The organism is Pseudomonas sp. 2848 (assembly GCF_003253945.1).
In the GTDB taxonomy this organism is placed as follows: domain Bacteria; phylum Pseudomonadota; class Gammaproteobacteria; order Pseudomonadales; family Pseudomonadaceae; genus Aquipseudomonas.
In genome coordinates this window covers 55,639-99,056 of the sequence record NZ_QKZD01000016.1, presented here as the reverse complement: position 1 = coordinate 99,056, position 43,418 = coordinate 55,639, and the positions used below count along the sequence as shown (strand labels likewise).

50 protein-coding genes, 4 tRNA genes and 1 pseudogene (1 of these 55 running past the window's edge) are annotated in these 43,418 nt (G+C 58.5%); 53 read left to right on the top strand and 2 right to left on the bottom strand.

Annotation, left to right across the window (positions count from 1 at the left end; genetic code table 11):
- The first annotated feature begins 224 nt into the window (after window positions 1–224).
- The 50 genes from birA to bfr all read left to right on the top strand — a co-directional run bounded on the left by birA (window position 225) and on the right by bfr (window position 36,730).
- Window positions 225–1,184, top strand: a complete 960-nt coding sequence (birA, locus tag DFS21_RS24370; protein WP_102684361.1) for a bifunctional biotin--[acetyl-CoA-carboxylase] ligase/biotin operon repressor BirA — start codon at window positions 225–227, stop codon at window positions 1,182–1,184.
- Window positions 1,174–1,923: a pantothenate kinase gene (locus DFS21_RS24365; protein ID WP_102684362.1), complete on the top strand. Its 750-nt coding sequence runs from the start codon at window positions 1,174–1,176 to the stop codon at window positions 1,921–1,923. Before birA ends, DFS21_RS24365 begins: the two co-directional genes overlap by 11 nt.
- A gap of 11 nt (window positions 1,924–1,934) precedes the next feature.
- Window positions 1,935–2,360, top strand: coding sequence for a hypothetical protein (locus DFS21_RS24360; protein WP_110703880.1), 426 nt, complete (start codon window positions 1,935–1,937; stop codon window positions 2,358–2,360).
- 152 nt (window positions 2,361–2,512) lie between these two features.
- Window positions 2,513–2,596, top strand: a tRNA-Tyr gene (locus tag DFS21_RS24355).
- Window positions 2,597–2,620: 24 nt separating this feature from the next.
- Window positions 2,621–2,694: transfer RNA gene (locus DFS21_RS24350), tRNA-Gly, on the top strand.
- A 28-nt stretch (window positions 2,695–2,722) separates the two neighbouring features.
- Window positions 2,723–2,798: transfer RNA gene (locus tag DFS21_RS24345), tRNA-Thr, on the top strand.
- 79 nt (window positions 2,799–2,877) lie between these two features.
- Entirely contained in the window at window positions 2,878–4,071 is a 1,194-nt protein-coding gene (gene tuf, locus DFS21_RS24340; RefSeq protein WP_038707241.1) for an elongation factor Tu, read from the top strand.
- Between the two features lie 54 nt (window positions 4,072–4,125).
- Window positions 4,126–4,201 (top strand) — tRNA-Trp (locus tag DFS21_RS24335).
- A gap of 44 nt (window positions 4,202–4,245) precedes the next feature.
- Window positions 4,246–4,614: a preprotein translocase subunit SecE gene (secE, locus tag DFS21_RS24330; RefSeq protein WP_023628745.1), complete on the top strand. Its 369-nt coding sequence runs from the start codon at window positions 4,246–4,248 to the stop codon at window positions 4,612–4,614.
- A 9-nt stretch (window positions 4,615–4,623) separates the two neighbouring features.
- Window positions 4,624–5,157, top strand: coding sequence for a transcription termination/antitermination protein NusG (gene nusG, locus DFS21_RS24325; protein ID WP_023628746.1), 534 nt, complete (start codon window positions 4,624–4,626; stop codon window positions 5,155–5,157).
- Between the two features lie 119 nt (window positions 5,158–5,276).
- Window positions 5,277–5,708 (top strand): 50S ribosomal protein L11, encoded by a 432-nt coding sequence (gene rplK / locus DFS21_RS24320; protein WP_011531881.1) that lies wholly within the window; start codon window positions 5,277–5,279, stop codon window positions 5,706–5,708.
- Entirely contained in the window at window positions 5,708–6,403 is a 696-nt protein-coding gene (gene rplA, locus DFS21_RS24315; RefSeq protein ID WP_023628747.1) for a 50S ribosomal protein L1, read from the top strand. Before rplK ends, rplA begins: the two co-directional genes overlap by 1 nt.
- A 198-nt stretch (window positions 6,404–6,601) precedes the next feature.
- A complete protein-coding gene (gene rplJ / locus DFS21_RS24310; protein ID WP_023628748.1) occupies window positions 6,602–7,102 on the top strand; it encodes a 50S ribosomal protein L10 in 501 nt (166 codons plus the stop codon).
- Window positions 7,103–7,179: 77 nt separating this feature from the next.
- A complete protein-coding gene (gene rplL / locus DFS21_RS24305) occupies window positions 7,180–7,545 on the top strand; it encodes a 50S ribosomal protein L7/L12 (RefSeq protein ID WP_003255496.1) in 366 nt (121 codons plus the stop codon).
- Between the two features lie 220 nt (window positions 7,546–7,765).
- Window positions 7,766–11,839: a DNA-directed RNA polymerase subunit beta gene (gene rpoB, locus DFS21_RS24300; RefSeq protein WP_031314438.1), complete on the top strand. Its 4,074-nt coding sequence runs from the start codon at window positions 7,766–7,768 to the stop codon at window positions 11,837–11,839.
- A gap of 62 nt (window positions 11,840–11,901) precedes the next feature.
- Window positions 11,902–16,101 (top strand): DNA-directed RNA polymerase subunit beta', encoded by a 4,200-nt coding sequence (gene rpoC / locus DFS21_RS24295; protein WP_046857349.1) that lies wholly within the window; start codon window positions 11,902–11,904, stop codon window positions 16,099–16,101.
- 211 nt (window positions 16,102–16,312) lie between these two features.
- The gene (gene rpsL, locus DFS21_RS24290) at window positions 16,313–16,684 is read left to right on the top strand and encodes a 30S ribosomal protein S12 (protein ID WP_003255492.1); all 372 of its coding nucleotides are present in this window, start codon (window positions 16,313–16,315) and stop codon (window positions 16,682–16,684) included.
- 106 nt (window positions 16,685–16,790) lie between these two features.
- Entirely contained in the window at window positions 16,791–17,261 is a 471-nt protein-coding gene (gene rpsG, locus DFS21_RS24285) for a 30S ribosomal protein S7 (protein ID WP_023628750.1), read from the top strand.
- Window positions 17,262–17,291: 30 nt separating this feature from the next.
- Window positions 17,292–19,439: an elongation factor G gene (gene fusA / locus DFS21_RS24280; RefSeq protein ID WP_054893561.1), complete on the top strand. Its 2,148-nt coding sequence runs from the start codon at window positions 17,292–17,294 to the stop codon at window positions 19,437–19,439.
- Window positions 19,440–19,466: 27 nt separating this feature from the next.
- Complete coding sequence (tuf, locus tag DFS21_RS24275) at window positions 19,467–20,660, top strand: elongation factor Tu (RefSeq protein ID WP_038707241.1); 1,194 nt, start codon at window positions 19,467–19,469, stop codon at window positions 20,658–20,660.
- A 141-nt stretch (window positions 20,661–20,801) separates the two neighbouring features.
- Entirely contained in the window at window positions 20,802–21,113 is a 312-nt protein-coding gene (gene rpsJ, locus DFS21_RS24270) for a 30S ribosomal protein S10 (RefSeq protein ID WP_003186070.1), read from the top strand.
- An 80-nt stretch (window positions 21,114–21,193) separates the two neighbouring features.
- On the top strand, window positions 21,194–21,829 hold the full coding sequence (gene rplC / locus DFS21_RS24265) for a 50S ribosomal protein L3 (protein ID WP_011531887.1): 636 nt from the start codon (window positions 21,194–21,196) through the stop codon (window positions 21,827–21,829).
- A 12-nt stretch (window positions 21,830–21,841) separates the two neighbouring features.
- Window positions 21,842–22,444 carry a 50S ribosomal protein L4 gene (gene rplD, locus DFS21_RS24260; protein WP_003255485.1) on the top strand — a complete coding sequence of 201 codons (603 nt, stop codon included), beginning with the start codon at window positions 21,842–21,844 and terminating at the stop codon, window positions 22,442–22,444.
- Complete coding sequence (gene rplW / locus DFS21_RS24255; RefSeq protein WP_003255484.1) at window positions 22,441–22,740, top strand: 50S ribosomal protein L23; 300 nt, start codon at window positions 22,441–22,443, stop codon at window positions 22,738–22,740. Before rplD ends, rplW begins: the two co-directional genes overlap by 4 nt.
- A 14-nt stretch (window positions 22,741–22,754) precedes the next feature.
- A complete protein-coding gene (rplB, locus tag DFS21_RS24250; RefSeq protein WP_003255483.1) occupies window positions 22,755–23,579 on the top strand; it encodes a 50S ribosomal protein L2 in 825 nt (274 codons plus the stop codon).
- 16 nt (window positions 23,580–23,595) lie between these two features.
- The gene (gene rpsS / locus DFS21_RS24245) at window positions 23,596–23,871 is read left to right on the top strand and encodes a 30S ribosomal protein S19 (protein ID WP_003255482.1); all 276 of its coding nucleotides are present in this window, start codon (window positions 23,596–23,598) and stop codon (window positions 23,869–23,871) included.
- 11 nt (window positions 23,872–23,882) lie between these two features.
- Window positions 23,883–24,215 carry a 50S ribosomal protein L22 gene (rplV, locus tag DFS21_RS24240; RefSeq protein WP_003103908.1) on the top strand — a complete coding sequence of 111 codons (333 nt, stop codon included), beginning with the start codon at window positions 23,883–23,885 and terminating at the stop codon, window positions 24,213–24,215.
- A 13-nt stretch (window positions 24,216–24,228) separates the two neighbouring features.
- Window positions 24,229–24,915: a 30S ribosomal protein S3 gene (gene rpsC / locus DFS21_RS24235; protein WP_011531889.1), complete on the top strand. Its 687-nt coding sequence runs from the start codon at window positions 24,229–24,231 to the stop codon at window positions 24,913–24,915.
- Between the two features lie 12 nt (window positions 24,916–24,927).
- Window positions 24,928–25,341, top strand: coding sequence for a 50S ribosomal protein L16 (gene rplP / locus DFS21_RS24230; protein ID WP_009397508.1), 414 nt, complete (start codon window positions 24,928–24,930; stop codon window positions 25,339–25,341).
- On the top strand, window positions 25,341–25,532 hold the full coding sequence (gene rpmC, locus DFS21_RS24225; RefSeq protein ID WP_002555481.1) for a 50S ribosomal protein L29: 192 nt from the start codon (window positions 25,341–25,343) through the stop codon (window positions 25,530–25,532). Before rplP ends, rpmC begins: the two co-directional genes overlap by 1 nt.
- Window positions 25,533–25,534: 2 nt before the next feature.
- Window positions 25,535–25,801 (top strand): 30S ribosomal protein S17, encoded by a 267-nt coding sequence (gene rpsQ / locus DFS21_RS24220; RefSeq protein WP_003255478.1) that lies wholly within the window; start codon window positions 25,535–25,537, stop codon window positions 25,799–25,801.
- 23 nt (window positions 25,802–25,824) lie between these two features.
- Window positions 25,825–26,193, top strand: coding sequence for a 50S ribosomal protein L14 (rplN, locus tag DFS21_RS24215; RefSeq protein ID WP_008089810.1), 369 nt, complete (start codon window positions 25,825–25,827; stop codon window positions 26,191–26,193).
- Window positions 26,194–26,204: 11 nt separating this feature from the next.
- Window positions 26,205–26,519 carry a 50S ribosomal protein L24 gene (gene rplX / locus DFS21_RS24210; RefSeq protein WP_023629180.1) on the top strand — a complete coding sequence of 105 codons (315 nt, stop codon included), beginning with the start codon at window positions 26,205–26,207 and terminating at the stop codon, window positions 26,517–26,519.
- A 20-nt stretch (window positions 26,520–26,539) separates the two neighbouring features.
- The gene (rplE, locus tag DFS21_RS24205) at window positions 26,540–27,079 is read left to right on the top strand and encodes a 50S ribosomal protein L5 (protein WP_003255474.1); all 540 of its coding nucleotides are present in this window, start codon (window positions 26,540–26,542) and stop codon (window positions 27,077–27,079) included.
- Window positions 27,080–27,092: 13 nt separating this feature from the next.
- Window positions 27,093–27,398, top strand: a complete 306-nt coding sequence (gene rpsN, locus DFS21_RS24200; RefSeq protein WP_023629181.1) for a 30S ribosomal protein S14 — start codon at window positions 27,093–27,095, stop codon at window positions 27,396–27,398.
- A 210-nt stretch (window positions 27,399–27,608) separates the two neighbouring features.
- The gene (gene rpsH / locus DFS21_RS24195) at window positions 27,609–28,001 is read left to right on the top strand and encodes a 30S ribosomal protein S8 (RefSeq protein WP_023629182.1); all 393 of its coding nucleotides are present in this window, start codon (window positions 27,609–27,611) and stop codon (window positions 27,999–28,001) included.
- A 12-nt stretch (window positions 28,002–28,013) separates the two neighbouring features.
- A complete protein-coding gene (gene rplF / locus DFS21_RS24190) occupies window positions 28,014–28,547 on the top strand; it encodes a 50S ribosomal protein L6 (RefSeq protein ID WP_038707244.1) in 534 nt (177 codons plus the stop codon).
- Between the two features lie 10 nt (window positions 28,548–28,557).
- Window positions 28,558–28,908 (top strand): 50S ribosomal protein L18, encoded by a 351-nt coding sequence (gene rplR, locus DFS21_RS24185; RefSeq protein WP_023629183.1) that lies wholly within the window; start codon window positions 28,558–28,560, stop codon window positions 28,906–28,908.
- A 3-nt stretch (window positions 28,909–28,911) separates the two neighbouring features.
- Window positions 28,912–29,412 carry a 30S ribosomal protein S5 gene (gene rpsE / locus DFS21_RS24180; protein ID WP_046857343.1) on the top strand — a complete coding sequence of 167 codons (501 nt, stop codon included), beginning with the start codon at window positions 28,912–28,914 and terminating at the stop codon, window positions 29,410–29,412.
- 2 nt (window positions 29,413–29,414) lie between these two features.
- Window positions 29,415–29,591, top strand: coding sequence for a 50S ribosomal protein L30 (gene rpmD, locus DFS21_RS24175; RefSeq protein WP_011531895.1), 177 nt, complete (start codon window positions 29,415–29,417; stop codon window positions 29,589–29,591).
- Window positions 29,592–29,594: 3 nt separating this feature from the next.
- Complete coding sequence (gene rplO, locus DFS21_RS24170; protein ID WP_011531896.1) at window positions 29,595–30,029, top strand: 50S ribosomal protein L15; 435 nt, start codon at window positions 29,595–29,597, stop codon at window positions 30,027–30,029.
- Window positions 30,030–31,361: a preprotein translocase subunit SecY gene (secY, locus tag DFS21_RS24165; RefSeq protein ID WP_003257108.1), complete on the top strand. Its 1,332-nt coding sequence runs from the start codon at window positions 30,030–30,032 to the stop codon at window positions 31,359–31,361. It abuts the gene before it with no gap.
- Window positions 31,362–31,391: 30 nt separating this feature from the next.
- A complete protein-coding gene (gene rpmJ, locus DFS21_RS24160; RefSeq protein ID WP_011531897.1) occupies window positions 31,392–31,508 on the top strand; it encodes a 50S ribosomal protein L36 in 117 nt (38 codons plus the stop codon).
- Between the two features lie 131 nt (window positions 31,509–31,639).
- Entirely contained in the window at window positions 31,640–31,996 is a 357-nt protein-coding gene (rpsM, locus tag DFS21_RS24155) for a 30S ribosomal protein S13 (RefSeq protein WP_003255457.1), read from the top strand.
- An 18-nt stretch (window positions 31,997–32,014) separates the two neighbouring features.
- Entirely contained in the window at window positions 32,015–32,404 is a 390-nt protein-coding gene (rpsK, locus tag DFS21_RS24150; RefSeq protein ID WP_012270237.1) for a 30S ribosomal protein S11, read from the top strand.
- 15 nt (window positions 32,405–32,419) lie between these two features.
- Window positions 32,420–33,040, top strand: coding sequence for a 30S ribosomal protein S4 (rpsD, locus tag DFS21_RS24145; protein ID WP_023629185.1), 621 nt, complete (start codon window positions 32,420–32,422; stop codon window positions 33,038–33,040).
- A gap of 22 nt (window positions 33,041–33,062) precedes the next feature.
- Window positions 33,063–34,064: a DNA-directed RNA polymerase subunit alpha gene (gene rpoA, locus DFS21_RS24140; protein ID WP_003255452.1), complete on the top strand. Its 1,002-nt coding sequence runs from the start codon at window positions 33,063–33,065 to the stop codon at window positions 34,062–34,064.
- A 42-nt stretch (window positions 34,065–34,106) separates the two neighbouring features.
- Entirely contained in the window at window positions 34,107–34,493 is a 387-nt protein-coding gene (rplQ, locus tag DFS21_RS24135) for a 50S ribosomal protein L17 (RefSeq protein ID WP_003255451.1), read from the top strand.
- A 170-nt stretch (window positions 34,494–34,663) separates the two neighbouring features.
- A complete protein-coding gene (locus DFS21_RS24130; protein ID WP_111533293.1) occupies window positions 34,664–36,103 on the top strand; it encodes a catalase in 1,440 nt (479 codons plus the stop codon).
- Window positions 36,104–36,265: 162 nt separating this feature from the next.
- Entirely contained in the window at window positions 36,266–36,730 is a 465-nt protein-coding gene (gene bfr / locus DFS21_RS24125) for a bacterioferritin (protein ID WP_028690240.1), read from the top strand.
- Between the two features lie 72 nt (window positions 36,731–36,802).
- On the opposite strand, the gene uvrA is transcribed toward bfr, so the two are convergent.
- Complete coding sequence (gene uvrA, locus DFS21_RS24120) at window positions 36,803–39,637, bottom strand: excinuclease ABC subunit UvrA (RefSeq protein WP_046857340.1); 2,835 nt, start codon at window positions 39,635–39,637, stop codon at window positions 36,803–36,805.
- Between the two features lie 129 nt (window positions 39,638–39,766).
- On the opposite strand from uvrA, the gene DFS21_RS24115 reads away from it, so the two are divergent.
- Window positions 39,767–41,161, top strand: coding sequence for an MFS transporter (locus DFS21_RS24115; protein ID WP_110703875.1), 1,395 nt, complete (start codon window positions 39,767–39,769; stop codon window positions 41,159–41,161).
- Between the two features lie 9 nt (window positions 41,162–41,170).
- Entirely contained in the window at window positions 41,171–41,719 is a 549-nt protein-coding gene (locus DFS21_RS24110; RefSeq protein WP_023629920.1) for a single-stranded DNA-binding protein, read from the top strand.
- 88 nt (window positions 41,720–41,807) lie between these two features.
- Here DFS21_RS24110 and DFS21_RS24105 read toward each other — a convergent pair whose 3' ends face one another.
- Window positions 41,808–42,311 carry a heme-binding protein gene (locus tag DFS21_RS24105; protein ID WP_256591589.1) on the bottom strand — a complete coding sequence of 168 codons (504 nt, stop codon included), beginning with the start codon at window positions 42,309–42,311 and terminating at the stop codon, window positions 41,808–41,810.
- Window positions 42,312–43,132: 821 nt separating this feature from the next.
- Between DFS21_RS24105 and DFS21_RS24100 the strand changes: the two are divergent.
- Window positions 43,133–43,418 (top strand): annotated as a pseudogene (locus DFS21_RS24100) (DMT family transporter) (it continues 585 nt past the right edge of the window).

The window sequence follows — 43,418 nt, the reverse complement described above, 5'->3', positions numbered from 1 at the left end:
TGGTAGTGTGGGGTTTCCCCATGTGAGAGTAGGTCATCGTCAAGATTCATTTCGCAAAACCCCTATCTGCGCGAGCAGGTAGGGGTTTTGTCTTTTGTGCTTTTGGCAAGTCGATGCGCTCCCTTGTAGGAGCGCGTCGCCTGCAATGCCAACGGTAGCCCTTTTCCTATGCAAGCCCTCGGGGCGTGGCTATCATGCCAGCCTTATTTCGAGTCGAGATTGGCATGCTGAAGTTGTTGAACCTCCTCAAGGATGGCCGGTTCCATTCCGGAGAAGCCCTGGGGGCCGCCCTTGGGGTGAGTCGCAGCGCCGTTTGGAAGCAGCTGCAGCACCTGGAGAGCGAACTGAACCTGACCATTCACAAGGTCCGTGGCCGCGGCTATCAGCTGGCGGCGCCGTTGAACCTGCTCGAAGCGCAGGCGATCGCCAAGTTCTCCCAGGGCGAGCCATGGCCGGTGTTCATTCACGAAACCATCGACTCCACCAATGCCGAAGGGCTGAGGCTGGTCGCGCAAGGGCAGGCTGCGCCGTTTCTGGTGCTGGCTGAGCGCCAGAGTGCAGGTCGCGGTCGGCGCGGGCGCCCGTGGGTCAGTCCTTTTGCCGAAAACCTCTATTACAGCCTGGTCTTGCGCATCGATGGTGGCATGCGTCAGCTCGAGGGTTTGAGCCTGGTGGTCGGCCTGGCGGTAATGCGTACACTGCAGGCGTTCGGGCTAAAGGATGTGGGGCTCAAGTGGCCCAACGATGTCCTTGCCGGCGGGCGCAAGATCACCGGGATCCTCCTGGAGCTGGTCGGGGATCCTGCGGACGTCTGCCATGTAGTGCTGGGTATTGGTATCAATGTAAACATGCAGGGCAACGAACAGATCGATCAGCAATGGGCCTCTATGCGCGGCGAAGCTGGGCAATTGGTGGATCGCAACCACCTGGTGGCGGTGCTCAGCCAGCAGTTGCAACACGAGCTTGGTCGCCATCGCCGCTATGGTTTCGCTGCGTTCCAGGAAGAATGGGAACAGGCGCATCTTTGGCAGGGGCGTAAAGTTTCACTTGTCGCGGGCACCTCGCGTATCGAAGGCGTCGCGCTGGGGGTGGATGGCCAGGGCGGCTTGCGTCTGGAGGTCGATGGTGTGGAGAAGAGCTTCAGCGGCGGCGAGCTGAGCCTGAGGTTGCGTGATGATTCTTGAGCTCGATTGTGGAAACAGCTTTATCAAGTGGCGCGTCATCCATTCAGCCGACGCCACCATCAACGGTGGTGGCATCGTGGACTCCGACCAGGCATTGGTCGCAGCTGTCGCGGGGCTCTCGAGCCTGCGTCTGACTGCTTGCCGCATGGTCAGTGTACGCAGTGAAGAGGAAACTTCATCGCTGTGTGCGCTGATCCAGGCCTCGTTCGGTGTCGAGGCAAACGTGGCCCAGCCTGTGAGGGAAATGGCTGGCGTGCGCAATGGCTATGACGATTATCAGCGCCTGGGCATGGACCGCTGGCTGGGGGCGCTGGGCGCCTATCACCTGGCCAAGCGTGCTTGCCTGGTCATCGATTTCGGCACTGCGGCCAAGGCCGATTTCGTCGCGGCCAATGGTGAGCACCTTGGTGGCTACATCTGCCCGGGCATGCCGCTGATGCGTAGCCAGTTGCGTACCCATACCCGGCGTATTCGCTATGACGATGCGTCGGCCGAGCGCGCCCTGAACAGCCTGGCGCCGGGGCGCTCGACCGTCGAGGCGGTCGAGCGTGGTTGTGTGCTGATGCTCCAGGGCTTCGCCCGTACCCAGATCGAGCAGGCCAGGGCGATCTGGGGTGAGGACTTCACTGTCTTTCTGACCGGTGGTGATGCGCCCTTGGTGCAGGAGGCGGCGCCGAAGGCTCGGATCGTGCCGGACCTGGTATTCGTCGGTTTGGCCATGGCCTGTCCATTGAACTGAGGTGACTGACTATGCGCTGGTTGTTTCTGCTGTTGGTTGTGCTCAACGTCTTTTATTACGTGTGGCATCAGCAGGAAGCTCCCCTGAGGGTCAAGGAAGTCGCCCCGTTGGCTTTGTACAAAGGTTCCCAGCAGGAAATCCGCCTGTTGCGTGAAACCGGAGTTGCGGCGCCCGCCCGACGCCGTGACGAATGTCTGGTTGTTGGGGGGATGACTGCGCCCGAGCAACTCGAGGCCTTGCGTCAGCGGCTGGTCAGTCTGGATATCGCTGCCCTGCCAGTGGTTGGTCAGCTACCGGGTGCCGAGGGGCTATGGCTCAAGGTTGCCCCGGAAAGCGAGCGTTTGCTGGACCCAGCTGTGCTCTCGACTCTTTCCAAGGATTTCAAAGACTTAAAACACAAAATTATTTTGTGCGAGGGTATTGCAACTGCTGAATAGCTTGATAGAATGGCGCCCGCTTCACAGGGAACATCACTTAGGTGGTAGATCTGGAGGCAGTGTCAAAGCAGCTAAGTTTCAGATTTGATTGAAAAAATTTGAAAAAACGCTTGACACTGGGGCGGCAGCCGAATAGAATGCCGGCCACATCTGGAGGGATTCCCGAGCGGCCAAAGGGGACGGACTGTAAATCCGTTGCGAGAGCTTCGAAGGTTCGAATCCTTCTCCCTCCACCAGTTTTAGCGAGAGCTGCAAGCTCCGCGGGTATAGTTTAGTGGTAGAACCTCAGCCTTCCAAGCTGATGATGCGGGTTCGATTCCCGCTACCCGCTCCAAGTTTGCTGTTGTTGCGCAAAGTGTTTCGCTCTTGTAGCTCAGTTGGTAGAGCACACCCTTGGTAAGGGTGAGGTCAGCGGTTCAAGTCCGCTCAAGAGCTCCATATAAACAAGGCAGATATGAAAATATCTGCCTTTGTTTTATCAGCGGTATGACTATTTCTTCTGCGGAGGACTGTATCGATGGCTAAGGAAAAGTTTGATCGTTCGCTACCTCACGTTAACGTCGGCACTATCGGCCACGTTGACCACGGTAAGACCACTCTGACTGCAGCGCTGACCCGCGTCTGCTCCGAAGTTTTCGGTTCGGCCGTCGTTGAGTTCGACAAGATCGACTCGGCTCCGGAAGAAAAAGCTCGCGGTATCACCATCAACACCGCGCACGTCGAGTACAACTCGAACATTCGTCACTACGCTCACGTTGACTGCCCAGGTCACGCTGACTACGTGAAGAACATGATCACCGGTGCTGCCCAGATGGACGGCGCGATCCTGGTTTGCTCGGCCGCCGATGGTCCGATGCCACAAACCCGTGAGCACATCCTGCTGTCCCGTCAGGTTGGCGTTCCGTACATCGTGGTCTTCCTGAACAAGGCTGACCTGGTAGACGACGCTGAGCTGCTGGAACTGGTCGAGATGGAAGTTCGCGACCTGCTGTCCACCTACGACTTCCCAGGCGACGACACCCCGATCATCATTGGTTCGGCTCGTATGGCGCTGGAAGGCAAAGACGACAACGAAATGGGCACTACCGCTGTCAAGAAGCTGGTAGAAACTCTGGATGCCTACATCCCTGAGCCAGTTCGTGCCATCGACCAGCCGTTCCTGATGCCAATCGAAGACGTATTCTCGATCTCGGGTCGTGGTACCGTTGTTACCGGTCGTATCGAGCGTGGTATCGTCCGCGTTCAGGACGCCCTGGAAATCGTTGGTCTGCGTGACACCACCACCACCACCTGCACCGGTGTTGAGATGTTCCGCAAGCTGCTGGACGAAGGTCGTGCTGGCGAGAACTGCGGCGTTCTGCTGCGTGGTACCAAGCGTGACGACGTTGAGCGTGGCCAGGTTCTGGTCAAGCCAGGTTCGGTCAAGCCGCACACCAAGTTCACCGCAGAAGTCTACGTCCTGTCGAAGGAAGAAGGCGGCCGTCACACTCCGTTCTTCAAAGGCTACCGTCCTCAGTTCTACTTCCGTACCACTGACGTGACCGGTAACTGCGAACTGCCGGAAGGCGTTGAAATGGTAATGCCAGGTGACAACATCCAGATGACTGTCACCCTGATCAAGACCATTGCAATGGAAGACGGTCTGCGTTTCGCCATCCGTGAAGGCGGTCGTACCGTCGGCGCCGGCGTCGTAGCAAAAATTATCGAATAAGTAGTTGATTTACTTGATCAGGCCGGTATAATGGCCGGCCTGATACAGCGTTACAGGTCAGTAGCTCAATTGGCAGAGCGACGGTCTCCAAAACCGTAGGTTGGGGGTTCGATTCCCTCCTGACCTGCCATTCACCTCGGTGTGATTGGCTTTCTTCTTACAGGATCCTCCCCGATGACTCCCAAAACTGAAGCCCAAGAATCGCGTTTCGACTTGTTCAAGTGGCTGGCTGTAGTGGCTTTGGTGGTTGTCGCCGTTGTGGGTAATCAGTATTACTCCGCCTCGCCGATCCTGTACCGCGTTCTTGCACTTCTCGCCCTGGCTGCGGTTGCAGGCTTCGTTGCCTTGCAGACTGCGAAGGGTAAGTCGTTCTTCACGCTGGCGAAGGAAGCGCGGACCGAGATCCGTAAAGTCGTGTGGCCGACCCGCCAAGAAACCACTCAGACCACGCTGATTGTCGTGGCTGTTGTTCTGGTTATGGCACTGCTGCTGTGGGGTCTCGACTCCCTGCTCGGTTGGGCGGTCTCCTTGATTGTTGGCTAAGGGTGTCCCGTGGCTAAGCGTTGGTACGTAGTGCATGCTTACTCGGGTTACGAGAAGCATGTGATGCGCTCCCTGATCGAGCGCGTCAAGCTGGCTGGCATGGAAGACGAATTCGGCGAGATCCTGGTCCCGACCGAAGAAGTCGTTGAAATGCGTAACGGCCAGAAGCGCAAGAGCGAGCGCAAATTCTTCCCTGGCTATGTATTGGTCCAGATGGAAATGAACGAAGGGACTTGGCACCTTGTCAAGGACACCCCTCGGGTCATGGGTTTCATTGGTGGTACCGCAGACAAGCCTGCGCCGATCACTGATAAAGAGGCCGAGGCCATCCTCCGTCGCGTTGCCGATGGTAGTGACAAGCCGAAGCCGAAGACGTTGTTCGAGCCGGGTGAAGTGGTTCGAGTCGTTGATGGTCCGTTTGCTGACTTCAATGGCACCGTCGAAGAGGTTAACTACGAAAAGAGCCGCCTGCAGGTTGCAGTGCTCATTTTCGGTCGCTCTACTCCGGTGGAGCTCGAGTTCGGCCAGGTCGAGAAGGTCTAGCAGGACGAAGCATCCCATACCCCGCAGCCCTATGTGCTGCGGGGTTTTGTCGTCACTGGGATAAAACGCAAGTCATCCGGGGAGCCATCTGGCGTTTGTACCCGATTTTGGAGTAGCTCATGGCTAAGAAGATTCAGGCTTACATCAAGCTGCAAGTAAAGGCCGGCCAGGCCAACCCAAGCCCACCCGTTGGTCCAGCACTGGGTCAACACGGTGTTAACATCATGGAATTCTGCAAGGCCTTCAACGCCCGTACTCAGGGTCAAGAGCCAGGTCTGCCGACTCCAGTGATCATCACTGTCTACAGCGACCGTAGCTTCACCTTCGAAACCAAGAGCACCCCTGCCTCGGTTCTGCTGAAGAAAGCTGCTGGCCTGACCAGTGGTTCGGCTCGTCCGAACACCGTTAAAGTCGGTACCGTTACCCGCGCTCAGCTGGAAGACATCGCGAAAGCCAAACAGGCTGACCTGACTGCCGCTGACCTGGACGCTGCTGTACGCACCATCGCTGGCTCTGCCCGCAGCATGGGCCTGAACGTGGAGGGTGTGTAATGGCTAAGCTGACCAAGCGCCAAAAGGCAATCGCCGAAAAAATCGAAGCAGGCAAGGCCTATAACTTCGAAGAAGCGGCAACTCTGCTGGCCTCGCTGCCTGCTGCCAAGTTCGTCGAGTCCTACGACATCGCCGTCAACCTCGGTGTTGACCCGCGTAAATCCGACCAGGTCGTACGTAGCGCTACCGTGCTGCCGCACGGCACTGGCAAGACCGTACGTGTTGCTGTCTTCACCCAGGGCCCGGCTGCTGAAGCCGCTCTGGCTGCCGGCGCTGACCGCGTAGGTATGGACGATCTGGCTGCCGAAATGAAAGGCGGCGACCTGAACTATGACGTCGTCATCGCATCGCCTGATGCCATGCGTGTTGTAGGTCAGCTGGGTCAGGTTCTGGGTCCTCGCGGCCTGATGCCTAACCCGAAAGTCGGTACCGTTACCCCAGACGTAGCCACTGCCGTGAAAAACGCCAAGGCTGGTCAGGTTCGCTACCGTACCGACAAGAACGGTATCATCCACACCTCCGTTGGCAAGATCGGCTTTGAAGCTGGCAAGCTGAAGGAAAACGTTGAAGCCCTGATCGCTGATCTGAAGCGTATCAAGCCGGCTTCCTCGAAAGGTATCTACGTCAAGCGCGTTACCCTGAGCACTACCATGGGCCCAGGTCTGATCATCGATCAGAGCTCGCTGGACGTGTAAGACCATGCCGGCGGGTGTAAGCTCGCCGGCAGCAAAAATTGGGGTCCCTGCCTGGCGGGGGCTATCCAAGACCGTAGGCGGCGCAAGCCTTAAACAACCAGCCTACGCAGATGGTGCTCCCGGTTCCTTACCGAATCAGACACCAAAACGACATCCGGCTTCGGCCAGATGAAACGGTAACAAGCAGGAGTTTTACCCGTGGCAATTAAACTCGAAGACAAGAAGGCCATCGTCGCTGAAGTCAACGAGGCTGCCAAAGTCGCTCTGTCCGCTGTCGTGGCTGATGCCCGTGGTGTGACTGTAGGCGCAATGACCGGACTCCGTAAAGAGGCTCGTGAAGCTGGCGTATACGTACGTGTCGTACGTAACACCCTGCTCAAGCGCGCTGTTGCCGACACTGAATTCAGTGTCCTCAACGACGCCTTCACTGGCCCGACCCTGATCGCTTTCTCCAACGAACACCCGGGCGCAGCTGCTCGTCTGTTCAAAGAGTTCGCCAAGGGTCAGGACAAGTTCGAGATCAAGGCAGCTGCGTTTGACGGCAAGTTCATTGCAGCGAACCAGATCGACGTGTTGGCTACCCTGCCGACCCGCGACGAAGCCATCGCGAAGCTGATGAGCGTGATCCAAGGCGCTACCAGCAAGCTGGCCCGTACCCTGGCAGCCATTCGCGACCAGAAAGAAGCCACCGCTGCCTAAGGCACCGGAAACTCTTTCAAATCATACGTTTAATTTGATAGCTGCGTAGGCTGTCACCCCAATACAGGATTTAAGTCATGTCTCTGACTAACGAGCAAATCATCGAAGCAATCGGCCAGAAAACCGTTCTGGAAGTTGTTGAGCTGATCAAAGCAATGGAAGAAACCTTCGGCGTTACCGCTGCTGTTGCCGCTGCCGGCCCAGCTGCTGCCGCTGCCGTTGTTGAAGAGCAAACCGAGTTCAACGTTGTTCTGGTTGAAGCCGGCGACAAGAAAGTAAACGTGATCAAGGCCGTTCGCGAGCTGACTGGTCTGGGCCTGAAAGAAGCCAAAGAGAAAGTCGATGGCGCTCCTCAGGTTGTAGCTGAAGGCGTTTCGAAAGAAGCCGCTGAAGACGCTAAGAAGAAGCTGGAAGAAGCAGGCGCTAAAGTCGAGCTGAAGTAATTTCGACTTTGCGATGCCAGCCCGAGCGTCAAGCGAAGGGCTGATGGCTGGTGGCTTATGCCACCGGCCTTTTTCCGTTATTGGTGGCCGATCAGGTCGGCCCCGATAACGAGCTGCAAGACACCCAAGAGGGTGGCGCAAACCAAAGGGTTTGCACGATTTTCTGGCTGCTCCCGCCGGGAGATGCCAAACAAGCAGGTGACCAAGCTGGGGAATGCTGATGGCTTACTCATACACTGAGAAAAAACGTATCCGCAAGGACTTTAGCAAGTTGCCGGACGTCATGGATGTGCCGTACCTCCTGGCCATCCAGCTGGATTCGTATCGCGAATTCCTGCAGGCGGGAGCATCCAAGGATCAGTTCCGCGACGTCGGTCTGCATGCGGCCTTCAAATCGGTATTCCCGATCATCAGCTACTCCGGCAATGCTGCCCTGGAGTACGTCGGCTATCGCCTGGGCGAGCCGGCTTTCGATGTGAAGGAATGTGTCCTGCGCGGTGTGACCTTCGCGGTCCCGCTGCGGGTGAAGGTGCGCCTGATCATCTTCGACAAGGAATCGTCGAATAAAGCGATCAAGGACATCAAAGAGCAAGAAGTCTACATGGGTGAAATTCCCCTGATGACTGAAAACGGTACCTTCGTTATCAACGGTACCGAGCGTGTGATCGTATCCCAGCTGCACCGTTCGCCTGGTGTGTTCTTCGACCACGACCGTGGCAAGACGCACAGCTCCGGTAAGCTGCTGTACTCCGCGCGCATCATCCCTTACCGCGGTTCGTGGCTGGACTTCGAGTTCGACCCGAAAGACTGCGTGTTCGTACGTATCGACCGTCGCCGCAAACTGCCGGCCTCGGTACTGCTGCGTGCCCTGGGTTACAGCACCGAAGAGGTTCTGAACACCTTCTACACCACCAACGTGTTCCACCTTTCCGGCGAGAAACTCAGCCTGGAACTGGTGCCTCAGCGTCTGCGTGGTGAAGTTGCGGTCATGGATATCCATGACGACAGCGGCAAGGTCATCGTCGAGCAAGGCCGCCGTATTACCGCGCGCCACATCAACCAGCTGGAAAAGGCTGGCGTGAAAGAGCTGGACGTTCCGCTGGAGTACGTACTGGGTCGCACCACCGCCAAGGCGATCGTGCATCCGGCTACCGGCGAGATCATTGCCGAGTGCAACACCGAGCTGACCACCGACCTGCTGGTGAAGATCGCCAAGGCCCAGGTCGTTCGCGTCGAGACGCTGTACACCAACGACATTGACTGCGGTCCGTTCATCTCCGACACCCTGAAGATCGACACCACCAGCAACCAACTGGAAGCGCTGGTCGAGATCTACCGCATGATGCGTCCAGGCGAGCCGCCAACCAAGGACGCCGCCGAGACCCTGTTCAACAACCTGTTCTTCAGCGCCGAGCGTTACGACCTGTCCGCCGTTGGCCGCATGAAGTTCAACCGTCGTATCGGTCGCACCGAGATCGAAGGTTCGGGCGTGCTGAGCAAGGAAGACATCGTCGAGGTCCTCAAGACCCTGGTCGATATCCGTAACGGCAAAGGCATCGTCGACGACATCGACCACCTGGGTAACCGTCGCGTCCGTTGCGTCGGCGAGATGGCCGAGAACCAGTTCCGCGTTGGCCTGGTGCGTGTTGAGCGCGCGGTCAAAGAGCGTCTGTCGATGGCTGAAAGCGAAGGCCTGATGCCGCAGGACCTGATCAACGCCAAGCCGGTTGCGGCAGCGGTGAAAGAGTTCTTCGGTTCCAGCCAGCTCTCGCAGTTCATGGACCAGAACAACCCGCTTTCCGAGATCACCCACAAGCGCCGCGTTTCCGCACTCGGCCCGGGTGGTCTGACCCGTGAGCGTGCAGGCTTCGAAGTCCGTGACGTACACCCGACCCACTACGGCCGCGTGTGCCCGATCGAGACCCCTGAAGGTCCGAACATCGGTCTGATCAACTCCCTGGCGGCCTATGCTCGCACCAACCAGTACGGCTTCCTGGAAAGCCCGTACCGTGTGGTGAAGGAAGGCGTGGTCAGCGACGACATCGTGTTCCTGTCCGCCATCGAAGAGGCCGATCACGTGATCGCCCAGGCTTCGGCCGCGATGAACGACAAGAAGCAGCTGATCGATGAGCTGGTAGCTGTTCGTCACCTGAACGAATTCACCGTCAAGGCGCCGGAAGACGTCACCCTGATGGACGTTTCGCCGAAGCAGGTAGTTTCGGTTGCCGCGTCGCTGATTCCGTTCCTCGAGCACGACGACGCCAACCGTGCGTTGATGGGTTCCAACATGCAGCGTCAGGCTGTACCGACCCTGCGCGCCGACAAGCCGCTGGTAGGTACCGGCATGGAGCGCAACGTTGCCCGTGACTCCGGTGTCTGCGTGGTTGCTCGCCGCGGTGGTGTGATCGACTCGGTCGACGCCAGCCGTATCGTCGTGCGCGTTGCCGACGACGAAGTCGAGACCGGTGAAGCAGGTGTGGATATCTACAACCTGACCAAATACACCCGCTCCAACCAGAACACTTGCATCAACCAGCGTCCGCTGGTCAGCAAGGGTGACAAGGTTGCGCGTGGCGACATCATGGCCGACGGCCCGTCCACCGACATGGGTGAACTGGCACTGGGTCAGAACATGCGCATCGCGTTCATGGCGTGGAACGGCTTCAACTTCGAAGACTCCATCTGCCTGTCCGAGCGTGTGGTTCAGGAAGATCGCTTCACCACGATCCACATCCAGGAACTGACCTGTGTGGCCCGTGACACCAAGCTTGGCCCAGAGGAAATCACCGCGGACATCCCGAACGTCGGTGAAGCTGCGCTGAACAAGCTGGACGAAGCCGGTATCGTCTACGTGGGTGCCGAAGTCGGCGCTGGCGACATTCTGGTCGGCAAGGTCACTCCGAAAGGCGAGACCCAGCTTACTCCGGAAGAAAAACTGCTGCGTGCGATCTTCGGTGAGAAGGCCAGCGACGTCAAAGACACCTCCCTGCGTGTGCCGACCGGCACCAAGGGTACCGTCATCGACGTACAGGTCTTCACCCGTGATGGCGTCGAGCGCGACAGCCGCGCCCTGGCCATCGAGAAGATGCAGCTGGACGAGATCCGCAAGGACCTCAACGAAGAGTTCCGCATCGTCGAAGGCGCGACCTTCGAGCGTCTGCGTTCGGCTCTGAACGGCCAGGTGGTTGACGGTGGCGCGGGCCTGAAGAAAGGCACCGTGATCAGCGACGACGTGCTGAACGGTCTGGAGCACGGCCAGTGGTTCAAACTGCGCATGGCCGAAGATGCACTGAACGAGCAGCTGGAAAAGGCTCAGCAGTACATCGTCGATCGCCGTCGCCTGCTGGACGACAAGTTCGAAGACAAGAAGCGCAAGCTGCAGCAGGGCGATGACCTGGCTCCGGGCGTACTGAAGATCGTCAAGGTCTACCTGGCAATCCGCCGTCGCATCCAGCCGGGTGACAAGATGGCCGGTCGTCACGGTAACAAGGGTGTCGTCTCGGTAATCATGCCGGTCGAAGACATGCCGCACGACGCCAACGGTACTCCGGTCGACGTCGTACTGAACCCGCTGGGCGTACCTTCGCGTATGAACGTCGGTCAGATCCTTGAAACCCACCTGGGCCTCGCGGCCAAGGGCCTGGGCGAGAAGATCGACCGCATGATCGAAGAGCAGCGCAAAGCCGCTGAACTGCGCACCTTCCTCACCGAGATCTACAACGAGATCGGTGGTCGTCAGGAGAACCTGGAAGAGTTCACCGACGAAGAGATCATCGCCCTGGCGAACAACCTGAAGAAGGGCGTGCCGATGGCCACTCCAGTCTTCGACGGTGCCAAGGAGCGTGAGATCAAGGCCATGCTGAAACTGGCAGATCTGCCAGAGAGCGGCCAGATGGTGCTGTTCGATGGCCGTACCGGCAACAAGTTCGAGCGTCCGGTGACCGTTGGTTACATGTACATGCTCAAGCTGAACCACTTGGTGGACGACAAGATGCACGCGCGTTCCACTGGTTCCTACAGCCTGGTTACCCAGCAGCCGCTGGGTGGTAAGGCGCAGTTCGGTGGTCAGCGTTTCGGGGAGATGGAAGTGTGGGCGCTGGAAGCATACGGCGCGGCATACACCCTGCAAGAAATGCTCACAGTGAAGTCGGACGACGTGAACGGCCGTACCAAGATGTACAAGAACATCGTGGATGGCGATCACCGTATGGAGCCGGGCATGCCCGAGTCCTTCAACGTGTTGATCAAAGAGATCCGTTCCCTCGGTATCGATATCGATCTGGAAACCGAATAACACGTGACGCGAGGGGAGTGGGCAGGTAATGCCCACTCCCTGCTCCGCCAGGAGGAAAGGCCTTGAAAGACCTACTGAATTTGCTGAAAAACCAGGGTCAAGTCGAAGAGTTCGACGCCATCCGCATCGGTCTGGCGTCGCCTGAAATGATCCGTTCGTGGTCGTTCGGTGAAGTCAAGAAGCCGGAAACCATCAACTACCGTACGTTCAAGCCTGAGCGTGACGGCCTGTTCTGCGCCAAGATCTTTGGCCCAGTCAAGGACTACGAGTGCCTGTGCGGCAAGTACAAGCGCCTCAAGCACCGCGGCGTGATCTGCGAGAAGTGCGGCGTTGAAGTTGCCCTGGCCAAGGTTCGTCGTGAGCGCATGGCGCACATCGAACTGGCCTCGCCGGTTGCCCACATCTGGTTCCTGAAGTCGCTGCCGTCCCGCATCGGCCTGCTGATGGACATGACCCTGCGTGACATCGAGCGCGTGCTCTACTTCGAGAGCTACGTGGTGATCGATCCGGGCATGACCACCCTCGAGAAGGGCCAGCTGCTGAACGACGAGCAGTACTTCGAAGCGCTGGAAGAGTTCGGTGACGACTTCGACGCCCGCATGGGTGCCGAGGCTGTCCGCGAGCTGCTGCACGCTATCGACCTGGAGCACGAGATCGGCCGCCTGCGCGAAGAAATTCCGCAGACCAACTCGGAAACCAAGATCAAGAAGCTGTCCAAGCGCCTGAAGCTGATGGAAGCTTTCCAGGGCTCGGGCAACCTGCCTGAGTGGATGGTACTGACCGTCCTGCCAGTACTGCCGCCGGACCTGCGTCCGCTGGTACCGCTGGATGGCGGCCGCTTCGCGACCTCCGACCTGAACGACCTGTATCGTCGGGTGATCAACCGTAACAACCGTCTGAAGCGCCTGCTCGATCTGTCGGCGCCGGACATCATCGTGCGCAACGAAAAGCGCATGCTGCAGGAAGCGGTCGACGCCCTGCTCGACAACGGCCGTCGCGGTCGCGCCATCACTGGCTCGAACAAGCGTCCGCTGAAGTCCCTGGCCGACATGATCAAAGGTAAGCAGGGTCGCTTCCGTCAGAACTTGCTCGGTAAGCGCGTGGACTACTCCGGTCGTTCGGTAATTACCGTAGGCCCGACCCTGCGTCTGCATCAGTGCGGTCTGCCGAAGAAGATGGCCCTCGAGCTGTTCAAGCCGTTCATTTTCGGCAAGCTGGAAATGCGTGGTCTGGCGACCACCATCAAGGCTGCCAAGAAGATGGTCGAGCGCGAGCTGCCGGAGGTGTGGGACGTTCTCGCCGAGGTGATCCGCGAACACCCCGTACTGCTCAACCGTGCGCCGACCCTGCACCGTCTGGGTATCCAGGCCTTTGAACCGGTACTGATCGAAGGTAAGGCTATCCAGCTGCACCCGCTGGTCTGCGCCGCGTACAACGCCGACTTCGACGGTGACCAGATGGCCGTTCACGTGCCGCTGACCCTGGAAGCCCAGCTCGAAGCGCGCGCGCTGATGATGTCGACCAACAACATCCTGTCGCCAGCCAACGGTGAGCCAATCATCGTTCCGTCGCAGGACGTGGTACTGGGTCTGTACTACATGACCCGTGAAGCCATCAACGCCAAGGGCGAAGGTCGCGTATTCGCCGACCTGCAGGAAGTCGACCGCGTATTCCGCGCCGGCGAAGCCGCCCTGCACGCGAAAATCAAGGTTCGTATCAACGAAACCGTGAAAGACCGTGATGGCAGCATCACCAAGAACACCCGTATCGTCGACACCACCGTCGGCCGTGCGCTGCTGTTCCAGGTAGTACCGGCCGGCCTGCCGTTCGACGTCGTCAACCAGTCGATGAAGAAGAAGGCGATCTCCAAGCTGATCAACCAGTGCTACCGCGTGGTGGGTCTGAAAGAGACCGTGATCTTCGCTGACCAGCTGATGTACACCGGTTTTGCCTACTCGACCATTTCCGGCGTTTCGATCGGCGTTAACGACTTCGTTATCCCGGACGAAAAAGCCCGCATCATCGGTACCGCTACCGACGAAGTGAAGGAAATCGAGAGCCAGTACGCCTCCGGCCTGGTCACCCAGGGCGAGAAGTACAACAAGGTCATCGACTTGTGGTCCAAGGCGAACGACGAAGTGTCCAAGGCGATGATGGCCAACCTCTCGAAAGAGAAGGTAGTCGATCGCGAGGGCAAGGAAGTCGAGCAAGAGTCCTTCAACTCGATGTACATGATGGCCGACTCCGGTGCGCGTGGTTCCGCCGCTCAGATCCGTCAGCTGGCCGGTATGCGTGGCCTGATGGCCAAGCCGGACGGCTCGATCATCGAGACGCCGATCACCGCGAACTTCCGTGAAGGTCTGAGCGTACTGCAGTACTTCATCTCGACTCACGGTGCTCGTAAAGGTCTGGCGGATACCGCGTTGAAAACCGCGAACTCCGGTTACCTGACTCGCCGTCTGGTAGACGTCGCCCAGGATCTGGTCGTGACCGAGATCGACTGCGGCACCGACCAGGGCCTGCTGATGACCCCGCACATCGAAGGCGGCGACGTTGTCGAGCCGCTGGGTGAGCGCGTACTGGGTCGTGTCATCGCCCGTGACGTATTCAAGCCAGGCACCGAGGACGTCATCGTTCCGGCCGGTACCCTGGTAGACGAGCAGTGGGTCGAATTCATCGAGCTGAACAGCATCGACGAAGTCGTCGTGCGTTCGCCGATCAACTGCGAAACCCGCTACGGCATCTGCGCCAAGTGCTACGGTCGTGACCTGGCGCGCGGCCACCAGGTGAACATCGGTGAAGCTGTCGGCGTTATCGCTGCACAGTCGATCGGTGAGCCGGGTACCCAGCTGACCATGCGTACGTTCCACATCGGTGGTGCTGCAAGCCGTACTTCGGCTGCCGACAGCGTCCAGGTGAAGAACGGCGGTATGGTGCGCCTGCACAACCTGAAACAGGTCGAGCGTGCCGACGGTAACCTGGTTGCCGTATCGCGTTCCGGCGAGCTGGCGATTGCCGACGAGTTCGGTCGTGAGCGTGAGCGTTACAAGCTGCCTTACGGTGCCGTGATTTCGGTCAAGGAAGGTGACAAGGTCGAAGCTGGCGCCATCGTCGCCAAGTGGGACCCGCACACCCACCCGATCGTTACCGAGCTGAAAGGTACCGTGACCTTCGTGGGCATGGAAGAAAACATCACCATCAAGCGTCAGACCGATGAACTGACCGGCTTGACCAACATTGAAGTTCTGGACGTCAAGGATCGCCCTGCCGCAGGCAAGGAAATCCGTCCGGCGATCAAGATGGTCGACGCCAATGGCAAGGACCTGTACCTGCCAGGTACCGACGTACCTGCCCAGTACTTCCTGCCGGCCAACGCCCTCGTCGGCGTGGCTGACGGTGCCCAGATCGGCGTCGGTGACGTTATCGCGCGTATCCCGCAAGAAACGTCGAAGACCCGTGACATCACCGGTGGTCTGCCACGCGTTGCCGACTTGTTCGAAGCGCGCCGTCCGAAAGAAGCCTCGATCCTGGCTGAAGTCAGCGGCACCATCGCGTTCGGTAAAGAGACCAAGGGCAAGCGTCGCCTGGTCATCACTCCGACCGACGGTAGCGATCCGTATGAAGAGCTGATTCCGAAGTGGCGCCACCTGAACGTCTTCGAAGGCGAACAGGTCAACCGCGGCGAAGTCATCTCCGACGGCCCGAGCGATCCGCACGACATCCTGCGTCTGCTGGGCGTAAGCGCGCTGGCGAAGTACATCGTCAACGAGATCCAGGACGTTTACCGTCTGCAAGGCGTGAAGATCAACGACAAGCACATCGAGACCATCCTGCGTCAGATGCTGCGCAAGGTCGAGATCTCCGAGTCGGGCGATTCCAGCTTCATCAAGGGCGACCAGATGGAACTGACTCAGGTCCTGGTAGAGAACGAGCGTCTCGCCGGCGAAGACAAGTTCATCTCCAAGTTCACCCGCGTGTTGCTGGGTATCACCAAGGCTTCGCTGTCCACCGAATCGTTCATCTCGGCGGCTTCCTTCCAGGAAACCACCCGTGTACTGACCGAGGCGGCGGTAACCGGCAAGCGTGACTACCTGCGCGGCCTGAAAGAGAACGTGGTCGTGGGTCGTCTGATCCCGGCCGGTACCGGTCTGGCTTATCACAGCGAGCGCAAGCGTCGCCGTGATGCCGACAAACCGCTGCGTGTGAGCGCCAGTGAGGTGGAAGCCGCACTGACCGAAGCGCTGAATTCCAGCGGTAATTAAGTACAGGGCAGGGCCCCGGCAAGCCTCGAGCGGGCATCGGCGACATGATTTGTTGCCGATGACCGGGCGAGGAGGGCCGGGGCCTCGTCTTGACTGGGTGCAAGATCCTCTTTAGACTTTTGTACCCTTAAATTTGGTGAGGCTCCGTCTCGCCAATTTTTGGCTTTCTTGCAAGACAATAGAGTCGCAAGACAATCAGTGGAGCTAGTAGATGGCAACTATCAACCAGCTGGTACGTCAGCCGCGTAAGCGTTCGGTCGAGAAGTCCGACGTTCCTGCGCTGCAGAACTGCCCGCAACGTCGTGGCGTGTGCACCCGCGTGTACACCACCACGCCGAAAAAACCTAACTCGGCACTGCGTAAAGTATGCCGTGTGCGTCTGACCAACGGTTTCGAGGTTTCCTCGTACATCGGTGGTGAAGGCCACAACCTGCAAGAGCACAGCGTCGTCCTGATCCGTGGCGGCCGTGTAAAAGACTTGCCAGGTGTTCGTTACCACACCGTTCGCGGCTCTCTGGATACTTCGGGCGTCAAAGGCCGTAACCAGGGTCGTTCGAAGTACGGTACCAAGCGTCCGAAGTAATCGGCCGTTTGCACATATCCATTTTTTTGAGTCGATAAGAGTAAGGTCGGGCAGGGGTCGAAGACCCACGTCCCGGGCTAACCTGAAGACCGTTTGAGGGCTTATCATGCCAAGACGTCGTGTAGCAGCAAAACGTGAGATCCTGGACGATCCGAAGTACGGATCCCAGATCCTCGCCAAGTTCATGAACCACGTGATGGAAAGCGGCAAGAAGGCTGTGGCCGAGCGCATCGTTTACGGTGCCCTGGATGCAGTCAAAGCACGCAAGAACAGCGACCCCCTGGAAATCTTCGAGAAAGCTCTCGACGCCATCGCTCCGCTGGTCGAAGTAAAGTCCCGCCGTGTCGGCGGTGCCACTTACCAGGTCCCGGTTGAAGTTCGTCCGTCCCGTCGTAACGCTCTGGCAATGCGCTGGCTCGTAGACTACGCCCGCAAGCGCGGCGAGAAGTCGATGGCTCTGCGCCTGGCCGGTGAACTGCTGGATGCTGCCGAAGGCAAAGGTGCTGCAGTCAAGAAGCGTGAAGACGTTCACCGTATGGCTGAAGCCAACAAAGCGTTCTCGCACTACCGCTTCTAATTCAAGCATCAATCATTTTGCGAGGGCTTTATGGCTCGTACTACAGCAATTAACCGCTACCGTAACATTGGTATCTGTGCCCACGTTGACGCGGGCAAGACCACCACTACCGAGCGGATCCTGTTCTACACAGGTCTGAGCCACAAAATGGGCGAGGTGCATGACGGCGCCGCGACCACCGACTGGATGGTGCAGGAGCAGGAGCGCGGTATCACCATTACCTCCGCTGCCGTTACCACCTTCTGGAAAGGTTCCCGTGGTCAGTACGACAACTATCGCGTAAACGTCATCGATACCCCCGGCCACGTTGACTTCACCATTGAAGTTGAGCGTTCGCTGCGTGTACTCGACGGCGCGGTCGTTGTGTTCTGCGGTACCTCCGGCGTTGAGCCGCAGTCCGAAACCGTATGGCGTCAGGCCAACAAGTACGGCGTTCCACGTGTTGTCTACGTGAACAAGATGGACCGTGCCGGTGCCAACTTCCTGCGCGTTGTCGGTCAGATCAAGAACCGCCTGGGTCACACCCCGGTTCCGGTCCAGCTGGCTATCGGTGCGGAAGACGACTTCCAGGGTCAGGTTGACCTGATCAAGATGAAAGCCATCTACTGGAACGACGACGACAAGGGTACTACCTACCGCGAGGAAGAGATTCCTGCCGAGCTGGTGGACCTGGCCAACGAATGGCGCAGCAACATGGTCGAGGCTGCTGCCGAAGCCAACGAAGAGCTGATGAACAAGTACCTTGAAGAAGGTGACCTGTCCGTCGAAGACATCAAGGCTGGTCTGCGTGCCCGTACCCTGGCGAGCGAGATCGTTCCTGCTGTCTGCGGTTCCTCGTTTAAGAACAAGGGCGTTCCCCTGGTTCTCGACGCCGTTATTGACTTCCTGCCTGCGCCAACCGAGATCCCTGCGATCAAGGGTATCCACCCTGATCTGATCGACGTGCCGAAGGATGAAGTTACTCCGGAGCAGTACGACGAGCGTCCTGCTGACGACAACGAGCCGTTCTCGGCGTTGGCGTTCAAGATTGCCACTGACCCGTTCGTGGGTACTCTGACCTTCGTCCGCGTCTACTCGGGCTTCCTGACCTCCGGTGACTCCGTCATCAACTCGGTCAAGGGCAAGAAAGAGCGCGTCGGTCGTATGGTGCAGATGCACGCCAACCAGCGTGAAGAGATCAAGGAAGTACGTGCAGGCGACATCGCTGCTCTGATCGGCATGAAGGACGTCACCACTGGTGACACCCTGTGCAATGCCGACAAGCCGATCATCCTTGAGCGTATGGACTTCCCTGAGCCGGTGATTTCGCTCTCCGTAGAGCCGAAGACCAAGGCTGACCAGGAGAAGATGGGTATCGCGCTGGGCAAGCTGGCCCAGGAAGACCCATCGTTCCGCGTCAAGACCGACGAAGAAACCGGCCAGACCATCATCTCCGGTATGGGTGAGCTGCACCTGGACATCCTCGTTGACCGCATGAAGCGCGAGTTCAACGTCGAGTGCAACGTCGGCAAGCCGCAGGTTTCGTATCGCGAGAAGATCACCAAATCCAACGTCGAGATCGAAGGTAAGTTCGTTCGTCAGTCGGGTGGTCGTGGTCAGTTCGGTCACTGCTGGATCCGTTTCTCGGAGCCGGACGTTGACGAGAAGGGCAACATCACCGAAGGTCTGGTGTTCACCAACGAAGTCGTTGGTGGTGTGATTCCTAAGGAATTCATCGCCCCGATCCAGAAGGGTATCGAAGAGCAGATGAAAAACGGCGTTGTTGCCGGTTATCCGCTGCTCGGCCTGAAGGCTACGGTATTCGACGGTTCGTACCACGACGTCGACTCCAACGAAATGGCGTTCAAGATCGCCGCTTCGATGGCGACCAAGCAACTGGCCCAGAAGGGCGGTGGCGTGGTGCTTGAGCCGATCATGAAGGTCGAAGTTGTAACCCCGGAAGACTACCTGGGTGACGTGATGGGTGACCTGAGCCGTCGTCGTGGGATGATCCAGGGTAATGAAGACTCGGTGTCCGGCAAGGTAATCACTGCTGAGGTACCGCTCGGAGAGATGTTCGGTTACGCAACCGACGTTCGTTCCATGTCTCAGGGTCGCGCAAGCTACTCCATGGAATTCTCCAAATACGCCGAAGCTCCGTCGAACATCGTCGAAGCACTCGTTAAAAAACAAGGCTAATCCCCTTTAGGCAAGAGGTTCACTGTCGTGGCTAAAGAAAAATTTGATCGTTCCCTTCCCCACGTTAACGTCGGCACCATCGGCCACGTTGACCACGGTAAGACCACTCTGACTGCAGCTCTGACCCGCGTCTGCTCCGAAGTTTTCGGTTCGGCCGTCGTTGAGTTCGACAAGATCGACTCGGCTCCGGAAGAAAAAGCTCGCGGTATCACCATCAACACCGCGCACGTCGAGTACAACTCGAACATTCGTCACTACGCTCACGTTGACTGCCCAGGTCACGCTGACTACGTGAAGAACATGATCACCGGTGCTGCCCAGATGGACGGCGCGATCCTGGTTTGCTCGGCCGCCGATGGTCCGATGCCACAAACCCGTGAGCACATCCTGCTGTCCCGTCAGGTTGGCGTTCCGTACATCGTGGTCTTCCTGAACAAGGCTGACCTGGTAGACGACGCTGAGCTGCTGGAACTGGTCGAGATGGAAGTTCGCGACCTGCTGTCCACCTACGACTTCCCAGGCGACGACACCCCGATCATCATTGGTTCGGCTCGTATGGCGCTGGAAGGCAAAGACGACAACGAAATGGGCACTACCGCTGTCAAGAAGCTGGTAGAAACTCTGGATGCCTACATCCCTGAGCCAGTTCGTGCCATCGACCAGCCGTTCCTGATGCCAATCGAAGACGTATTCTCGATCTCGGGTCGTGGTACCGTTGTTACCGGTCGTATCGAGCGTGGTATCGTCCGCGTTCAGGACGCCCTGGAAATCGTTGGTCTGCGTGACACCACCACCACCACCTGCACCGGTGTTGAGATGTTCCGCAAGCTGCTGGACGAAGGTCGTGCTGGCGAGAACTGCGGCGTTCTGCTGCGTGGTACCAAGCGTGACGACGTTGAGCGTGGCCAGGTTCTGGTCAAGCCAGGTTCGGTCAAGCCGCACACCAAGTTCACCGCAGAAGTCTACGTCCTGTCGAAGGAAGAAGGCGGCCGTCACACTCCGTTCTTCAAAGGCTACCGTCCTCAGTTCTACTTCCGTACCACTGACGTGACCGGTAACTGCGAACTGCCGGAAGGCGTTGAAATGGTAATGCCAGGTGACAACATCCAGATGACTGTCACCCTGATCAAGACCATTGCAATGGAAGACGGTCTGCGTTTCGCCATCCGTGAAGGCGGTCGTACCGTCGGCGCCGGCGTCGTAGCCAAAATCATCGAGTAATCACTCGACCGATTGAAAAAGCCCCCGCTCAGCGGGGGCTTTTTTTATTGGGTTGACACTAAATTGGGGCGTCTATAGAATCACGCCTCCTTTTAGCGGGCGTAGTGCGTCCGTTGGGAACAGCCTGGAGTCTGAAATCCAATGCAAAATCAGCAAATCCGTATCAGGTTGAAGGCTTTCGACCATCGCCTGATCGACCAATCCACCCAGGAAATCGTGGAAACCGCGAAACGTACTGGTGCACAAGTGCGTGGTCCAATTCCACTGCCTACCCGCAAAGAGCGTTTCACCGTTCTGGTCTCTCCGCACGTCAACAAAGACGCGCGTGACCAGTACGAGATTCGCACTCATAAGCGTGTTCTGGACATCGTCCAGCCAACGGATAAAACCGTTGACGCGCTGATGAAGCTCGATCTGGCGGCCGGCGTGGAAGTACAGATCAGCCTCGGCTAAGACTTCGGTCTGGTCGTGTAACGCTCTGAAATGGGCGGCCATAGCGGGTGAAAGCCCCGTACACTCATGAGGTTTACAACATGACTATTGGTGTAGTCGGTCGGAAAGCGGGCATGACCCGTATTTTCACCGAAGAAGGTGTCTCCATTCCGGTCACGGTCATTGAGATCGAGCCGAATCGCGTCACCCAGTTCAAAACCGAAGAAACTGATGGCTACCGTGCAGTGCAAGTCACTGTCGGCGAGCGTCGTGCTTCGCGTGTGACCGCCGCTCAGGCAGGCCACTTTGCCAAGGCCAACGTTGCCGCTGGTCGCGGTGTCTGGGAGTTCCGTCTTGAAGAAGGCGATTTCCAGGCTGGCGATCTGATCAAAGCTGAACTCTTCACTGCAGGCCAGCTGGTAGACGTAACCGGTCAGTCCAAAGGTAAAGGCTTCGCCGGTACCATCAAGCGCTGGAACTTCCGTGGTCAAGATAACACCCACGGTAACTCCGTATCGCACCGTGTCCCTGGCTCCATCGGCCAGTGCCAGACTCCTGGTCGTGTATTCAAGGGCAAGAAAATGTCCGGTCACATGGGCGCTGAGCGCGTGACTGTGCAGTCCCTGGAAGTAGTACGCGTAGACGCTGAACGCAACCTGCTGCTGATCAAGGGTGCCGTTCCAGGCGCTACTGGCGGCGACGTGGTTGTGCGTCCAGCTGTCAAGGCTCGCGGGTAAGGGGAAACTGACATGCAACTTAATGTAAATGACGCTCAGGCGATCGAAGTTTCCGAACTGACTTTCGGTGGCGAATTCAACGAGACGCTGGTACACCAAGCAGTCGTGGCCTACATGGCCGGCGGCCGTCAGGGCACCAAGCAGCAGAAGACCCGTTCTGACGTGGCCGGTGGCGGTAAGCGCCCATGGCGTCAGAAAGGTACTGGCCGTGCTCGTGCCGGTACTACCCGTGGTCCGATCTGGCGTGGCGGTGGTGTAACCTTCGCAGCTCGTCCTCAAGATCACTCGCAGAAGCTCAACAAGAAGATGTACCGCGCAGCCCTGCGCTCCATCCTCGCCGAGCTGGTGCGTAGCGACCGTCTGGTCGTGGTTCAGGACTTCGCTGTCGAAGCACCGAAAACCAAAGATCTGCTGAACAAGCTGAACGGCATGGGTCTGAGCGACGTACTGATCGTTTCGGACGCTGTTGATCAGAACCTGTACCTGGCTGCTCGTAACCTGCCGCACGTCGATGTACGTGACGTTCAAGGTTCCGACCCGGTCAGTCTGATCGCATACGAGAAAGTGTTGATCACTGTCTCGGCCGTGAAGAAATTCGAGGAGCTGCTGGGATGAACCAGGAACGCGTATTCAAAGTCCTCCTTGGCCCGCACGTTTCCGAGAAGGCTACCGTTCTGGCTGAGAAAAAAGGCCAGTTCGTATTCAAGGTTGCTACCGATGCAACCAAGCTGGAAATCAAGAAAGCTGTCGAAGGCCTGTTCAACGTAAAAGTTGAAAACGTGTCGACTGTTAACGTTCTGGGTAAAACCAAGCGTACCGCACGTGGTCTGGGCAAGCGTAATGACTGGAAGAAGGCGATCGTCTCCCTTCAGCCAGGCCAAGATCTCGATTTCAGCAGCAGTGCTGAGTAAGGAAGGGGTGCATCATGGCAATCGTTAAATGCAAACCGACTTCCCCTGGCCGCCGTTTCGTGGTCAAGGTGGTCAACAAGGAGCTGCACAAAGGCGCTCCTCACGCACCGCTGATCGAGAAGAAATCGAAGTCTGGTGGTCGTAACAACAATGGCCGCATCACCACGCGTCACGTGGGTGGTGGTCATAAGCAGCACTACCGTCTGGTCGACTTCCGTCGCAACGACAAAGATGGCATCCCAGCCACTGTCGAGCGTATCGAATACGATCCAAACCGTACTGCTCACATCGCCCTGCTGTGCTACGCAGACGGTGAGCGTCGCTACATCATCGCCCCTAAAGGCGTGAGTGCTGGCGACCAGCTGATCGCAGGTGCTCTGGCCCCAATCAAGGCCGGTAACTCCCTGCAACTGCGCAACATTCCAGTAGGTAGCACCATTCACGGCATCGAATTGAAGCCGGGTAAAGGTGCTCAGATCGCACGTTCCGCTGGTGCTTCGGCTCAGCTGATCGCCCGTGAAGGCGTCTACGTGACCCTGCGTCTGCGCTCTGGTGAAATGCGTAAAGTCCTGGCTGAGTGCCGTGCGACCCTGGGCGAAGTCTCGAACTCCGAGCACAGCCTGCGTTCGCTGGGTAAAGCTGGTGCCAAACGCTGGCGCGGCGTTCGCCCAACCGTTCGTGGTGTTGCCATGAACCCGGTTGACCACCCGCATGGTGGTGGTGAAGGTCGTACCTCCGGTGGTCGTCATCCGGTATCGCCATGGGGCTTCCCAACCAAGGGTGCCAAAACCCGTGGTAATAAGCGTACCGACAACATGATCGTCCGTCGTCGCAAGTAACTAGAGGGATACGACAGTGCCACGTTCTCTGAAAAAAGGTCCTTTTATCGATCTTCACCTGTTGAAGAAGGTCGAAGTGGCGGTGGAGAAGAACGATCGCAAGCCAGTTAAAACCTGGTCGCGCCGTTCGATGATCCTGCCACAAATGGTCGGTCTGACCATCGCGGTACACAACGGTCGCCAACACGTCCCAGTTCTCGTGAACGAAGACATGGTCGGCCACAAACTGGGCGAGTTCGCCGGTACCCGCACCTACCGCGGGCACGTGGCTGACAAGAAAGCCAAGCGTTAAGGGGTAAGGAAATGGAAGTAGCCGCTAAGTTGTCGGGCGCTCGCATCTCCGCCCAGAAAGCCCGCTTGGTCGCCGACCAGATCCGCGGGAAGAAGGTGGGCGAAGCGCTCAACCTGTTGGCCTTCAGCAGCAAAAAAGCCGCTGAAATCATGAAGAAAGTCCTCGAGTCGGCCGTTGCCAACGCCGAACACAACGAAGGCGCAGACGTTGATGACCTGAAGGTCTCCACCGTCTTCGTCAACGAAGGGCGTTCGCTGAAGCGCATCATGCCACGTGCCAAAGGCCGTGCTGATCGCATCGTCAAGCGGTCTTGCCATATCACTGTCAAGGTTGCGGACAAGTAACGGAGTCGATCAGATGGGTCAGAAAGTACATCCCACTGGCATTCGCCTGGGAATCGTCAAGGAGCACACCTCCGTCTGGTACGCAGACGGCGCGACTTACGCAGATTACCTGCTCAAGGATCTGCAAACTCGCGAGTACCTCCAAGACAAACTAAAAAGCGCGTCCGTTAGCCGTATCGATATTCATCGTCCGGCTCAAACTGCACGCATCACCATCCACACCGCTCGTCCCGGTATCGTTATCGGCAAGAAAGGTGAAGATGTTGAGAAGCTGCGTCAGGACCTGACCAAGCAGATGGGTGTGCCTGTGCACATCAACATCGAAGAGATCCGCAAGCCGGAACTCGACGCCATGCTGGTTGCTCAGAGCGTAGCCCAGCAGCTGGAACGCCGCGTAATGTTCCGTCGCGCCATGAAGCGCGCCGTGCAGAACGCCATGCGTATTGGTGCCAAGGGCATCAAGATCCAGGTGAGCGGTCGTCTCGGCGGCGCCGAGATCGCACGTACCGAGTGGTATCGCGAAGGTCGTGTGCCCCTGCACACCCTGCGTGCCGATATCGACTACAACACCTACGAAGCTCACACCACCTACGGTGTGATCGGTGTGAAGGTTTGGATCTTCAAAGGCGAAGTTATTGGTGGTCGCCAGGAAGAGCTGAAGCCGCAAGCACCAGCGCCTCGTAAAAAAGCTGCTAAGTAAGGGGTACGCCAAATGTTGCAACCAAAGCGTACAAAATTCCGCAAGCAGATGACCGGCCACAACCGTGGTCTGGCACTGCGCGGTAGCAAGGTCAGCTTCGGCGAGTTCGCGCTGAAAGCTGTCGCCCGCGGTCGTCTCACCGCTCGCCAGATCGAGTCGGCACGTCGTGCCCTGACCCGTCACGTTAAGCGTGGCGGCAAGATCTGGATCCGTGTGTTCCCGGATAAGCCGGTTACCAAGAAGCCTCTCGAAGTGCGGATGGGTAAAGGTAAGGGTTCCGTGGAATACTGGGTTGCCCAGATTCAGCCAGGCAAAGTCCTGTACGAGATCGAGGGTGTTTCTGAAGAGCTGGCGCGCGAAGCTTTCGCCCTGGCTGCTGCAAAGCTGCCACTCGCCACCTCCTTTGTTAAGCGGACGGTGATGTGATGAAAGCGAATGAACTTCGTGAAAAATCCGCACAGCAACTGAATGAGCAACTGCTCGGCTTGCTGCGCGACCAGTTCAATCTGCGCATGCAGAAAGCAACTGGCCAGTTGGGGCAGTCGCACCTGCTCTCGCAAGTTAAGCGTGACATCGCTCGCGTGAAAACTGTGCTCAACCAGCAGGCAGGTAAGTGATCATGGCTGAAGCTGAAAAAACCGTCCGTACGCTGACTGGCCGTGTCGTCAGCGACAAAATGGACAAGACCATCACCGTTCTGATCGAGCGTCGCGTAAAGCACCCGATCTACGGTAAATACGTTAAGCGTTCGACTAAGCTGCACGCGCACGACGAAGCCAACCAGTGCAAGATCGGCGACAAGGTTTCCATCCGTGAAACCCGTCCGCTGGCCAAGACCAAGTCCTGGGCACTGGTTGAAGTCCTCGAACGCGCTGTTGAAGTCTAAGGGCTAGGGGTCGGAGAAATTTTATGATTCAGACTCAATCCATGCTCGATGTGGCCGATAACAGCGGCGCTCGTCGCGTCATGTGCATCAAGGTGCTCGGCGGTTCCCACCGTCGTTACGCCGGTATCGGTGACATCATCAAAGTTACCGTCAAGGAAGCAATTCCTCGCGGTAAGGTCAAAAAAGGCCAGGTGATGACCGCTGTTGTCGTCCGTACCCGTCACGGTGTACGTCGCGCTGACGGTTCCATCATTCGTTTCGACGGCAACGCTGCTGTTCTGCTGAACACCAAGCAAGAGCCGATCGGTACTCGCATCTTCGGGCCAGTGACCCGTGAACTTCGTACCGAGAAGTTCATGAAGATCGTTTCGCTCGCCCCTGAAGTGCTCTAAGGAGATCCGACATGCAAAAGATTCGTCGTGACGACGAGATCATCGTGATCGCCGGCAAAGACAAGGGTAAGCGCGGTAAGGTGCTGAAGGTTCTGGCTGATGACCGTCTGGTCATCGGTGGCGTGAACCTGGTCAAGCGTCATACCAAGCCTAACCCGATGGCGGGCGTTCAGGGCGGTATCGTCGAAAAAGAAGCGCCACTGCACGCTTCCAACGTTGCCATCTTCAACAGCGAAACCAACAAGGCTGACCGCGTTGGCTTCAAAGTAGAAGAAGGCAAGAAAATTCGTGTCTTCAAGTCGACCCAAAAAGCGGTTGATGCTTGAACACTGCTAGGTAGAAGACCATGGCACGACTGAAAGAGATTTACCGGAACGAAATCGCTCCCAAGCTTAAGGAAGAACTTAAGCTGTCGAACGTGATGGAAGTTCCGCGCGTTACCAAAATCACCCTGAACATGGGTCTGGGCGAAGCGATCGGCGACAAGAAAGTCATCGAGCACGCTGTTGCCGACCTGGAAAAGATCACCGGTCAAAAGCCGGTCGTGACTTTCGCTCGTAAATCCATCGCGGGCTTCAAAGTCCGTGAAGGCTGGCCGATCGGCGTCAAGGTGACCCTGCGTAGCGACAAGATGTACGAATTCCTGGACCGCCTGCTGGCGATCTCCCTGCCTCGGGTTCGCGACTTCCGCGGCCTGAATGCCAAGTCCTTCGATGGTCGTGGCAACTACAGCATGGGCGTGAAAGAGCAGATCATCTTCCCGGAAATCGACTACGACAAGATCGATGCTCTGCGCGGTTTGGACATCACCCTGACCACCACTGCTCGTTCGGACGACGAAGGCCGCGCTCTGCTGCGTGCTTTCAAGTTCCCGTTCCGCAACTGATTGGAGTAGGAAAATGGCCAAGAAGAGCATGAAAAACCGCGAGCTGAAGCGTCAGCTCACGGTAGCCAAGTACGCCAAAAAGCGTGCCGAGCTGAAAGCGACCATCGTCAACCTGAACGCCTCTCCAGAAGAGCGTTTCGCTGCCGTTGTCGCCCTGCAGAAGCAACCACGTGACGCCAGCGCTTCGCGCATGCGTAACCGTTGCCGCATCACCGGTCGTCCGCACGGCGTGTACCGCAAGTTCGGCCTCGGTCGTAACAAGCTGCGCGAAGCCGCCATGCGTGGTGACGTGCCGGGTCTGGTCAAGGCCAGCTGGTAATCCCGGTTGGCGTGACCACCGGTGGAAGGGGGGCGATCTTCCGACCGCCGGTGACCTCGCATTGAAACAAGCCCCTATATGGGGCTTGTTTCGTTTCTGCCTTGTGTCTAGAATGACCGGCTCACCTGAGCCCGGGTTTTTTGCCCTGCCTGTTCGGGTGGTTGTGATAGCCGCAAGGCTAATAATTCTTGTATCAGGAGCATCTAGCCCATGAGTATGCAGGACCCGTTAGCGGACATGCTAACTCGCATCCGTAATGCCCAGATGGCTGAAAAGTCTGTCGTAAGCATGCCTTCTTCTACCCTGAAGGTCGCGGTTGCCAAAGTACTGAAAGACGAAGGCTACATCGCTGGCTACGAAGTCAACGGCGAAGCCAAGCCTTCCCTGTCGATCGAACTCAAGTACTTCGAAGGCCGTCCGGTCATCGAGGAACTGAAGCGTACCAGCCGTCCTGGCCTGCGCCAGTACAAGGCCGTCTCTGAGCTGCCGAAAGTACGTGGCGGCCTGGGCGTGTCTATCGTCTCCACCAACAAAGGTGTGATGACTGACCGCGCTGCGCGCGCTGCCGGTGTCGGCGGCGAAGTTCTGTGCACAGTGTTCTAAGGGGAGATAGGCATGTCTCGCGTCGCTAAGAACCCCGTTAAGCTGCCAGCAGGCGTCGAAGTCAAATTCGCCGGTCAGCAGCTTTCGGTAAAGGGTGCCAAGGGCACTCTCGAACTGAACGTTCACTCGTCTGTTGAAGTTACCGAAGAAGCTGGTGAGCTGCGTTTCGTCGCTCGCAACGGTGACCAGCAAGCTCGCGCCATGGCCGGTACCACCCGCGCCCTGGTGAACAACATGGTCCACGGCGTAAGCCAAGGCTTCGAGCGCAAGCTCCAGCTGGTCGGTGTTGGTTACAAAGCTCAGGCCAAAGGCACCGTCCTGAACCTGGCTCTGGGCTTCTCGCACCCAGTGGATTACGAACTGCCAGCCGGTATCACCGCTGAAACCCCAAGCCAGACCGACATCCTGATCAAGGGTATCGACAAGCAGCTGGTGGGTCAGGTGGCCGCTGAAGTCCGCGGTTTCCGTCCGCCAGAGCCTTACAAGGGCAAGGGTGTGCGTTACGCGGACGAAGTAGTCCGTCGTAAAGAAGCCAAGAAGAAGTAGGGCCTAGCAAATGACCGACAAAAAAGTTATTCGACTGCGTCGCGCTCGCAAAGCACGCCTGAAAATGCACGAGCTCGAAGCCGTGCGTCTGTGCGTGTTCCGCTCCTCGCAGCACATCTATGCCCAGGTCATTTCGGCCGACGGCAGCAAGGTTCTGGCAAGCGCCTCTACCTTGGACAAAGAACTGCGTGATGGCGCCACTGGCAACATCGACGCGGCCACTAAGGTTGGCAAGCTGGTAGCTGAGCGCGCGAAAGCCGCCGGTGTATCTCAAGTTGCCTTTGACCGTTCCGGCTTCAAGTACCATGGCCGCGTCAAGGCGCTGGCTGATGCTGCTCGTGAAGGCGGGCTGGAGTTCTAAGTTATGGCAAATAACGATCAAAAGCGCGACGAAGGCTACATCGAGAAGCTGGTTCAAGTTAACCGCGTAGCCAAAACCGTTAAAGGCGGCCGTATCTTCACCTTCACCGCGCTGACCGTGGTAGGTGATGGCAAGGGTCGTGTTGGCTTTGGCCGTGGCAAATCGCGCGAAGTACCTGCCGCGATCCAGAAAGCCATGGAAGCTGCTCGTCGCAACATGATTCAGGTTGACCTGAAGGGCACCACCCTGCAGTACGCCACCAAGGCCGCCCACGGCGCCTCGAAGGTGTACATGCAGCCTGCCTCGGAAGGTACCGGTATCATCGCCGGCGGCGCAATGCGTGCCGTCCTGGAAGTTGCTGGTGTTCAGAACGTCCTGGCCAAGTGCTACGGTTCGACCAACCCGGTGAACGTGGTTCACGCCACCTTCAAGGGTCTGAAAGCCATGCAATCCCCTGAGTCCATTGCTGCCAAGCGCGGCAAGACTGTTGAGGAGATCCGCTGATCATGGCAACCGTCAAAGTTACGCTGATCAAGAGCGTCTCGGGCCGTATCCCTAACCACAAGCTGTGCGTGAAGGGTCTGGGTCTGCGTCGTATCGGTCACACTGTAGAAGTCCAGGATACTCCCGAGAACCGCGGGATGATCAACAAGGCTTACTACATGCTGAAGGTCGAGGGTTAATCGATGAAACTCAATGATCTGAGTCCAGCGCCGGGTTCCCGTCGCGAGAAGCACCGTCCGGGCCGTGGTATCGGTAGCGGTCTGGGTAAGACCGGTGGCCGTGGTCACAAAGGTCAGACCTCCCGTTCCGGTGGTTCCATCGCTCCAGGCTTCGAAGGCGGTCAACAGCCGCTGCACCGTCGCCTGCCGAAGTTCGGCTTCGTTTCCCTGAAAGCCATGGACCGCGCCGAAGTGCGTCTGTCCGAGCTGGCCAAGGTGGAAGGCGATCTGATCACCGTTCAGTCCCTGAAGGACGCCAACGTGATCGGCCAGCACGTACAGCGTGTGAAAATCATGCTGTCGGGCGAAGTCACTCGCGCAGTCACCCTCAAGGGTATCGCCGTCACCAAAGGTGCACGTGCGGCTATCGAAGCAGCTGGCGGCAAGTTCGAGGAATAAATGGCTAAGCAAGGTGCTCTCTCTTCGCTCGGTAAGGGCGGGATGTCGGAACTCTGGGCTCGTCTGCGTTTTCTGTTCATGGCGATCATCGTCTATCGGATTGGCGCGCACATCCCGGTACCAGGCATTAACCCGGACCGTCTCGCGGATCTGTTCCGGCAGAATGAGGGGACCATTCTTAGCTTGTTCAACATGTTTTCCGGCGGCGCGCTGGAGCGCATGAGCATCTTTGCACTGGGGATCATGCCGTACATCTCGGCATCGATCATCATGCAGCTCATGACCGCTGTCAGCCCGCAGCTGGAGCAGTTGAAGAAGGAAGGTGAAGCTGGCCGTCGCAAGATCAGCCAGTACACCCGCTACGGCACCGTTATCCTGGCGCTGGTTCAAGCCATTGGCATGTCCATTGGCCTGGCCAACCAGGGCGTGGCGTTTTCTGTTGGCCTCGGCTTCCATGTCGTCGCCGTCTCCACCTTCGTGGCGGGCGCGATGTTCATGATGTGGCTGGGTGAGCAGATCACCGAGCGCGGTGTGGGCAACGGTATCTCGATGTTGATCTTCGCAGGTATCGTTGCCGGTCTTCCGAGAGCAATCGGGCAGTCTTTCGAGTCTGCACGCACAGGCGATATCAACATCTTCGCCCTGGTCGCAATCGGTTTGCTGGCAGTAGCGATTATCGGCTTCGTGGTGTTCATCGAGCGTGGTCAGCGTCGTATCGCCGTTCACTACGCCAAGCGTCAGCAGGGCCGCAAGGTCTTCGCTGCGCAGACCAGCCACCTGCCGCTGAAAGTGAACATGGCGGGCGTAATTCCGGCCATTTTCGCGAGCAGCATCTTGCTGTTCCCGGCTTCGCTGGGTGCCTGGTTCGGTCAGTCTGAAGGTATGGGCTGGCTGCAGGACATCTCGCAGTCGATCGCTCCTGGTCAGCCGTTGAACATTCTGCTGTTTAGTGCAGGGATCATTTTCTTCTGCTTCTTCTACACAGCGTTGATGTTCAACCCGAAAGACGTAGCGGAAAACCTGAAGAAGTCCGGTGCCTTTATTCCGGGTATCCGTCCTGGTGAGCAGTCGGCGCGCTACATTGATGGCGTTCTGACCCGTTTGACCATGTTCGGTGCTCTTTACATGATGGCCGTGTGCCTTCTGCCCCAGTTCCTGGTGGTAGCAGCAAACGTGCCGTTCTACCTTGGCGGGACCTCGTTGCTGATTGTGGTAGTGGTTGTGATGGACTTCATGTCCCAAGTACAATCGCACCTCGTTTCGCACCAGTACGAATCCCTGATGAAGAAAGCCAACCTGAAAGGCTACGGCGGCAGCGGTCTGCTGCGCTGATTTAGCCCCTTAAGGTTCGAGGAGTCGGTAATGAAAGTTCGTGCATCGGTGAAAAAGCTGTGCCGCAACTGCAAGATCATTCGTCGCGAAGGTATCGTGCGCGTGATCTGCAGCGCGGAACCGCGTCACAAGCAGCGCCAAGGCTGAGTGTGATCCGCGCTTCAAACCCAGCAGCTAGTGTGCTGCTGGGTTGATTATTCGTTTCTACAGCGATATTATCTCGCGCCCTATTTCTTGGCTTCCGGGGCGTAGGTAGCTGTCAATTGGAGTCCCACTGAATGGCCCGTATTGCAGGCGTCAACATTCCAGATAACAAGCATACTGTTATCTCGCTGACCTACATCTATGGTGTCGGTCGCACAACTGCACAGAAGATCTGTGCGGATGCTGGTGTAAACCCAGCCGCTAAGATCAAGGATCTGAGCGACGAGCAAATCGAAACCCTGCGTGGCGAAGTCGCGAAGTTCACCACCGAAGGTGACCTGCGCCGTGACATCAACATGAAGATCAAGCGCTTGATGGACCTGGGTTGCTACCGCGGCCTGCGTCATCGTAAAGGTCTGCCGGTTCGCGGTCAGCGCACCAAGACCAACGCACGCACCCGTAAGGGCCCGCGTAAGCCGATCCGCAAGTAATCGCCCAGGAATATAGACATGGCAAAACCTGCTGCTCGTCCTCGTAAAAAAATCAAAAAGACAGTGGTTGATGGCATCGCCCACATCCATGCGTCTTTCAACAACACCATCGTGACCATCACCGACCGTCAGGGCAACGCACTGTCCTGGGCTACTTCCGGTGGTTCGGGTTTCCGTGGTTCGCGCAAATCCACCCCGTTCGCAGCACAGATCGCTGCTGAGCGTGCTGGTCAAGCTGCGCTGGAATACGGTCTGAAGAACCTCGACGTGAACGTCAAGGGTCCAGGTCCAGGTCGTGAGTCCGCCGTTCGTGCACTGAACAGCTGCGGCTACAAGATCGCCAGCATCACCGACGTGACGCCAATCCCGCATAACGGGTGCCGTCCGCCGAAGAAGCGTCGCGTGTAATCAGGAGACAGATAAATGGCACGTTACATTGGTCCAAAATGCAAACTGTCTCGCCGTGAAGGCACTGACCTGTTCCTGAAGAGCGGCGTTCGCGCTCTGGAATCGAAGTGCAACATCGAAGCAGCCCCAGGTATCCACGGCCAGCGCCGTGGCCGTCAGTCCGACTACGGTACTCAGCTGCGCGAGAAACAAAAAGTCCGTCGTATCTACGGTGTTCTGGAGCGTCAGTTCCGCGGTTACTACCAAGCTGCTGCCTCGAAAAAAGGCGCAACCGGTGAGAACCTGCTGCAACTGCTCGAGTGCCGTCTGGATAACGTCGTTTACCGTATGGGCTTCGGCTCGACTCGTTCCGAGTCCCGTCAGCTGGTTTCGCACAAAGCGATCAGCGTCAACGGTAAGACTGTAAACATTCCATCCTACCAAGTTCGTCCGGGTGACGTGGTCTCGGTTCGCGAGAAGTCGCTGAACCAGCTGCGCATTGTTCAAGCCCTTGAACTGTGCGCCCAGCGTGGCCGCGTTGAGTGGGTTGATGTGGATGCTGCTAAAAAGTCGGGCGTTTTCAAGAACGTTCCTGCTCGCAGCGACCTGTCCGCCGACATCAACGAAAACCTGATTGTCGAGCTCTACTCCAAGTAAGGGCTAGAAAATAGGTGCATCCATGCAGATTTCGGTAAATGAGTTTCTGACACCCCGTCACATCGACGTGCAGGTTGTCAGTCCAACCCGCGCCAAGATCACGCTCGAGCCTCTCGAGCGTGGCTTCGGCCATACCCTGGGCAACGCGCTGCGCCGCATCCTGTTGTCCTCCATGCCTGGCTGTGCAGTAGTCGAGGCCGAGATCGATGGCGTACTCCACGAGTACTCCGCGATCGAAGGTGTACAGGAAGACGTCATTGAAATCCTGTTGAACCTGAAAGGCCTGGCTATCAAACTGCACGGTCGTGACGAAGTTACGCTGACCTTGTCGAAAAAGGGTTCGGGGGTGGTTACCGCTGCCGATATTCAGCTGGATCACGATGTCGAGATCGTCAACCCCGATCACGTAATCGCGAACCTGGCGTCCAACGGCGCCCTGAACATGAAGCTCACTGTAGCTCGTGGTCGCGGTTACGAGCCGGCCGACTCCCGTCAGACTGACGAAGACGAAAGCCGCAGCATTGGCCGTCTCCAGCTGGACGCCTCGTTCAGCCCGGTGCGTCGTATCGCCTACGTGGTCGAGAACGCCCGTGTTGAGCAGCGTACCAACCTGGACAAGCTGGTCATCGATCTGGAAACCAACGGTACCCTGGATCCTGAAGAGGCTATCCGTCGTGCCGCGACCATCCTGCAACAGCAGCTGGCCGCGTTCGTCGACCTCAAAGGTGACAGCGAGCCGGTTGTGGTCGAGCAGGAAGACGAGATCGATCCGATCCTGCTGCGCCCGGTTGACGACCTGGAACTGACTGTACGTTCGGCCAACTGCCTCAAGGCGGAGAACATCTACTACATCGGCGACCTGATTCAGCGTACCGAAGTAGAGCTGTTGAAGACTCCTAACCTGGGCAAGAAGTCCCTGACTGAAATCAAGGACGTCCTGGCCTCCCGTGGTCTGTCTCTCGGCATGCGCCTCGACAACTGGCCGCCTGCAAGCCTTAAGAAAGACGACAAGGCGACTGCCTGATCGTCGTAATCACCGAACGTTGTGTTTGGTAAGGAATGAATCATGCGTCATCGTAAAAGTGGACGTCACCTGAGCCGTACCAGCTCTCACCGCAAAGCTATGTTCCAGAACATGGCTGTGTCGCTGATCGAGCACGAGCTGATCAAAACCACCCTGCCGAAAGCCAAGGAACTGCGCCGCGTTGCCGAGCCGCTGATCACCCTGGCCAAGGAAGACAGCGTTGCCAACCGTCGTCTGGCCTTCGACCGTACCCGTTCGAAGTCCGCCGTTGGCAAACTGTTCAACGACCTGGGCAAGCGTTACGCCACCCGTCAGGGCGGCTACCTGCGTATCCTGAAGTGCGGTTTCCGCGCTGGCGACAACGCGCCTATGGCGTACGTCGAGCTGGTTGATCGTCCGGTCGGTGGTGCTGTAGAAGCTGCCGAGTAAGACGTTCTGTCTGCTACAAGAAACCGGGCCTAGGCCCGGTTTTTTGTTGTCTGGTGAATTGTTATTTTCTATTGATATAAGTCACTTAATGAATTTGTCCTTGTAACCTCGCTCGACAATACTCTCCTCAAGCCGATTAGCCGGCAATTCAAGACCGATCAGGAGAGCCCATGAGCAAGATTCTCACTACCGCCAGCGGTGCACCCGTAGCCGACAACCAGAACTCCCGTTCCGCAGGCCCTCGTGGCCCGCTGCTGCTCGACGACTTCCACCTGCTCGAGAAGCTTGCCCACTTCAACCGCGAGAACATCCCGGAGCGTCGCGTGCACGCCAAGGGCTCCGGCGCCTACGGTACCTTCACCGTCACCCGCGATATCACCGAGCTCACCAGTGCCAAGCTGTTCGACAGCATCGGCAAGCAGACCGAAACGTTCCTGCGGTTCTCCACCGTGGGCGGCGAACGCGGCTCTGCGGATACCGAACGCGACCCGCGTGGTTTTGCGGTTAAGTTCTACACCGAGGAAGGCAACTGGGACATTGTTGGCAACAACACTCCCGTGTTCTTCATTCGCGACCCGCTGAAGTTCCCTGACTTCATCCACACCCAGAAGCGCCACCCGCAGACCAACCTGAAGAACGCGCAAATGAGGTGGGACTTCTGGTCGCATTCGCCCGAGGCACTGCACCAGGTCACCATCCTGTTCTCCGATCGCGGCATTCCCGATGGCTACCGCCACATGCACGGCTTCGGCAGCCACACCTACAGCCTGATCAACGCCCAGGGCGAGCGGAGCTGGGTCAAATGGCACTTCAAGACCCAGCAAGGCATCAAGAACCTGGCGCCGGCTGATGCCGCCCGTCTGGCCGGGAGCGACCCGGACTACGCCCAGCGTGACCTGTTCGAGGCCATCGAGCGCGGCGATTTCCCGCGTTGGACCGTGTGCATCCAGGTGATGAGCGAGGCCGAGGCGGCCAGCCGTGACGAAAACCCGTTCGATGTGACCAAGACCTGGTCGCAGAAGGACTACCCGTTGATCGAAGTCGGTGTGCTGGAGCTCAACCGCAACCCGCTCAACTACTTCGCCGAGGTTGAGCAGGCGGCGTTCGGGCCCAGCAACATGGTCCCCGGGGTTGGCCTGTCGCCAGACCGCATGCTGCAGGGGCGTGTGTTCGCCTATGCCGATGCGCATCGCTACCGCGTAGGCACCAACCACCAGCAACTGCCGGTCAATGCGCCGCGCAGCCCGGTGAACAGCTACCAACGCGACGGCTCCATGGCCATCGGCGCATACGGCGGCGCTCCTAACTACGAGCCCAACAGCCATGCAAGCGCGCCGAAGCAATCGCCGCGGCATGCCGAGCCCGCACTGGCCCTGAACGGCTCGGCGGATCGTTACGATCACCGTGAGGACAACGATTACTACAGCCACGCCGGGGCACTGTTCCGTCTGATGAGCGATGAGCAGAAGGCGCTGTTGATCAACAACATCGCCGGGACCATGGCCGGTGTCAGCGACGATGTCATCCAGCGTCAGCTGCAGTACTTCTACAAGGCTGATCCGGCCTACGGCGAAGGGATTGCCAAGGCATTGGGCGTGAATCTCGGCTAAGTCGAAGTGATAAGAAGAACCGCCCTCATTTGGGCGGTTTTTCAATGAATATCACTACTGTTTAGCCGATTTTTTGCTTCTAATTGCGCGTTTTTCAGTGACCGCGAGCAAAACCTGGTTCACACTAGCCCTATTGACGTATTCACACGGAGAAGCAGGGCGATGCAAGGTCACCCGGACGTAATCAACTATCTCGTCACGTTGCTGAAGGGCGAACTGGCAGCACGCGATCAGTACTTCATTCACTCGCGCATGTACGAAGACTGGGGCCTGACCAAGCTCTATGAACGTATCAACCACGAGATGGAAGAAGAGACGCAGCACGCCGATGCCCTGATGCGCCGTATCCTCATGCTCGAAGGTACTCCGGACATGCGCGCCGACGACCTGGAAGTGGGCAGCACCGTGCCGGAGATGATCGAGGCCGACCTCAAGCTCGAGTACAAGGTACGTGCCGCGCTGTGCAAGGGCATCGAGCTGTGCGAACTGCACAAGGACTACATCAGCCGCGACATCCTGCGCGCGCAGCTGGCCGACACCGAAGAAGATCATACCTACTGGCTGGAGAAGCAGCAGGGTCTGATCAAGGCGATCGGCCTGGAGAACTACCTGCAGTCGCAGATGTAAGTTATCCACAGCCCTACGAAAAAGCCCCTGCCACCGACGGTACCAGGGGCTTTTTCATGTCAGCGACTCCACTCAGGCCCGGTCACGCTCCAGCAGTGGCTTGAGGTAGTGGCCGGTGTACGACTGCTTCATCTTGCTCAGCTCTTCTGGCGTGCCACAGGCAATGATCTGGCCGCCTTTGGACCCACCTTCCGGCCCCAAATCCACCAGCCAGTCGGCGGTCTTGATCACATCCAGGTTGTGCTCGATGACCACCACGGTGTTGCCGTGGTCACGCAGGCGGTGCAGCACGTCCAGCAGTTGCTGGATATCGGCGAAGTGCAGGCCGGTGGTCGGCTCGTCGAGGATGTACAGGGTCTTGCCTGTGTCGCGCTTGGACAGCTCGCGGGACAGCTTGACCCGCTGCGCTTCGCCGCCCGACAGCGTGGTCGCCGATTGCCCCAGCTTGATGTACGACAGGCCCACATCCATCAGGGTCTGCAGCTTGCGCGCCAGGGCCGGCACCGCGTCGAAGAACTCGCGGGCATCCTCGATGGTCATTTCCAGCACCTCGTGGATGTTCTTGCCCTTGTACTTGATCTCCAGGGTTTCGCGGTTGTAGCGCTTGCTCTTGCACACGTCGCACGGCACGTAGATGTCCGGCAGGAAGTGCATCTCCACCTTGATCAGGCCGTCGCCCTGGCAGGCCTCGCAGCGCCCACCCTTGACGTTGAACGAGAAGCGCCCTGGGCCGTATCCGCGCGAACGCGATTCCGGCACCCCGGCGAACAGCTCGCGGATCGGCGTGAAGATGCCGGTGTAGGTAGCCGGGTTCGACCGTGGCGTACGGCCGATCGGGCTCTGGTCGATATCGACCACCTTGTCCAGGTGCTGCAGGCCATCGACGCTGGCGTGCGGCGCCGCTTCCAGGCTGCTTGCCCCGTTTAGCGCAGTAGCGGCCAGGGGGAACAGGGTGTTGTTGATCAGCGTCGATTTGCCCGAGCCGGACACACCGGTCACGCAGGTCAGCAGGCCGATCGGCACTTCCAGGTCGACGTTCTGCAGGTTGTTGCCGCGCGCGCCCTTGAGTTTGAGCGACAGCTTCTTGTTGCGCGGGGTGCGCTTGGCCGGCACGACGATCTTCTTGCGTCCGGACAGGTATTTGCCAGTCAGCGAGTCGGGATGCGCCATCACCTCCTCGGGCGAGCCCTCGGCGACGATCTGCCCGCCATGCACGCCAGCGCCCGGGCCGATGTCCACCACGTAGTCGGCCAGGCGGATGGCGTCCTCGTCGTGCTCGACCACGATCACCGTGTTACCCAGGTCGCGCAGGTGGTTGAGCGTTGCCAGCAAGCGGTCGTTATCGCGCTGGTGCAGGCCGATCGAGGGCTCGTCGAGGATGTACATCACGCCCACCAGGCCTGCGCCGATCTGGCTGGCCAGGCGGATACGCTGGGCCTCGCCGCCAGACAGGGTATCGGCGCTGCGGTCCAGGGTCAGATAGTCGAGGCCGACGTTGACCAGGAACTGCAGGCGTTCGCAGATTTCCTTGAGAATCTTCGCCGCGATCTCGCCACGGCGGCCGGTGAGGCTCAGCGCGCCGAAGTAATTGCTGGCTTCGCCGATCGGCAGGTTGGTCACTGCCGGCAGGGTCTTCTCACCCACCCAGACGTGGCGCGCTTCGCGGCGCAGGCGGGTGCCGCGGCAATCAGGGCAGGGCTGGGTGCCGAGGAACTTGGCCAGCTCTTCACGCACGGTGGCCGACTCGGTCTCGCGATAGCGACGCTCAAGGTTCGGCACGATGCCTTCGAACGGGTGCGAGCGCTTGACGATGTCGCCACGGTCGTTGAGGTACTTGAAGTCGACACTCTGCTTGCCACTGCCTTGCAGGATGACCTTCTGGTGCTCGGCGGACAGCTCGCCGAACGGTTCCTCCAGGCTGAAGCCGTAATGCGCGGCCAGCGAGCCGAGCATCTGGAAGTAATAGACGTTGCGCCGGTCCCAGCCGCGAATCGCGCCTTCGGCCAAGGTCAGCTCAGCGTTGACCAGGCGCTTGGTGTCGAAAAACTGCTTGACCCCCAGGCCATCGCAGGTCGGGCAGGCGCCAGCCGGGTTGTTGAAGGAGAACAGCTTCGGCTCCAGCTCGCTGATCGCGTGGCCGCACACCGGGCAGGCGAAGCGCGCCGAGAAGATCACTTCTTCGCCTTCCTCGTCGTCCATCGGCGCTACCAGGGCGATGCCGTCGGCCAGCTTGAGCGCGGTCTCGAAGGACTCGGCCAGGCGCTGCTGCAGGTCGGCGCGGACCTTGAAACGGTCTACCACCACATCAATGCTGTGTTTCTTCTGTTTGTCGAGCTTGGGCAACTCGTCGAGCTCGTACAGCTTGCCGTTGACCCGGGCGCGTACGAAACCCTGGGCGCGCAGCTCGTCGAACACCGCCAGGTGCTCACCCTTGCGCTCGCGGATAACCGGCGCCAACAGCATCAGCTTGCTGCCTTCGGGCTTTTCCAGCACCAGGTCGACCATCTGGCTGATCGTTTGCGCCTCAAGCGGGATGTCATGGTCCGGGCAGCGTGGGGTGCCGACGCGGGCATAGAGCAGGCGCAGGTAGTCGTAGATCTCGGTGATGGTGCCGACGGTCGAGCGCGGGTTGTGCGAGGTCGACTTCTGCTCGATGGAGATGGCCGGCGACAATCCTTCGATGGTGTCGACGTCGGGTTTTTCCATCATCGACAGGAACTGCCGGGCATAGGCCGACAGCGACTCGACATAGCGGCGCTGGCCTTCGGCGTACAGCGTGTCGAACGCCAGCGAGGACTTGCCGGACCCGGACAGGCCGGTGATCACGATCAGTTTGTCCCGGGGCAGGGTCAGGTCGATGTTCTTCAGGTTGTGGGTACGCGCCCCACGGATCAGGATCTTGTCCACTACGGCCTCGCTCGGCGGGCATAAACAAAGCAGTATACGGCGCGCTGCCAGTACGCGGCAAAGCGTCGCGTATATGCCGTCAAGGCGTCGGACTGATAGAATCGCCGCCGGTTCACACGAGGTTAATCCATGCACGACACCCACAACGAGCGCATGAGTGGCAGCGAAACCCGCGCCGCGAGCGGCCTGGCCCTGGTCTTTGCCTTTCGTATGCTGGGCATGTTCATGGTGCTGCCGGTGCTCGCCACCTACGGCATGGACCTGGCCGGCGCCACGCCTGCACTGATCGGCCTGGCCATCGGCGCCTATGGTCTGACGCAAGCGGTGCTGCAGATTCCGTTCGGGGTGATTTCCGACCGCATCGGTCGCCGGCCAGTGATCTATGTGGGGCTGGTGATCTTCGCCCTGGGCAGTGTGCTGGCGGCCCAGGCCGACTCGATCTGGGGGGTTATCGCTGGGCGCATCCTGCAGGGCGCGGGGGCGATTTCCGCGGCGGTCATGGCGCTGTTGTCCGACCTGACCCGCGAACAGCACCGGACCAAGGCCATGGCCATGATCGGCATGAGCATCGGCTTGTCGTTCGCCGTGGCGATGGTGGTCGGCCCGCTGTTGACCCGCGCCTTTGGTTTGTCAGGATTGTTCCTGGCCACTGCAGGACTTGCCCTGGTCGGCATCGCGCTGATCGCTTTCGTCGTGCCCAGCTCGCACAGTGTGCTGAGTCATCGCGAGTCCGGTGTCGCCCGTCAGGCCCTCGGCCCGACCCTGCGCAATCCGGACCTTCTACGCCTGGACATCAGTATTTTCGTGCTGCACGCGATCCTGATGGCCAGCTTCGTGGCGCTGCCGCTGGCCTTCGTCGAGCGCGGCGGGCTGCCCAAGGAGCAGCACTGGTGGGTGTACCTGACCGCGCTGCTGGTTTCATTTTTTGCAATGATCCCCTTCATCATCTACGGGGAAAAGAAGCGCAAGATGAAACGCGTGTTGCTCGGCGCGGTCGGTGTCCTGCTGCTGGTGGAGGTGTTCTTCTGGCAGTGGGCTGACAACTTGCGCGGACTGGTGATCGGCACCGTGGTATTCTTTACTGCATTCAACCTGCTGGAGGCATCCTTGCCTTCGCTGGTCAGCAAGGTGTCGCCTGCCGGCGGCAAGGGCACGGCGATGGGGGTCTACTCCACCAGCCAGTTCCTTGGCGCGGCACTGGGTGGCATCCTCGGTGGCTGGTTGTTCCAGCACGGTGGCTTGAGCATGGTGTTCCTCGGCTGCGCTGGCTTGTGCGCCTTCTGGCTGCTGACGGCGTTGCGCATGAACGAGCCGCCGTACGTGACCAGCCTGCGCATGCCGCTGACGCCGGAAGCGGTCCGGGAAGCCGGGCTGACCGAGCGCCTGATGGCCGTGCCGGGTGTGACCGACGCTGTGGTGGTGGCAGAAGAAGCCGCCATCTATATCAAACTGGATACGAAAATTTTGGACCGTGCGACCCTCGAGCGTCTGGTGAACCCAGCCTCTTCGGCGTGCGAAGCCTAGGAGAACGTTATGGCCCGTGGGGTTAACAAAGTCATTCTGGTCGGTACTTGCGGTCAGGATCCCGAAGTCCGCTACCTGCCCAACGGTAACGCCGTGACCAACCTGAGCCTGGCCACCAGCGAGCAGTGGACCGACAAGCAGTCGGGCCAGAAGGTCGAGCGCACCGAGTGGCACCGTGTCTCGCTGTTCGGCAAGGTCGCCGAAATCGCCGGCGAATACCTGCGCAAGGGTTCGCAGTGCTACATCGAGGGCAAGCTGCAGACCCGCGAGTGGGAAAAGGACGGCATCAAGCGCTACACCACCGAGATCATCGTCGACATCAACGGCACCATGCAGCTGCTCGGCGGTCGTCCGCAGGGCCAGCAGGGCGGTGGCGACCAGTACAACCAGGGTGGTGGCAACAACTACAACCAGGGCGGTCAGCAGCAACAGTACAACCAGGCCCCACGCCAACAGGCCCAGCGCCCGCAACAAGCGCCGCAGCGCCCAGCGCCGCAACAGCCGGCTCCGCAGCCTGCCGCTGACTTCGACAGCTTCGACGACGATATTCCGTTCTGATCCTTTCCTGTGGGCACTAGGTACCACAGGTGAACGGAGCTGTGACAAGAAACCCGCTTCAGGCATGAAGCGGGTTTCTTTTTGCCTGTCAGCTTTCTTCGAGCGCCGCCTGGGCAAATTGTGCATCAAGCTCTGGTGTTGCTCCGCTGATGCCTATACCGCCGATATGCCTGCCGTTCGCATCAATGATTGGCAACCCGCCTTCCAGCAAAGTGAAACCGGGCAGCGAAGCGTAGGAATTGGCTGGCAACCCAGCGCTGCGTTCACCCAGCGAGCGGGATGAAAGTGGAAAGCGTGCAGATGTAGCGGCTTTGAGCTGCGCGACCTGGATGCTGCCGCTGCTGGTGCCGTCCATGCGGTGGAAATGCTTCAGGTTGCCGTGGTTGTCGACGATGCTGATGACGATGGCGAAGCCTTGGGCGCGGGCGGCGCGTTCAGCGGCATTGACGATGGAGCGTGCTTGTTCGGCGGTGACTTGAGGCGCGGCGTCATTGTTCAGAGAGGCTGCCACGGTGAGGGAGGGGAGTATCGCGGCGCCGAGCAGAAGGCTGCCGAGTGACCGTTTCACGTTCATGATAAATACCTCGTCCATGTGTACTACCAACCTAGCAAGCAAGTTCGTACACTTGGTGTAAGACCTTTCCTAATGTTGTGTAGGGGCATTTTGCTCTGCTACTGCTTGCGCCATCTCATCCTGTTTAAAGATAGCCGTTCAGCTACTCGGTGGTTAAGCACCGTCACTCTGGTAGTTTTGTGTGTTTCCAAGGGGTGAGATTGATCCGAGATGTTGGTTTGGCATTTTGAAATGCATGGTGCATAAGCGAAATACTTAGTAAATAGTTATGTAGGACGGTTCTGAATTTACTTTTTGGGGTGGCCAGGAGAGAGGCGTGGTTTAAGCTGTTGGACTTTCTCTGCTGGGGTGTAAAGATGACCGCTGAAGATAAGCAGGAAATCGACATGCAGTTGAATTCTATTGCCGGAGACTATGTGTAGAGGGTTCGGAGGACGTCTACGCCACCAATCTCTAGGGTGAGGCAGGTGATGAGACTTACAACGGCTGGGTTGTGTGGTCCATCGGTATGAGAGTCGCGCAGTAGGTGTTGTGACGCTGATCTTCGGGCCGGAAATCATTTCATATGATCGGGGAGTTGGACCGAGTCTGATTCAATATGTACAGATGTATCCGGGCCCTATTACAACTATTGGCGGCTTTATAGTTATGCAGGTATTTAGATGATCTGTCTTGCAGGCAGGCCTGATAAGGGGCAAGCACAGCCATGCTGTCTAACTGTGATTGTGATGCGGGATCTTGCCATTGCCGATGCAAGGCTTCCTTTAAGTACCTGAACTTTACTTGGAGAGAGGTAATGGCTATCTATCGTCACCCCCCTTCCATTCAGGAATTGAGGCATGGATGTACTAATGGGACTGCTGGCTGCCGCACTCTGGGGGGCCACCGACTTTCTGGTTGGCATGAATGCCCGAGCGGTCGGCGTAAGGCGGGCGGTATTCTTCGGGCAGTTGTTGGGGCTGTTGTTGATGGGGCTCATCATTGCCGGATCTTCTCAGCAGCTCACCAAGATGGTCGCGGCCCCGACGAGCGTGCTGCTGTTCGCCTGTATGGCGGCACTGTGTACCCTGAGCGGCGCATTGGCGCTTTCGAAGGCGTTCGCGATCGGCCAGACATCGGTGGTGG

Excerpts from the sequence above, each read along its gene's own strand:
- birA (WP_102684361.1), top strand. The coding sequence starts at position 225 with ATGCTGAAGTTGTTGAACCTCCTCAAGGATGGCCGGTTCCATTCCGGA.
- DFS21_RS24365 (WP_102684362.1), top strand. The coding sequence starts at position 1,174 with ATGATTCTTGAGCTCGATTGTGGAAACAGCTTTATCAAGTGGCGCGTC.
- DFS21_RS24360 (WP_110703880.1), top strand. The coding sequence starts at position 1,935 with ATGCGCTGGTTGTTTCTGCTGTTGGTTGTGCTCAACGTCTTTTATTAC.
- tuf (WP_038707241.1), top strand. The coding sequence starts at position 2,878 with ATGGCTAAGGAAAAGTTTGATCGTTCGCTACCTCACGTTAACGTCGGC.
- secE (WP_023628745.1), top strand. The coding sequence starts at position 4,246 with ATGACTCCCAAAACTGAAGCCCAAGAATCGCGTTTCGACTTGTTCAAG.
- rplK (WP_011531881.1), top strand. The coding sequence starts at position 5,277 with ATGGCTAAGAAGATTCAGGCTTACATCAAGCTGCAAGTAAAGGCCGGC.
- rplA (WP_023628747.1), top strand. The coding sequence starts at position 5,708 with ATGGCTAAGCTGACCAAGCGCCAAAAGGCAATCGCCGAAAAAATCGAA.
- rplL (WP_003255496.1), top strand. The coding sequence starts at position 7,180 with ATGTCTCTGACTAACGAGCAAATCATCGAAGCAATCGGCCAGAAAACC.
- rpoB (WP_031314438.1), top strand. The coding sequence starts at position 7,766 with ATGGCTTACTCATACACTGAGAAAAAACGTATCCGCAAGGACTTTAGC.
- rpsL (WP_003255492.1), top strand. The coding sequence starts at position 16,313 with ATGGCAACTATCAACCAGCTGGTACGTCAGCCGCGTAAGCGTTCGGTC.
- rpsG (WP_023628750.1), top strand. The coding sequence starts at position 16,791 with ATGCCAAGACGTCGTGTAGCAGCAAAACGTGAGATCCTGGACGATCCG.
- fusA (WP_054893561.1), top strand. The coding sequence starts at position 17,292 with ATGGCTCGTACTACAGCAATTAACCGCTACCGTAACATTGGTATCTGT.
- rpsJ (WP_003186070.1), top strand. The coding sequence starts at position 20,802 with ATGCAAAATCAGCAAATCCGTATCAGGTTGAAGGCTTTCGACCATCGC.
- rplC (WP_011531887.1), top strand. The coding sequence starts at position 21,194 with ATGACTATTGGTGTAGTCGGTCGGAAAGCGGGCATGACCCGTATTTTC.
- rplD (WP_003255485.1), top strand. The coding sequence starts at position 21,842 with ATGCAACTTAATGTAAATGACGCTCAGGCGATCGAAGTTTCCGAACTG.
- rplW (WP_003255484.1), top strand. The coding sequence starts at position 22,441 with ATGAACCAGGAACGCGTATTCAAAGTCCTCCTTGGCCCGCACGTTTCC.
- rplB (WP_003255483.1), top strand. The coding sequence starts at position 22,755 with ATGGCAATCGTTAAATGCAAACCGACTTCCCCTGGCCGCCGTTTCGTG.
- rplV (WP_003103908.1), top strand. The coding sequence starts at position 23,883 with ATGGAAGTAGCCGCTAAGTTGTCGGGCGCTCGCATCTCCGCCCAGAAA.
- rpsC (WP_011531889.1), top strand. The coding sequence starts at position 24,229 with ATGGGTCAGAAAGTACATCCCACTGGCATTCGCCTGGGAATCGTCAAG.
- rplP (WP_009397508.1), top strand. The coding sequence starts at position 24,928 with ATGTTGCAACCAAAGCGTACAAAATTCCGCAAGCAGATGACCGGCCAC.
- rpmC (WP_002555481.1), top strand. The coding sequence starts at position 25,341 with ATGAAAGCGAATGAACTTCGTGAAAAATCCGCACAGCAACTGAATGAG.
- rpsQ (WP_003255478.1), top strand. The coding sequence starts at position 25,535 with ATGGCTGAAGCTGAAAAAACCGTCCGTACGCTGACTGGCCGTGTCGTC.
- rplN (WP_008089810.1), top strand. The coding sequence starts at position 25,825 with ATGATTCAGACTCAATCCATGCTCGATGTGGCCGATAACAGCGGCGCT.
- rplX (WP_023629180.1), top strand. The coding sequence starts at position 26,205 with ATGCAAAAGATTCGTCGTGACGACGAGATCATCGTGATCGCCGGCAAA.
- rplE (WP_003255474.1), top strand. The coding sequence starts at position 26,540 with ATGGCACGACTGAAAGAGATTTACCGGAACGAAATCGCTCCCAAGCTT.
- rpsN (WP_023629181.1), top strand. The coding sequence starts at position 27,093 with ATGGCCAAGAAGAGCATGAAAAACCGCGAGCTGAAGCGTCAGCTCACG.
- rpsH (WP_023629182.1), top strand. The coding sequence starts at position 27,609 with ATGAGTATGCAGGACCCGTTAGCGGACATGCTAACTCGCATCCGTAAT.
- rplF (WP_038707244.1), top strand. The coding sequence starts at position 28,014 with ATGTCTCGCGTCGCTAAGAACCCCGTTAAGCTGCCAGCAGGCGTCGAA.
- rplR (WP_023629183.1), top strand. The coding sequence starts at position 28,558 with ATGACCGACAAAAAAGTTATTCGACTGCGTCGCGCTCGCAAAGCACGC.
- rpsE (WP_046857343.1), top strand. The coding sequence starts at position 28,912 with ATGGCAAATAACGATCAAAAGCGCGACGAAGGCTACATCGAGAAGCTG.
- rpmD (WP_011531895.1), top strand. The coding sequence starts at position 29,415 with ATGGCAACCGTCAAAGTTACGCTGATCAAGAGCGTCTCGGGCCGTATC.
- rplO (WP_011531896.1), top strand. The coding sequence starts at position 29,595 with ATGAAACTCAATGATCTGAGTCCAGCGCCGGGTTCCCGTCGCGAGAAG.
- secY (WP_003257108.1), top strand. The coding sequence starts at position 30,030 with ATGGCTAAGCAAGGTGCTCTCTCTTCGCTCGGTAAGGGCGGGATGTCG.
- rpmJ (WP_011531897.1), top strand. The coding sequence starts at position 31,392 with ATGAAAGTTCGTGCATCGGTGAAAAAGCTGTGCCGCAACTGCAAGATC.
- rpsM (WP_003255457.1), top strand. The coding sequence starts at position 31,640 with ATGGCCCGTATTGCAGGCGTCAACATTCCAGATAACAAGCATACTGTT.
- rpsK (WP_012270237.1), top strand. The coding sequence starts at position 32,015 with ATGGCAAAACCTGCTGCTCGTCCTCGTAAAAAAATCAAAAAGACAGTG.
- rpsD (WP_023629185.1), top strand. The coding sequence starts at position 32,420 with ATGGCACGTTACATTGGTCCAAAATGCAAACTGTCTCGCCGTGAAGGC.
- rpoA (WP_003255452.1), top strand. The coding sequence starts at position 33,063 with ATGCAGATTTCGGTAAATGAGTTTCTGACACCCCGTCACATCGACGTG.
- rplQ (WP_003255451.1), top strand. The coding sequence starts at position 34,107 with ATGCGTCATCGTAAAAGTGGACGTCACCTGAGCCGTACCAGCTCTCAC.
- DFS21_RS24130 (WP_111533293.1), top strand. The coding sequence starts at position 34,664 with ATGAGCAAGATTCTCACTACCGCCAGCGGTGCACCCGTAGCCGACAAC.
- bfr (WP_028690240.1), top strand. The coding sequence starts at position 36,266 with ATGCAAGGTCACCCGGACGTAATCAACTATCTCGTCACGTTGCTGAAG.
- DFS21_RS24115 (WP_110703875.1), top strand. The coding sequence starts at position 39,767 with ATGCACGACACCCACAACGAGCGCATGAGTGGCAGCGAAACCCGCGCC.
- DFS21_RS24110 (WP_023629920.1), top strand. The coding sequence starts at position 41,171 with ATGGCCCGTGGGGTTAACAAAGTCATTCTGGTCGGTACTTGCGGTCAG.
- DFS21_RS24105 (WP_256591589.1), bottom strand. The coding sequence starts at position 42,311 with ATGGACGAGGTATTTATCATGAACGTGAAACGGTCACTCGGCAGCCTT.